The 57,671-nt window shown below is 38.3% G+C and carries 55 protein-coding genes, 1 tRNA gene and 2 riboswitches (1 of these 58 cut by a window edge); of the genes, 13 read left to right on the top strand and 43 right to left on the bottom strand.

Features of this window, described 5'->3' with window-relative positions:
* The 6 genes from purC to HMPREF0873_RS08205 all read right to left on the bottom strand — a co-directional run.
* Window positions 1-246: the 5' end (the start) of a phosphoribosylaminoimidazolesuccinocarboxamide synthase gene (gene purC, locus HMPREF0873_RS08235; RefSeq protein ID WP_008715457.1), read on the bottom strand. It extends 483 nt beyond the left edge of the window; 246 of the gene's 729 nt are visible here — the first part of the coding sequence; it begins with the start codon at window positions 244-246; the stop codon falls past the left edge of the window.
* Between the two features lie 102 nt (window positions 247-348).
* Window positions 349-840, bottom strand: coding sequence for a 5-(carboxyamino)imidazole ribonucleotide mutase (gene purE, locus HMPREF0873_RS08230; protein ID WP_008715455.1), 492 nt, complete (start codon window positions 838-840; stop codon window positions 349-351).
* A 434-nt stretch (window positions 841-1,274) separates the two neighbouring features.
* Window positions 1,275-1,715 carry a hypothetical protein gene (locus tag HMPREF0873_RS08220; RefSeq protein WP_004693734.1) on the bottom strand — a complete coding sequence of 147 codons (441 nt, stop codon included), beginning with the start codon at window positions 1,713-1,715 and terminating at the stop codon, window positions 1,275-1,277.
* Window positions 1,716-1,726: 11 nt separating this feature from the next.
* On the bottom strand, window positions 1,727-2,173 hold the full coding sequence (locus HMPREF0873_RS08215) for a hypothetical protein (RefSeq protein ID WP_008715453.1): 447 nt from the start codon (window positions 2,171-2,173) through the stop codon (window positions 1,727-1,729).
* Between the two features lie 27 nt (window positions 2,174-2,200).
* Window positions 2,201-2,776 (bottom strand): xanthine phosphoribosyltransferase, encoded by a 576-nt coding sequence (locus tag HMPREF0873_RS08210; RefSeq protein ID WP_004693737.1) that lies wholly within the window; start codon window positions 2,774-2,776, stop codon window positions 2,201-2,203.
* A gap of 254 nt (window positions 2,777-3,030) precedes the next feature.
* Window positions 3,031-3,936, bottom strand: coding sequence for a LysR family transcriptional regulator (locus HMPREF0873_RS08205; protein WP_004693739.1), 906 nt, complete (start codon window positions 3,934-3,936; stop codon window positions 3,031-3,033).
* A gap of 267 nt (window positions 3,937-4,203) precedes the next feature.
* On the opposite strand from HMPREF0873_RS08205, the gene HMPREF0873_RS08200 reads away from it, so the two are divergent.
* The 3 genes from HMPREF0873_RS08200 (at window position 4,204) to HMPREF0873_RS08190 (ending at window position 9,653) form a co-directional block, all read left to right on the top strand.
* On the top strand, window positions 4,204-7,944 hold the full coding sequence (locus tag HMPREF0873_RS08200) for a phosphoribosylformylglycinamidine synthase (protein ID WP_038125790.1): 3,741 nt from the start codon (window positions 4,204-4,206) through the stop codon (window positions 7,942-7,944).
* A gap of 165 nt (window positions 7,945-8,109) precedes the next feature.
* Window positions 8,110-9,345: an FprA family A-type flavoprotein gene (locus HMPREF0873_RS08195; RefSeq protein WP_008715449.1), complete on the top strand. Its 1,236-nt coding sequence runs from the start codon at window positions 8,110-8,112 to the stop codon at window positions 9,343-9,345.
* Window positions 9,346-9,562: 217 nt separating this feature from the next.
* Window positions 9,563-9,653: transfer RNA gene (locus tag HMPREF0873_RS08190), tRNA-Ser, on the top strand.
* A gap of 96 nt (window positions 9,654-9,749) precedes the next feature.
* Here the strand turns inward: HMPREF0873_RS08190 and mmuM are convergent.
* From mmuM to HMPREF0873_RS08175, 3 genes are all read right to left on the bottom strand, one after another.
* Window positions 9,750-10,763 (bottom strand): homocysteine S-methyltransferase, encoded by a 1,014-nt coding sequence (mmuM, locus tag HMPREF0873_RS08185; protein WP_008715448.1) that lies wholly within the window; start codon window positions 10,761-10,763, stop codon window positions 9,750-9,752.
* 88 nt (window positions 10,764-10,851) lie between these two features.
* A complete protein-coding gene (locus HMPREF0873_RS08180) occupies window positions 10,852-11,637 on the bottom strand; it encodes a basic amino acid ABC transporter substrate-binding protein (protein ID WP_038125788.1) in 786 nt (261 codons plus the stop codon).
* A 351-nt stretch (window positions 11,638-11,988) separates the two neighbouring features.
* Window positions 11,989-13,926, bottom strand: coding sequence for an OPT family oligopeptide transporter (locus HMPREF0873_RS08175; protein WP_004697976.1), 1,938 nt, complete (start codon window positions 13,924-13,926; stop codon window positions 11,989-11,991).
* A 249-nt stretch (window positions 13,927-14,175) separates the two neighbouring features.
* Between HMPREF0873_RS08175 and pepT the strand changes: the two genes are divergently transcribed.
* Complete coding sequence (gene pepT / locus HMPREF0873_RS08170; protein WP_008715445.1) at window positions 14,176-15,399, top strand: peptidase T; 1,224 nt, start codon at window positions 14,176-14,178, stop codon at window positions 15,397-15,399.
* A gap of 77 nt (window positions 15,400-15,476) precedes the next feature.
* Here pepT and HMPREF0873_RS08165 read toward each other — a convergent pair whose 3' ends face one another.
* The 17 genes from HMPREF0873_RS08165 to HMPREF0873_RS08085 form a co-directional block, all read right to left on the bottom strand.
* Entirely contained in the window at window positions 15,477-16,781 is a 1,305-nt protein-coding gene (locus tag HMPREF0873_RS08165) for an MFS transporter (protein WP_071985147.1), read from the bottom strand.
* 205 nt (window positions 16,782-16,986) lie between these two features.
* On the bottom strand, window positions 16,987-17,580 hold the full coding sequence (locus HMPREF0873_RS08160; protein ID WP_008602839.1) for a DNA glycosylase: 594 nt from the start codon (window positions 17,578-17,580) through the stop codon (window positions 16,987-16,989).
* 148 nt (window positions 17,581-17,728) lie between these two features.
* Window positions 17,729-18,667 (bottom strand): hypothetical protein, encoded by a 939-nt coding sequence (locus tag HMPREF0873_RS08155; protein WP_021147757.1) that lies wholly within the window; start codon window positions 18,665-18,667, stop codon window positions 17,729-17,731.
* Between the two features lie 54 nt (window positions 18,668-18,721).
* Complete coding sequence (locus tag HMPREF0873_RS08150) at window positions 18,722-19,453, bottom strand: sortase (protein ID WP_008715440.1); 732 nt, start codon at window positions 19,451-19,453, stop codon at window positions 18,722-18,724.
* Window positions 19,454-19,706: 253 nt separating this feature from the next.
* Window positions 19,707-20,363 carry a hypothetical protein gene (locus HMPREF0873_RS08145; RefSeq protein WP_008715438.1) on the bottom strand — a complete coding sequence of 219 codons (657 nt, stop codon included), beginning with the start codon at window positions 20,361-20,363 and terminating at the stop codon, window positions 19,707-19,709.
* 8 nt (window positions 20,364-20,371) lie between these two features.
* Window positions 20,372-21,328 carry a flotillin-like protein FloA gene (gene floA, locus HMPREF0873_RS08140; RefSeq protein ID WP_004693762.1) on the bottom strand — a complete coding sequence of 319 codons (957 nt, stop codon included), beginning with the start codon at window positions 21,326-21,328 and terminating at the stop codon, window positions 20,372-20,374.
* A gap of 36 nt (window positions 21,329-21,364) precedes the next feature.
* Window positions 21,365-21,829 (bottom strand): NfeD family protein, encoded by a 465-nt coding sequence (locus tag HMPREF0873_RS08135; RefSeq protein WP_004693763.1) that lies wholly within the window; start codon window positions 21,827-21,829, stop codon window positions 21,365-21,367.
* Between the two features lie 197 nt (window positions 21,830-22,026).
* The gene (gene uraA, locus HMPREF0873_RS08130) at window positions 22,027-23,310 is read right to left on the bottom strand and encodes a uracil permease (RefSeq protein WP_008715436.1); all 1,284 of its coding nucleotides are present in this window, start codon (window positions 23,308-23,310) and stop codon (window positions 22,027-22,029) included.
* 128 nt (window positions 23,311-23,438) lie between these two features.
* Window positions 23,439-24,764, bottom strand: a complete 1,326-nt coding sequence (locus HMPREF0873_RS08125) for an FtsW/RodA/SpoVE family cell cycle protein (protein WP_038125786.1) — start codon at window positions 24,762-24,764, stop codon at window positions 23,439-23,441.
* 1 nt (window position 24,765) lies between these two features.
* Entirely contained in the window at window positions 24,766-25,425 is a 660-nt protein-coding gene (gene trmB / locus HMPREF0873_RS08120) for a tRNA (guanosine(46)-N7)-methyltransferase TrmB (protein WP_008602852.1), read from the bottom strand.
* A 201-nt stretch (window positions 25,426-25,626) separates the two neighbouring features.
* Entirely contained in the window at window positions 25,627-26,313 is a 687-nt protein-coding gene (locus tag HMPREF0873_RS08115; protein WP_038125785.1) for a carboxymuconolactone decarboxylase family protein, read from the bottom strand.
* A gap of 425 nt (window positions 26,314-26,738) precedes the next feature.
* Complete coding sequence (rpsR, locus tag HMPREF0873_RS08110) at window positions 26,739-26,969, bottom strand: 30S ribosomal protein S18 (RefSeq protein WP_004693795.1); 231 nt, start codon at window positions 26,967-26,969, stop codon at window positions 26,739-26,741.
* A gap of 39 nt (window positions 26,970-27,008) precedes the next feature.
* Complete coding sequence (locus HMPREF0873_RS08105; RefSeq protein WP_004693797.1) at window positions 27,009-27,407, bottom strand: single-stranded DNA-binding protein; 399 nt, start codon at window positions 27,405-27,407, stop codon at window positions 27,009-27,011.
* Between the two features lie 19 nt (window positions 27,408-27,426).
* Window positions 27,427-27,711, bottom strand: coding sequence for a 30S ribosomal protein S6 (gene rpsF / locus HMPREF0873_RS08100; RefSeq protein WP_004693799.1), 285 nt, complete (start codon window positions 27,709-27,711; stop codon window positions 27,427-27,429).
* A gap of 142 nt (window positions 27,712-27,853) precedes the next feature.
* Window positions 27,854-29,038, bottom strand: coding sequence for a multidrug effflux MFS transporter (locus HMPREF0873_RS08095; protein WP_008715430.1), 1,185 nt, complete (start codon window positions 29,036-29,038; stop codon window positions 27,854-27,856).
* A 322-nt stretch (window positions 29,039-29,360) separates the two neighbouring features.
* Window positions 29,361-30,536 carry an MBL fold hydrolase gene (locus HMPREF0873_RS08090; RefSeq protein ID WP_008602870.1) on the bottom strand — a complete coding sequence of 392 codons (1,176 nt, stop codon included), beginning with the start codon at window positions 30,534-30,536 and terminating at the stop codon, window positions 29,361-29,363.
* A gap of 9 nt (window positions 30,537-30,545) precedes the next feature.
* A complete protein-coding gene (locus tag HMPREF0873_RS08085; protein ID WP_008715427.1) occupies window positions 30,546-31,628 on the bottom strand; it encodes a hypothetical protein in 1,083 nt (360 codons plus the stop codon).
* Window positions 31,629-31,965: 337 nt separating this feature from the next.
* On the opposite strand from HMPREF0873_RS08085, the gene HMPREF0873_RS08080 reads away from it, so the two are divergent.
* Window positions 31,966-33,195 carry an LL-diaminopimelate aminotransferase gene (locus tag HMPREF0873_RS08080; RefSeq protein WP_008715426.1) on the top strand — a complete coding sequence of 410 codons (1,230 nt, stop codon included), beginning with the start codon at window positions 31,966-31,968 and terminating at the stop codon, window positions 33,193-33,195.
* A 253-nt stretch (window positions 33,196-33,448) separates the two neighbouring features.
* Here HMPREF0873_RS08080 and HMPREF0873_RS08075 read toward each other — a convergent pair whose 3' ends face one another.
* The gene (locus HMPREF0873_RS08075; protein ID WP_038125782.1) at window positions 33,449-35,671 is read right to left on the bottom strand and encodes an autotransporter outer membrane beta-barrel domain-containing protein; all 2,223 of its coding nucleotides are present in this window, start codon (window positions 35,669-35,671) and stop codon (window positions 33,449-33,451) included.
* A gap of 291 nt (window positions 35,672-35,962) precedes the next feature.
* On the opposite strand from HMPREF0873_RS08075, the gene HMPREF0873_RS08070 reads away from it, so the two are divergent.
* The 4 genes from HMPREF0873_RS08070 to HMPREF0873_RS08055 all read left to right on the top strand — a co-directional run bounded on the left by HMPREF0873_RS08070 (window position 35,963) and on the right by HMPREF0873_RS08055 (window position 40,032).
* Window positions 35,963-36,934, top strand: a complete 972-nt coding sequence (locus HMPREF0873_RS08070) for a diaminopimelate dehydrogenase (protein ID WP_008602878.1) — start codon at window positions 35,963-35,965, stop codon at window positions 36,932-36,934.
* A 203-nt stretch (window positions 36,935-37,137) separates the two neighbouring features.
* Window positions 37,138-38,238, top strand: a complete 1,101-nt coding sequence (locus HMPREF0873_RS08065; protein WP_083788813.1) for an ABC transporter substrate-binding protein — start codon at window positions 37,138-37,140, stop codon at window positions 38,236-38,238.
* A 13-nt stretch (window positions 38,239-38,251) separates the two neighbouring features.
* Window positions 38,252-39,259: an iron ABC transporter permease gene (locus tag HMPREF0873_RS08060; RefSeq protein WP_008715422.1), complete on the top strand. Its 1,008-nt coding sequence runs from the start codon at window positions 38,252-38,254 to the stop codon at window positions 39,257-39,259.
* Window positions 39,256-40,032, top strand: a complete 777-nt coding sequence (locus HMPREF0873_RS08055; RefSeq protein WP_008715421.1) for an ABC transporter ATP-binding protein — start codon at window positions 39,256-39,258, stop codon at window positions 40,030-40,032. Before HMPREF0873_RS08060 ends, HMPREF0873_RS08055 begins: the two co-directional genes overlap by 4 nt.
* Before the next feature lie 170 nt (window positions 40,033-40,202).
* Here the strand turns inward: HMPREF0873_RS08055 and HMPREF0873_RS08050 are convergent, their stop codons facing one another.
* The gene (locus HMPREF0873_RS08050; protein ID WP_008715420.1) at window positions 40,203-41,375 is read right to left on the bottom strand and encodes a cyclopropane-fatty-acyl-phospholipid synthase family protein; all 1,173 of its coding nucleotides are present in this window, start codon (window positions 41,373-41,375) and stop codon (window positions 40,203-40,205) included.
* Window positions 41,376-41,728: 353 nt separating this feature from the next.
* On the opposite strand from HMPREF0873_RS08050, the gene ychF reads away from it, so the two are divergent.
* Complete coding sequence (ychF, locus tag HMPREF0873_RS08045) at window positions 41,729-42,835, top strand: redox-regulated ATPase YchF (RefSeq protein WP_008715419.1); 1,107 nt, start codon at window positions 41,729-41,731, stop codon at window positions 42,833-42,835.
* 78 nt (window positions 42,836-42,913) lie between these two features.
* Here ychF and HMPREF0873_RS08040 read toward each other — a convergent pair whose 3' ends face one another.
* The 9 genes from HMPREF0873_RS08040 to HMPREF0873_RS08000 form a co-directional block, all read right to left on the bottom strand.
* Window positions 42,914-43,150 carry a CsbD family protein gene (locus tag HMPREF0873_RS08040; protein ID WP_008715418.1) on the bottom strand — a complete coding sequence of 79 codons (237 nt, stop codon included), beginning with the start codon at window positions 43,148-43,150 and terminating at the stop codon, window positions 42,914-42,916.
* A 64-nt stretch (window positions 43,151-43,214) separates the two neighbouring features.
* On the bottom strand, window positions 43,215-43,454 hold the full coding sequence (locus HMPREF0873_RS08035) for a GlsB/YeaQ/YmgE family stress response membrane protein (protein WP_008715417.1): 240 nt from the start codon (window positions 43,452-43,454) through the stop codon (window positions 43,215-43,217).
* A 156-nt stretch (window positions 43,455-43,610) separates the two neighbouring features.
* Window positions 43,611-44,318: an NAD(P)H-dependent oxidoreductase gene (locus HMPREF0873_RS08030; protein ID WP_008715416.1), complete on the bottom strand. Its 708-nt coding sequence runs from the start codon at window positions 44,316-44,318 to the stop codon at window positions 43,611-43,613.
* Between the two features lie 40 nt (window positions 44,319-44,358).
* Entirely contained in the window at window positions 44,359-44,685 is a 327-nt protein-coding gene (locus tag HMPREF0873_RS08025; protein ID WP_008715415.1) for a helix-turn-helix domain-containing protein, read from the bottom strand.
* Between the two features lie 56 nt (window positions 44,686-44,741).
* Window positions 44,742-45,269, bottom strand: coding sequence for a hypothetical protein (locus HMPREF0873_RS08020; protein ID WP_024061402.1), 528 nt, complete (start codon window positions 45,267-45,269; stop codon window positions 44,742-44,744).
* 140 nt (window positions 45,270-45,409) lie between these two features.
* Entirely contained in the window at window positions 45,410-45,667 is a 258-nt protein-coding gene (locus HMPREF0873_RS08015) for a DUF3343 domain-containing protein (protein WP_008715414.1), read from the bottom strand.
* 124 nt (window positions 45,668-45,791) lie between these two features.
* On the bottom strand, window positions 45,792-46,391 hold the full coding sequence (gene yedF, locus HMPREF0873_RS08010; RefSeq protein WP_004697982.1) for a sulfurtransferase-like selenium metabolism protein YedF: 600 nt from the start codon (window positions 46,389-46,391) through the stop codon (window positions 45,792-45,794).
* A 170-nt stretch (window positions 46,392-46,561) separates the two neighbouring features.
* Window positions 46,562-47,593 carry a selenide, water dikinase SelD gene (gene selD, locus HMPREF0873_RS08005; RefSeq protein ID WP_008715408.1) on the bottom strand — a complete coding sequence of 344 codons (1,032 nt, stop codon included), beginning with the start codon at window positions 47,591-47,593 and terminating at the stop codon, window positions 46,562-46,564.
* A gap of 9 nt (window positions 47,594-47,602) precedes the next feature.
* Entirely contained in the window at window positions 47,603-47,806 is a 204-nt protein-coding gene (locus tag HMPREF0873_RS08000) for a DUF951 domain-containing protein (protein WP_005387793.1), read from the bottom strand.
* Between the two features lie 750 nt (window positions 47,807-48,556).
* On the opposite strand from HMPREF0873_RS08000, the gene rbr reads away from it, so the two are divergent.
* The gene (gene rbr / locus HMPREF0873_RS07995; protein WP_008602900.1) at window positions 48,557-49,102 is read left to right on the top strand and encodes a rubrerythrin; all 546 of its coding nucleotides are present in this window, start codon (window positions 48,557-48,559) and stop codon (window positions 49,100-49,102) included.
* A 259-nt stretch (window positions 49,103-49,361) separates the two neighbouring features.
* Here rbr and thiM read toward each other — a convergent pair whose 3' ends face one another.
* The 3 genes from thiM to thiW are packed head-to-tail and all read right to left on the bottom strand — an operon-like array spanning window position 49,362 to window position 52,205.
* Complete coding sequence (gene thiM / locus HMPREF0873_RS07990) at window positions 49,362-50,879, bottom strand: hydroxyethylthiazole kinase (RefSeq protein ID WP_008715403.1); 1,518 nt, start codon at window positions 50,877-50,879, stop codon at window positions 49,362-49,364.
* 13 nt (window positions 50,880-50,892) lie between these two features.
* A complete protein-coding gene (thiD, locus tag HMPREF0873_RS07985) occupies window positions 50,893-51,726 on the bottom strand; it encodes a bifunctional hydroxymethylpyrimidine kinase/phosphomethylpyrimidine kinase (RefSeq protein WP_008715401.1) in 834 nt (277 codons plus the stop codon).
* Window positions 51,726-52,205 carry an energy coupling factor transporter S component ThiW gene (thiW, locus tag HMPREF0873_RS07980; RefSeq protein ID WP_038125779.1) on the bottom strand — a complete coding sequence of 160 codons (480 nt, stop codon included), beginning with the start codon at window positions 52,203-52,205 and terminating at the stop codon, window positions 51,726-51,728. The genes thiD and thiW overlap by 1 nt, the downstream gene beginning before the upstream one ends.
* Before the next feature lie 63 nt (window positions 52,206-52,268).
* Window positions 52,269-52,363: riboswitch (TPP riboswitch) on the bottom strand.
* 81 nt (window positions 52,364-52,444) lie between these two features.
* A riboswitch (TPP riboswitch) is annotated at window positions 52,445-52,550 on the top strand.
* A gap of 52 nt (window positions 52,551-52,602) precedes the next feature.
* Here thiW and cytX point away from each other — a divergent pair.
* Entirely contained in the window at window positions 52,603-53,802 is a 1,200-nt protein-coding gene (gene cytX, locus HMPREF0873_RS07975; RefSeq protein ID WP_008715398.1) for a putative hydroxymethylpyrimidine transporter CytX, read from the top strand.
* A gap of 135 nt (window positions 53,803-53,937) precedes the next feature.
* Here the strand turns inward: cytX and HMPREF0873_RS07970 are convergent, their stop codons facing one another.
* From HMPREF0873_RS07970 to modA, 3 genes are all read right to left on the bottom strand, one after another.
* On the bottom strand, window positions 53,938-54,567 hold the full coding sequence (locus HMPREF0873_RS07970) for an ATP-binding cassette domain-containing protein (RefSeq protein WP_038125778.1): 630 nt from the start codon (window positions 54,565-54,567) through the stop codon (window positions 53,938-53,940).
* Between the two features lie 8 nt (window positions 54,568-54,575).
* Window positions 54,576-55,244 carry a molybdate ABC transporter permease subunit gene (modB, locus tag HMPREF0873_RS07965; protein ID WP_038125777.1) on the bottom strand — a complete coding sequence of 223 codons (669 nt, stop codon included), beginning with the start codon at window positions 55,242-55,244 and terminating at the stop codon, window positions 54,576-54,578.
* Between the two features lie 239 nt (window positions 55,245-55,483).
* On the bottom strand, window positions 55,484-56,272 hold the full coding sequence (gene modA, locus HMPREF0873_RS07960) for a molybdate ABC transporter substrate-binding protein (protein WP_008715397.1): 789 nt from the start codon (window positions 56,270-56,272) through the stop codon (window positions 55,484-55,486).
* 383 nt (window positions 56,273-56,655) lie between these two features.
* Between modA and HMPREF0873_RS07955 the strand changes: the two genes are divergently transcribed.
* A complete protein-coding gene (locus HMPREF0873_RS07955) occupies window positions 56,656-57,645 on the top strand; it encodes an AEC family transporter (protein ID WP_008715395.1) in 990 nt (329 codons plus the stop codon).
* Window positions 57,646-57,671: the final 26 nt, after the last annotated feature.

The raw sequence follows: 57,671 nt of genomic DNA, 5'->3' as shown, positions 1-57,671 counted from the left end.
GCGATCATCTTCACGACGAACGAAATGAGTTGGTACGCCTTCTTTTTTCAACAATTCAAAGAAGAAAGAGGAAATTTTGTTATTCAACACGCCTTTACCAAGGATGGTGTCATGTTTTTCACCATTAAATGCAGTGGCATCATCTTTGTAATGAACGATGTACTCATCTTTGTTATCTGTTGCATATACTTGTTTTGCTTTGCCTTCGTACAATAATGTTAATTTTTCCAAATCGATGTTAGCCATGATCTTTCTCCTTTATCATAAATTAATGATACAAACTATGTAATAGATATCTAAATAAACTGTTTTTCTTAACCAATATTTAATCGCCGATGATTTATATGATTAAATATGAATAGCACCTTGTAATTCTGCATTGTCTGCTAAGACTTTTTCAGCCATATCTTTACGATATTGTTGATATTGTTCTTTCAGGTCTTTATTGAAAGCTGCTCCAATTTGTACTGCAAAGAGCGCTGCATTTTTAGCACCATCTACAGCCATAGTTGCTACAGGCATGCCAGATGGCATTTGTACAATAGCAAGTAGAGAATCAATACCTTTTAATGCGGTTGCATTAAGTGGGATGCCGATAACAGGTAGTGTAGTGAAGCTCGCCACCACACCAGGTAGGTGAGCCGCTGCGCCTGCACCAGCAATAAAAGCAATAGCCCCTTCATCTTCAAGTCGTGTAACAAAATTCTTTACAGCCTCTGGGGTACGATGAGCTGAGGCAATAACCATTTCATAGGGAATGTTAAATTCATCAAGTACGGCAGATGCTTTTTTCATTGTGTCTAGGTCAGACTTGCTGCCCATGATAATACCGACCTTCATAGATCCTCCTAATAAAAAAGCCCAGCCGAAACAGACTGGGACAAATGCGCACAAGTAGCCTCCGTAGACTTGCTTTGAATGTGTTGATTTGCATAGTTCACGGCGCTACCTCCTTCTTGTACTCAAATTGTAACACCTAACATTTACAAAAGCAATACAATTTTCGAATATTTTTTTATTAAATATTTTTATTATTCGTTATATTCCGAACTATTATAAAAAGGTAGATTGCATCATATAAATTAAGCTTAAATAAATCTGCAAAATAGAATACTGTCTTTGCAATCTTATAACAGCATAAATTTATTCTATCAATCATAATATTTGTATGGTTTTGCTTATCCATATAAAAAAGAGGATAACCCATTTATAAACAGGTTATCCTCTTTTCATAATTCCGAACATTAGATCACTTAACTTGTATCTATTATTGATTAGTGAGTACCACTTTCAAAGGCAGCTTTCAATTCACCTACAGATTCTGGAATATAATCTACGATAGAAGACATCAACGCATACATCAATGCAGGCTCGAACGCATCATCACCACACATATATACGCAATCCAAGTATAGGCTAGAATCTTGTTCATCAATATATAGTTTATAATTTTTATATGTCGCATTGTCACGATTAATTAATGCATTCAAAGCATTCATATTTTGTGCTGTTACCTTTTCAGGTCCTAACACTAAACGAACTACACTATAAATACTGTTATCGAGAATGACGAATAAAGGCATATCCCATAAAGGAGACTTGATATAAGAACGATATACTACTGTACCATCTTCATCATCAAAATCCTTCCGTTCAAAAGATATGATTTCTTCTTCTTTCAAGAACTTATCAAATAATAAGGATTTAGGATTCATAACAACCTCTATTAAGCTAAACCAGCTACTTTAAGAATATCTTTATGTACAGCATCTAAATGCGGTTGAATTACTTCGAGCAAAAGATTTACTACTACAGTAGGATCAAATTGTTCATTTAAACATGGCATAGACACATCCATATAAATATTATTGTCTTCAACGCTCACATAATATTTTGACACTTTATAATCTTGATTTAACGTGTTAAGCTCTTTCAACACGGCAGGAATCACTTTTTCATCAATAGATGTTGTTGTGATAGCGATGCGTACATAGGTGAACGCAGAATCGTCTACAACGATGAACACAGGCAAGCTATGCTCATGAACATCCAAACGACCATGATATACAACTGTGTTAAGATCGTCTGTCATTTCTTCCTTTGTAAACCAAGTGTTACCGCCTTTATTAAGGTCAGCAACGAGTAAGTCGAATTTTTCTGCTTTTTTATTCATAATTCCCTCTAACAATAATCAGACTAATTAGTCTTCGATAAACACACAACCATTATCTTTGAATTCTTTAATGCGAACTAAAGACTCTACACGGTAGCCCGCATTTTCCAAGCGTTCACGACCAGGTTGGAAGGACTTTTCAATAGCAATCGCCATGCCTACTACTTCATCACCTGCGTCTTGAACCAACTTAGCAAGGCCCATAGCCGCCTCACCAGACGCCAAGAAATCGTCGATAATCAACACTTTTTCGCCAGCTGGTAAAAATTTTTTAGAAATAGTGATATCATAATTCTCTTCTTTTGTATAAGAGTACACAACACTATGATATACATCATCTACCATAAGGATGGATTTTTTCTTACGCGCAAATACCAATGGCACGTCTAGTTCAAGCGCGGCCATCAACGCCAACGCAATACCAGATGCTTCGATGGTAACAATACGTTGTACACCTGCATCACGGTAACGATCCGCGATTTCTTTACCAATCGCCTTAAACAATTGTGGATCGATTTGATGGTTTAAGAACCCATCTACTTTCAGCACTCGATTATTGAGGACAATCCCCTCTTCACGAATGCGTTCTTTTAATAATTCCATGTGCTCATACCTCCGCATAACTATCTTTAAATTTTAACGTAAACAACCCCTTAGGGTCAACCTATATCTAGTAAAAGTCTTATAATATAACCCATAAATATCATTGCAAATAAGACTTAAATATTTCATATATGAATTATATAACTCAACTGCTTTATAGGAATATAATATAGCACGGTAAAACTCACACTAATATATAAAAAGACACACTTTAAGAAAGTTTCCTAAAGTATGTCTTTAAACATGTCTTTTTCTTATAAAACTTTATCTCGAGTACTTTCACGATTAACTAGTAAGGACGTAAATCTTGCAGCCCCTTCAGATTGAGGAACCAAACGTGAACGCACAAGCACAATGTCGCGTGTTGGTACCGGAATATCTGTATCGATGCGCACAATAGTCCCTTCTTGCATTTTTTGTTGTACCACATGATTAGGCAACATGGAAATACCCATATTGATTTCTACAAGATCTAGTAATACATCGACGCTACCCAATTCAAAGCGAGGCTTACGACAAGCACCATGTGTTACATCGTCAAAGAATGTACGACTAGCAGAGCCTTTATGCAAGAGTAAAATAGGCTCGTTAAGAAGGCGCCCTTGATCAAAGAATCCTGCCCCTTTATAGTCAGGGCCCCCAACAAAGACGTCTTGAATGGTAGCTAACGTAGTTACCTCTAGCTGAGGATTATCTCTCAAGCCCTCATAATCATTAACCACAGCTAATTGCGCCTCTTTATTGAGTACTAATTCTACACAATCAGGAGACGGACGATTGATAATATGTAAGCCAATTTCACTTTCTTGTAATTGCCATTTGTGGAAATAAGGCAATAGGAAATGGCGACACAAAGTATCTGTGGCAGCCAAATTTAAACTTTCATAAGCTTGGCTAACCCGTTCTTGTAATTGGGTAACACCATTATCAAGAATAGAGAAAGCTTTAGCTACCGTATCAAACAATTCTTTACCTTCTGGCGTGAACCCTACAGATTTTGTAGTACGCACGAAGAGAGGCATATTAAGTTCTCCTTCTAATTGTTTAATACTTTGACTGATGGCGGATTGGGACACGCCTAATTCTTTTGCGGCACGGGAAAAAGATAAATATAAGCCTACCCCTAGAAAGGTTCTATATAAATCTGCAGATACTGCCATTTTATTCACCTCTGTTATATACTAATAGTAACGTCTTACTTTTAAATACACATATCATTACCCTATTATAACTATAGACTCTCAATATATAATGAATATGTAGAAATCTTCATGAAAGTTAGGTCTTATGACCTTCATGAACTTTTCATATTTATTAGTATTTCTAATCTTTTCATTAGTAAGATTATCTTTACTTATAAGTCTAGACCGACTATACTTAATTTGTCAATATCCCATAGGGAATTATATACATTACAGGAGGCTACAATGGCTATACAACGATTATTCGTAACAAAACGAGAATCTTTCAACCTAGAAGCGCAACGCATGTTACAAACCTTACAACAGGAATTATCTATGCCTGCTACAGCTGTGACTATCTATGAGCGATACGACATCGAAAATTTAGATGCAAAAGATCTAGAGTCTGCTAAAAATTTAATTTTTTCTGAACCTCCTGTAGATACTGTATTAGAAAAAATTCCAAATGTACAAGGCTTTGTATTTGCTGTTGAATATGTGCCAGGTCAATACGATCAACGTGCTGATAGTGCAGAGCAATGTATTTCTATGCTCACCCTCACATCCGGCCACATCGTGCGTTGTGCTCGCGTATATGCTATCGAAGGCACCTTTACAAAAGAACAAGAAAATACCATCAAGGCCTACTACATTAACCCTGTTGATTCCCGCGAAGCGAGCCTTGACGTGCCAAACACCTTAGCTCTCGATTTAGAAGATCCAAAACCGGTGGCAACAATCGATGGATTTACTACGATGAGCGATGATGATTTAGAAGCTCTCATCAAGAACTATAGCCTTGCTATGACATTGGCAGACCTTCAAATGATTAGACAACAATACGCAGAGGTGGAGCACCGCGATCCTACGATTACAGAAATTCGCCTCTTTGATACATATTGGTCTGACCACTGCCGTCACACTACCTTTATGACAGAATTGACGGATATCACTATTGAAGACAGTCGCTTTACAGGCTCTATAAAGGAAGCCCTCGAAGAATATATGGAAGGCCGTGCTGAGCTCTACACGACTAAGAAAAAAGCTCGCTCCCTCATGGACATGGCTACATTGGCTGTAAAAGAATTGCGCCACGCTGGAGGACTTACAAATCTCGATGAATCTGATGAAATCAATGCATGTACAATCATCGTCCCTGTCGATGTAAATGGCAAGACTGAAGAATGGTTGTTACTATTCAAAAACGAAACCCATAACCACCCTACTGAAATCGAGCCATTTGGTGGCGCAGCTACCTGCTTAGGTGGTTGCATTCGCGACCCATTGAGCGGTCGCGCCTATGTATACCAAGCTATGCGCATCACAGGCTCTGGCGATCCACATACAAGACTTGAAGATACATTGGAAGGCAAATTACCACAAAGAAAGATTACCCAAGAAGCAGCTCGTGGTTACTCCTCTTACGGCAACCAAATCGGCCTTGCTACAGGTGAAGTAAAAGAATATTACCATCCTGGCTACGTAGCAAAGCGCATGGAAATCGGCGCAGTTATCGGTGCTGCACCTCGCAACCAAGTTCGCCGTGAGGTACCAGTTGCAGGCGATGTGGTAGTATTGCTAGGTGGTAAAACTGGCCGTGATGGCTGTGGTGGCGCTACAGGTTCCTCTAAAGAACATACCGTTGAATCTCTATCCACATGCGGTGCAGAAGTCCAAAAAGGCAATGCTCTTACAGAGCGCAAAATCCAACGTTTATTCCGTCGTGGCGAAGTAACGACACTTATCAAACGTTGTAATGACTTCGGTGCAGGTGGTGTATCTGTCGCTATCGGTGAACTAACTGATGGTGTATCAATCAATCTCGACTTAGTCCCTAAAAAATATGCTGGCCTCGATGGTACAGAGTTAGCCATCTCTGAATCCCAAGAGCGCATGGCCTGTGTCATCGATGCTTCTGATGTAGAGGCATTCAAAGCATACTGCGACGAAGAAAACTTGGAGTGTACAGTTGTGGCAGAGGTAACTGATACAAATCGCCTTGTTATGAACTGGAATGGCGAAGCAATTGTAGATATTAGCCGCGACTTTTTAAATACAAATGGTGCCAATCAACAACAAGAAGCTATCGTAAAAGCTCCTACAGATCGATCCTACTTCTTACGTGGTTCAGCTAGTGCAGATAACTTCAAGGAAAAATGGCTCGCAGCCGTATCCGATTTAAATGCAGCATCCCAACAAGGCTTAGCAGAACGCTTTGACAGCACTGTGGGCGCCAATACAGTCCTCATGCCATTCGGTGGCAAATTCCAAAAAACGCCTACCCAAGGCATGGTTGCTAAATTACCGGTTCTAAACGGTGAAACTACAACGGCTAGTATTATGACTCATGGTTTTGTGCCTGAGTTATCTGCATGGAGCCCTTATCATGGTGCGCAATATGCAGTACTTTTATCTGTAGCAAAATTAGTAGCTCTTGGCGGTCGCCGAGAAGACGCATACTTAACATTACAAGAATATTTTGAACGCCTCAACTCTAAAGAATCTTGGGGTAAGCCAGTAGCAGCTTTACTTGGTGCTTATAAAGCACAGAAAGAACTTGAAATCGGTGCTATCGGCGGCAAGGACTCTATGAGCGGTACATTTATGGATCTTACCGTTCCCCCTACCCTCGTATCCTTTGCGGTTGGTACAGCTCATGTAGATAATATTGTAAGCCAAGACCTTAAAGGCGTGGATCACCGCCTCGTATTCTTCGATGTACCTCGTACATACGATGACACCCCTGATTGGGATCGATTCAAAGAAAACTGCGATACACTACAAGAACAAATTGAAAAAGGTCGCGTTTACTCTGCCTATGTAGTTGATCAAGGCGGCATTCCTGAAGCAGTCACAAAAATGGCCCTTGGCAACAATATCGGTGTTAAATTCGATAAATACGCTGAACGTGGTATCTTCCAACCAGCCCTTGGTTCCTTCATCGTTGAAGTAGATATTACGGCTGTTAATTATCTTTTAGAATTACCTGATGTGAAAGTTATCGGCGTAACCCAAGCCACACCTGTTATCGAATGGGAAGGACAATCTGTTTCTCTCAAAGAAATACAAGCTGCTTATGAAGCACCTCTAAACGATATTTTCCCTATGCATGCACCAAACAGCTTTGGTGAAGCAGTCGCTTACATTCATGATCAACACGCTAAACCTCGCAGCGCCTCCCTAGGTGCCAAACCAAAAGTTCTTATTCCAGTATTCCCTGGCACAAACTGTGAATTTGACTCTGCTCGCGCCTTTGAACGGGCTGGTGCAGAAACAGATATCGTGCTTATCCGCAACCAAACTCCAGAACAATTAAAAGAATCTATCGACGTAATCAAAGCTAAATTAGCAGAGTCTCAAATTCTTATGTTCCCAGGAGGTTTCAGTGCCGGTGATGAGCCAGATGGTTCTGGTAAATTCATAGCCACCCTCTTCCGCAACCCATACCTTGCAGAAGGTTTAGAAAACCTCTTGTACAAACAAGATGGCCTTGTATTAGGTATTTGTAACGGCTTCCAAGCGCTCATCAAGTTAGGCTTATTACCTGGTGGACATATTGAAACGTTAACTGCAGATCATCCTACATTGACATACAACACGATTGGTCGTCACTTATCTCGCATGGTTAATACGAAAGTTATTTCCACAAAGTCCCCTTGGATGAGTGATGCTAAAGCTGGAGAAATTTACACGGTACCAATTTCTCACGGCGAAGGTCGCTTTATAGCGTCTCCTCAACAAGTGTTAGAGTTCAATAAAACTGGCCAAATCGCTACACAATATGTAGACTTTGATGGTATCGCCTCCATGGATAGTCGCTTCAATCCTAACCAGTCTGTAGCTGCTATCGAAGGTATTTATAGCCCTGATGGTCGCGTATTTGGCAAAATGGCACACTCCGAACGCTGTGGTGCAGGCATTAGCAAAAATATTCCTGGCCAACTAGAAATGCCAATCTTTACATCTGGTGTAAAATACTTCAAATAATTGGTCACTATGAACTTTCATGTGAAAGCCTACTTCTTCAAGTAGGCTTTTTCAATATTGATTTTTTTCGAAAATATTAGTATTATAAATTGATACTATATTTACAGACATGAGTTCTCATGTAAAGCTATACATACCTAGTGTGGGTTAAGAAAGGATTTTATTATGCATTGTGCTCAGAAAATGACTCATAATATCTACTGGATTGGTAGTAATGACTGGACAACAGAACGTTTCGAAAACTTATTTCCTATTCCAAATGGTGTTAGCTATAACAGCTATTTCATCGACGATGAAAAAACTTGTGTGGTAGACTCTGTAGATGCTGAAATTCGTGAAGAGTACTTCGACAACTTGACTCACCTCTTAAATGGTCGTGAACTTGATTACATCGTCGTAAACCATATGGAACCTGATCATTGCCAAACATTATTGGAAACATTGGAACGGTATCCAAATTGTAAAATGGTAGGTAATGCTACAACATTCCGCATGTTTGAGCAATTCTATAACACTCCAAAACCAGAACAATACCATCAAATTAAAGAAGGCGATGAAATCTGTTTAGGTAAACATACTTTAGTTTCTTACACTATGCCTATGGTTCACTGGCCTGAAGTAACTTGTACATACGAAAAATCTACAGGCACATTGTTCTCTGCAGATGCTTTTGGTACATTCGGTACAGTTAATGGTAATATCTTTGCTGATCAAACCGATTTCGTAGCTACATACGAAGAGGAAGCTCGCCGTTACTATACAAATATCGTTGGTAAATACGGACCACAAGTACAAAATGCGCTTCGCAAAATTTCTAGCCTTGATATCAAACGGATTGCTCCACTTCATGGTCCAATCTGGCGCACCCCTGAATCTATCCAATATATCACGCACAAATACTTACATTGGTCCAGCTATACAGCTGAGAAAAAAGGTGTTGTTATCGCTTTTGGTTCCATGTACGGCAATACTCGTGCTATTGCTCAACAATTGGCTAAACAACTATCTAAACGTGGCGTTACAGATATCAGAATTTACGATGTTTCCAAAACTAATGCTTCCTACATCATTTCCGATGCTTGGAAATATACTAACTTGGTAACTATCGCACCTACATATAACTTGAATCTATACCTTACTATGGAAAACTTTATCCATGAATTAAAAGCCCTTAACTTCCAAAACCATAAGGTATCCATCATCGGTAACCACTCTTGGGCTTCTGCTGCTATGAAAACAATGGTTTCCCATTTCGAAAATGACTTCAAAGACATTGAAATCGTTTCCGAACCACTAGATATCAAATCCTCTTTGAAAGAAGAAGATCTTCCATTATTTGAAAAAATGGCAGACGATATAAAAGCGTCCATTGAAGCTGCTGAAATTAAAGACGTATTCTAATACAAGAGCCGCCTATTTAGGCGGCTTTTTCTTTTTATATACCAGATTTTATACGCCTAAAACCAGGCTATGTTTTTTGATTTATATCCATTTATTGAAATCAAATACTATATTTTAAAAGCCTTGTAAATATGCAATAATTCTACTATTTTTTTGCTTGACATAAATCTAACTTTTTCATATACTATACAAGTACCTGTTACACAACAGAATACATGGAGAGGTGTCCGAGCGGCTGAAGGAGCATGATTGGAAATCATGTGTGCGGTTATCCCGTACCCAGGGTTCAAATCCCTGTCTCTCCGCCATAGTAAAAGCAGTGCTTTCGCACTGCTTTTTTATTTGCATATAAAGAAAAAGCTATTCGAATTATACTCGAATAGCTTTTTGTATATCACAATATATTAGTTGTGAATTTTCTTTGCAATATCACCGATAATTTCAGGTGTTGTTCTACAACAGCCACCAATGATTTCAGCTCCAGCTTTTCGCCATACCTCAACGTAGTCTACAAATGATGCAGCATCGCCATACCAAGTTTTAGTTTTACTATCATAGCTTTCACCAAGATTAGGATATACAGCAATCGGTTTATCTGTAACGGTACGGATATCTTTTATCAAGGATTCTACATATTCCGGTTTACTACAATTAATGCCAATCCCCGTAATAGGATGTACCTTATCGATCATTTGTGCACATTTAATAATGGTTTCACCACTAGAAACATGGTGCCCATCTTTACAGGAAAAAGCAATCCATGCAGGAATACCTTTGGATGTAAACGGATCAGACATAGCTCTCGCAATAGCGATCGCTTCAGCATAAGACGGTATGGTTTCAAAGGATAATATATCTGGATTTTCTTCACAGAATAACGCTAATCGAGGAATATGGAATACCTCTAGATATTCTGTTTGTACATCAGGATACCCACGGTATTCAGAACCATCCGCCAAGAAAGCGCCATAAGGACCTACAGAAGCTGCCACCAACGGTTTAGGTAACGCACCTTCAGAAAAATATCTAATTCCCTTAGGAGTCTCTTCACCAAGCGTAATTCCACGCAATGTAAGTGCCCCACTCGCCTTTGCTTCTAAAAACTCATTACGAGCTTGCACGGCTAAACGAACAGATAGTTTAACGAGCTCTATCGCTTCTTCCGTTCCATAACCTAAACCTTTAAAGCCTGCTACTGTCGCTTGATAGCCAGAGCTTTGAATGATATCGGCACCCGCAGCTAAATAAGAAATATGTATTTTCTTAATGATATCTGGCTGATCCATGAGAACCTTAGCAGACCACAACTTATGTTGAATATCACAGCCATAACGCTCTAATTCAGTCCCTAAAGCCCCATCTAAGACGAGGGCGCCCTTTTCCTTAATAATATCTAAAAATGCACTTCGTTTAGCCATCATATCACCCATTCTATACATACCTCTTATAACACGAGGATTACCTAGCATATTATATCAAATAATACATTCTGGTACTATCTACAAACTATTTTAATACTTCTGCTGGAGGCTCCTTACCAAACCATTTTTTATAAATTTCTGCGTATTTACCGTTTGCTTTGATCTTAGCCAAACCATCATTGATTTTGTTAAGCAACTCTGTATTACCTTTTTTCACAGCAATACCTAGTGGTGCCGCATCATAGTCCTCTCCAGTAACCTTTGCGATACCTTTGCCCTTACCATTAACATAATATTCGTTTACTGGTGTATCATTGATAACTACATCGACGCCTTTATTTTGCAATTCTAAGAACGCATCGACAATGATATTAAACTGACGTACATCAGCATTGGGAATCTTGCTAGCAATCTCTGCACCAGTAGAGCCGATGGATACACCAATGCGTTTACCTTCTAGATCCTTAAAGCTATTAATATTGGTGTTATCAATGTTCACAACGAGACCATTACCTGCAATATAGTACGGTTTACTAAAATCAACGGATTTTGCTCGTTCTTCAGAAATAGTCATATCCGAAATAGCGATGTCGATGGTGTTACTTTGTAATGCTGGTAAAAGCGCATCAAAGTTTAGATTTTGAATATCTGCTTCTATGCCCTCTTCGTTTGCAATCGCATTGATAATATCAATATCAAATCCAGCTAATTTACCACTATCTTTATCTTTAAAACCAAATGGTGCATAGGTCGCATCAGTACCTACGCGCCATGCCTTCTGACTATTACCTGCATTACCACAGCCTGCGATTAATAAACTACTAGCAATGGTGAAAGCCCCTAATAAAGCTGCTATTTTCTTAAATTTCATATTATTATCCTTACTTCTCTCTGTTCTATCTAGAAACAGAGTTCTTCTTAATCAACTAATATATCTATACTTACACTTATGAGCATAATAAAAATAATACCTCTAAAGGTATTATAGTTTTATGATAACATTCGATATAGTACGGGTCAATAAATCCAACTATACCAATAGGTATTGAATTGATATAGTTTTTAGCTATATCGAAAATAACATTCCTAAGTATATAAAAAGACCGCCTTTACCAAGCATAGATGAAACTTGATAAAGGCGGTCATCTCCAAAATGGAGGATTCCTGGTTATTTATAGAATAAATAAGCTATTCAATTCATTTAGGATATATAGTATGTAATTTATTTAGCATGTTTAGCTTTTATATACATAGCTACCTTGTACAAGAACGTACAGAGTAATAAATACATTACGATACTGAGGTATGTCGCTTCAGGTGTTTCTACCCAAGCTTGAGCAAATACATCAACACCTGCAATGCGAAGCACCGCACTGAACAAGGAGCCAATAGCACCACCAGCTACGAGACCAGAGGCAATTGTACTACCTTTGGAGAAGCGAAGATCTGCCAATTCTTTATCTTTTGTACTATTTTGTACAAGATACGCAATCAAACCTCCGATAAGTAATGGTGTGTTGATTTCCATTGGCAAGTATGTGCCCAAGGCAAATGCCAACGGTGGAACTCTTACCATCCACAAGATGATTGCAAATAATGCGCCAGCCATATATAGAGGCCATTGAGCACTACCACCAGTCATCATTGGCTCAATGATGGCAGCCATAGCGTTTGCTTGAGGTGCATTTAATGCGTGATCTCCTACAAATCCATAAGCATCGTTCAAAAGAATCATAACACCTACAGAAAGTACGGCACAAAGAATAGTACCAACGATTTGCCATTGTTCCATTTTCTTAGGTGTAGCACCTGTCATATGTGCCACCTTAAGCTCAGACATGAAGTTACCAGCCATCCCAATAGTAGTACCAATAAAGGATGCCATCATGAGGACTGCAATCATACCGACCTTACCAGTCATGCCTGCTGCGGTTAAGCATACAGCGGAGATGATAATCATAAAGATTGTCATACCTGAAACTGGTTCTGTACCTGTATAAGCGATGGAGCTAATCCCCACTACAGACAATAGGAAGGACATAATAAGAACAATTAAGAACGCTACAATTGTTTGTCCGAAGCTTTCAGCATACATAAAATGGAAATATGCTGCAAATAAAACTGTACATAACAAGATGCCAGCACCAATCCAAGATGTAGGTACGTCACGTTGTGTACGAAGCAAATTAACATCTACAGTTTTAGAACTAAAGATGTCAAGCACGGCATTTTTAACAACATTTGCTACCACTTTAGACATTGTAATTAGACCGATGATGCCTGCCATAGCGAGCATGCCGATACCAATATGACGAACATAATCAAGGAATACTTTACGAATTGGGGCCTCCCCTAATGGAACTGCATGGCCACCAATTTGCATGATATGTTCAGGCGCTAAATAGTACACAATTGGAATACATACAAACCAAGAGAAGAAGGAACCGGCTGCAATGATAGCCGCATAGCGAAGGCCCGTGAAATAACCAAGGCCAAGCAATGCTGCATCAGTATCTACCGCTGCGGTTAGCTTAGTTTGATCTGCAAGGGCTGCCCCCCACTTAAAGGTAGCAGTGCGAATAACCTCTTGCCACCACCCCAAACTATTAAGAATAAAGTCATACACAAGAGCAATTAAACCAGAGCCAAGCATAAGTTTTGCTTTGCTACCTTCATTACTCATCAATACTTCCGCCGCAGCACGACCACTTGGGAACGGATACACATAGTGCATTTCCTCAACGAAATAGCGACGGAACATAACACATAATAAAACACCTAAAACGCCGCCAAGAATGATAGGAATCGCCATTTGTACAAAGGATACATCTGTTACATTCCAGATGTAAAGAGCTGGCAAGAAGAACATAGCCCCAGCTAACGTATTCGTACTAGAACTAGCGATAGCTTGAATGTGTACCGTTTCGGCAAAAGCATTTTGCCGCTTTAAAATAACTGCTGTACCCATAGCAAGTACAGATACTGGTGCAAAGGCATCTACTGTTTGACCGATTTTCAAACATAAATAGCCAACAGCCAGTGTGAAAACTGCCGCATAGAACAAGCCCCAGAAAACTACATATGAGTTAATCTCTACGTAATCTTTCTTAGGATCTAACACCGGTTCTATGGGTGGAATGGAACGAACCTCGTCCGACATAGTAAAACCTCCTCACAGAAAAAGTACAAACGTATAACTATTCACCTTTATACTAACACGGTACTACACATGGTTCAATGGTTTTCTATGCACTATGCGAATAAAACAACACACCCCCTATAAATAATTATTTTGCATTTTTGGCGTCCCTGTTCTACAATGAAAGTATATTAAGAATCTCTATTATTATGTAACGGTATCGTATACTGCCCTGTATAACACGTATGTTTACTTACGAGGAGGCTCATTATGGAATCAATGGTCGAACGTTTTGTACACTATACGAGCATAAATACACGGTCTAATGAGGAAAGTACAACCATTCCTAGTACTCAAACTCAAGTAGACTTTGCTACGAATGTGCTCGTTCCCGATTTAAAGGCAATAGGTTTAGATGAGGTTATTTATAATCGTGAAAATGGTTTTGTCATCGGCACATTACATTCTAACACTGATGAGAAAGCTCCTTCCATCGGCTTCATTGCCCATATGGATACAGCTGATTATAATGCAGAAAATATTAAACCTCGTATCGTAGAAAACTATGATGGTAGTGATATTTGCCTCAACGAAGAACACCAAATCTTCACCCGACGTGCCGACTTTCCAAATCTAAAAAATTACATTGGAAAGTCCTTAGTTGTAACCGACGGTTTAACACTCCTCGGTGGAGACGACAAGGCTGGAATCTGTGAAATCATGGAAGCTCTCACCTACCTCGTAGCTCATCCAGAAATCAAACATGGTAAAATCATGTGTGCTTTCGGTCCAGACGAAGAAATTGGTACTGGTGCGGACCACTTCGATGTTAAACAATTTCCTGTAGACTATGCTTACACTATCGATGGTGAAAGTCTAGGCCAACTTGAATACGAAACCTTTAATGCAGCTGGCGGTACCGTTACCCTAAAAGGTGTTTCTGTTCACACCGGCACAGCCAAGGGCATTATGATCAACTGTGCTAAACTAGCTATGCAATTTGACGCTTTATTGCCAGGAGCAGCTGTTCCTGAGTACACCTGTGGGCGCCAAGGTTTCTTTATGCTCATGAGCATGGAAACACAAGTAGATACCGGTAAAATGAACTACATTATCCGCGACCATGACAAAGAACTATTCGAAGCCAAAAAAGCATTCTTCTTACAAGCAGGTCAAACATTGAACGAAATATATGGTCGTGAAGTATGTGAAGTATCTGTAAAAGACCAATACTACAACATGTACGATGTCATCAAAGATAATATGGAATGTGTAAATGTAGCCAAAGCAGCTATGGAAAAAGCTGGGATTACACCTATTTGTGATCCTATTCGCGGTGGCACAGATGGATCCAAAATCTCCTTCATGGGCATTCCTACACCAAATATTTTTACAGGTGTAGAAAACCTACATGGCCGTCATGAATTTGCATGTATCGATGATATGAAAAAAGCTGTTGAAGTTATCGTTAATATTGTAAATATTGAAAAATAATAGCATTAGCAAAGCAGTAGTAGATAACAAAAAGGACTATACGAGCCTAGGCTCATATAGTCCTTTTAATTTACATATTACGCAAGCTTATTATTACGCTTACGATTTCTAATTTCTTCCTCTTCAGCGCGAGCTTTTAAAGAAAGATCTCTTTCAGTCCCCACATAACGACCATATAATAAATAATAAGCAACTAGTGCAAGAAGCGCCACAACAACGGTTACATGGAACATACTAGTATAACCTACAACCTCTTTAACAGCGCCTAAAATATAGGGGCCAAAGCCTAGCCCCATGTCCAAGGCAATGAAGTATGTGGATGTGGCAACACCAATACGATGAACAGGTACTATTTTAACAGTAACAGCTTGTCCGTTGGACATAAATGTACCATATCCAAGGCCAACAAACACAGCCGATAAAAGCACAAGCCATGTAGAGTGGGCGATGGATAATAAGAAAATACCAAGTGCTAAGGATACAAAACAAGGATAAAGAACAAAGTTTTCCCCTTTCATATCAAACACAATGCCAAGCAATGGTCTTGTTATAGTAATAACTACAGCATATACAACAAAGAAGAAGGTACCCGCCATAATAAGATCTAGGTCTTTTGTGTAGGCTGCCATAAAGCCAATAACACCAGAGTAGGCAAAACCGACTAGAATGGAAACAAGACTGATTGAATTCATCCGTGGTTCAATGTAGTCCGAGATTCTAATGCCCTTATGTGCTTCAGATTCGATACCAAGTTTAGGTTCATTAAATTTCATGATGACAGAGCCAATACCGCAAAGGATGATAAGTGCAACACAGAATGCGATGATAAAATCATAACCAAGACTATGAAGCATCAAGATACCTAAGAATGGCCCTACTGCAGCGGCGAGAGAGGTAGATAAGCCATAATAGTTAATCCCTTCCCCACGGCGTGACGTAGGAATAATAGCAGCAATGATAGTACTTGTAGCAGTAGATGTAATACCATAAGCAAAACCATTTAAGAAACGAACACTATCAAGCATTAGTAAATTAGGTGTGTAGAAATACATAGCCGTTGAAATCAAGTAAATCAATAGCCCTAAATAAAGCATCTTGCGACACCCTAGAATACTGATAAATCGCCCTGCCAACAAACGGGCTACAACGGTACCAATAATATATATACCAACAGCAAGTCCCGCTTGACTAGCCGTAGCATGAAGATTATCTTTTGCTACAACCGCAATAATAACGATTAATAAATAATAAATCAAAAATACTAAGAAATTAATCAAAGTATCAAGGACAAAGGATTTTGTCCATAAGGCATCCTTAGCCTTATCCATATTATCAACTCCATTTTTTAAATTATTGTCAACCAGTTTGCGACAACCGTTAATTATAAACCTCTCATTATAAAAAACAAGAATTAAAATATTATATATCTCATCAATTTTATTTATAACAAACTACATATTAACAATAAATATGCATTACTTTCCATTTTAATATCTCATATATTTTTACGATATAAAAACACCTTCAATAGCGACAGATGAGACCAAAAGACTCAAAGCCAACTATTAAAGGTGCTACTTTAAATATTTATTTTGTTTTTAGACCACAAGCTTTGAAGAAATTCTTGTACGCTTCAGCCTTTTTCGGTAGGCTCAACGGATAGGCACGTGATGTAGATGGCAAACGTGTCAATGTCAATTCCCGACCATTAAATACAAAAGGAATTGTTTCACCAGTTTTAGGTAATTTAACCTTTTCTGGTAAAAGGCTCAATAAAATCTCCGTAGCCTTGCCGCCTGTTGTACCAATATGCTTACAGTCAGGGATTTGCTCCAGTACGTCCGCAAGTGGAACTGGTTCAACGACCTTAAGAAATGCATCAGATGCATTCCCTTTTTCGCGAATAGCTTTCAAAACAGTAGGACAAGATGCAATTCCAGCTTCAGACAAAAAGGCTTTAATCTTCTCAGGATCCATCGCTTTTTCCTCACCATTTCTAAAATGATCCTTTTCATCAAAGAATACGAGGCCAAAAACACGCCACATATCATTTTGGAAATTTGGATAATGGAATTCCATAGCACGTTTTGATTGTTCTGGAGGAAATGTGCCCATCATCATGACTGTTGCCTTCTTTGGTAAGAATGGAGGGAATGGTCTTGTTTCAATTGTTTCTGCCATATAGCATCAACTCCTTTCAGATTCTAATATGAACTTAATTTTCAATACAATATATGAGATATATCACACATTATAATCCAATTAGCTCATAGGTGAAAGCAACTAAAGAACTTATTAAAATATATCAATAGACTTACATTATCTATTATTATTGGCCAATTGGTTGAGAAACCAAGGTATTAATATGATCAAAACCAACTGGTGTCGGAGATACGAGATACAAGCAAATTACAGCAGCCACGGCAAAACCGATTGCCAAATAAGAGAAACTGCCATTCCGAGGAAATTCATACATACCAAAGAGGCGTATCCCTATAGCAGCACCAATAGCTGTAATCAAAGACGGTATAGAAAAAATGTTATAAAAGCCGAATACTACCATAAGGCCTGCATAGCCACCTACTACAGTAACCATAGGCAACATGCGATCCATTGGATTTGGGATAGACCGCGTAAGTGCAGCTGGATAATATGAAGCTTCTACGCCAAACATGCCTAAGAATATGTTAAAACCAGCCCAAATGCTGTCCCATGCGCTTCTAAAAGCATCTCTATGCTTGCCGGCATACCATGCAAAGTCCGTAACGATTAAAATGGCTAAGCCTACACAGACAAAGTAGAATTCACTAGGAATTTTAGGACCTATATAGGCGCCTACAGCTGTTACAACGGCACTCAAAATCGATGCCACTATTACACGCTGTAAACGAGGCCGTTTATTTTCAGGAATGCGTTTATACACAGTAGCCAATAACTCTAAAACAAAGCAAGCCATAAAAACAGCAATGCCTGCAGCAGGAACAAAGAACGCGCTTACCAAACTCAAAATGAAGGGAATGCACAAGCGCCATTTAGGGAATAAGACAAGATCTTTATAATCTAAACGAATATCTTGTGTTTCCATAGTGAAGTTGTTGTACACCACAAAGAGCAACATAAAAGCGATTACGTCAACCGCAGTGGCACCCCAAATCAATAAGGTTGGTACTACAACCATTGATAAGGCTACCCCAGAAAGGCGAGATAAGCCAGCAGCCACTAAGCCCAGTAATAAAAACGGTGTTAAAGCAGATATAATTTCAAGCATAATATTCCTCCCATCATTGTATAAATTTAAGTATATAGTATCTACCACACTACATCAAGGAGAGATATATTTTTTCATAGCTAGACGCTTTCGCACAGCAGAGGTAGAGCATCCCATCACCTGTGCAATCTTTGCAACTCCATAACCTTGTGCACGGAGTTTTTTAATCTTATTTTCGTCTAGATCAAGAGTATTTGCCCTTATTTCTATACCTTGCTCTCGCAAATACATTGCCACTGTAGAACCACGTATCCCATAAGCCAATCCAATGTCATCTGTACTCATGTGATGATGAATATATAAATAAGCCATCTCCTCTACGCGCATAGGCTTTCGCGCTTTAGGAAGTAAGCAATTCCCCATATGCCGCAATACATGGTGAACTTTCCATCGCGATATACCATACATACGAGCAATGGCATCTGTACTATTTCCACTTTTATAAGCCCTACATATACGTACTACATCTATAGAGACGTTTTTATTTGATTGCTGACAAACCAATCCATATTCCTTCAAGCGATTCGCCATCGTCGTAATAGACACATCATAACGCTTTGCTAATGAATGGAGCGACCACTTACCGGTCTCATACAAAGCTTGTACATGAACCATATTGATTTCTTTCTTCAGAGGCCTCCGTTCGATATCGTACGCTTTCATACGGCGCATGATAGTATCAACACTACATTGAAAATAATCCGCCACATCGCGAACGCTCCATTGTTTCTCTATATATAATTGCTGCAACAGCTGTTTTGGTATAACACGCACATTACGATACATAATTTTACCTTTCCTTATAAACGAACTCCTTTCCCCTATTATTGTGAAAGTTTCACTAAGAAAAAACAATAAAAAAGAGGTTCCTAATAGTCACATAGGTGACCAATAGGAACCTCTTTCAATATGTAATTATATGACCCACATTATGATATGTGACAGTATGGTTGCTATACCACATCAGTGCACAATCCGTTATTATTTATGTTCCAATAAAACCATAATTGGTTTATACGCTTATAAATAGATTGCTTCATTAGCGGTATCTACGTTCAAGAGCTTTAGGTTTACTTAAAATAATGGACCATTTCATGCCCTCTTTTAAAGCATGATTAGATTTACGACCGCGAGTTGAAGTCGCAGCTAGAGCAGTAGGCGCAGTTGTAATGCCTACATTTTCAACAAGAACTTGCCCCTCTTTAGCTGCTTTATCTCGTTTAAACTCAGCTAGTCTTTCACTTAAGGTCGGCCCCGTAACAGCTTCTCTATCTAAGCGAGTCTTACTGGTAGTATAACTTGGAGTGCTACTGGAACTTTTCATTGATAAGGCTTCAATATCTCGTTGAGCTGCTGCAGCCTCTTCATTGAAATGTATGTCCTCCATAGTTTGCGATGGGGGTTCTGGTTGCTGATTGACAATCGGTTTATCTTCATAAGAGTCCTGATAAAAGTCATCAACCTTAGACAAATCTTCCATAGACGGTTCATCTACCTTGCGTTCTATGGAGATGCCATATTCGCGCTCCATATCTTCCCAAGTTCCGCCACCAGAGCTTTCATACTCATCATACTCTTCAGACTCTTCAGTATTCTTATTTTTTATAATGGAAAAAGCAATGTACGCGATGATACCTAAAACAAAGATTGGATTATGCGAAAAGATGGATAGCACTGAAGACAAAATAGAGTCCATAGCTACTCCTATTCACCATCTGCTAAGTTTTCACGCATTTTAGTGTCTGCAATAATATTGTTCATATTATAGTAATCCATAACACCTAGATTACCGTTTCTGAAAGCTTCTGCCAATGCTTTAGGAACTTCAGCTTGTGCTTCCACAACCTTAGCTTGCATATCTTGTGTTTTAGCACGCATTTCTTGTTCTGTCGCAACCGCCATTGCACGGCGTTCTTCGGCACGAGCTTGAGCAATTTTCTTATCTGCTTCCGCTTGGTCAGTTTGCAATTGAGCACCGATGTTACGTCCCACATCTACGTCAGCGATATCGATGGACAAGATTTCGAATGCAGTACCCGCATCAAGGCCTTTACCCAACACCGTACGGGAGATGTGATCTGGATTTTCCAATACATCTGTATGTTCTTCAGAGGAACCTACAGTCGTTACGATACCCTCACCTACGCGGGCAATAATTGTGGCTTCACCAGCACCACCAACGAGGCGATCGATATTCGCACGTACAGTAACACGAGCACGAACTTTCAATTCGATACCATTTTTTGCTACCGCAGAAATAATTGGAGTTTCAATCACTTTAGGATTAACGGACATTTGAACCGCTTCCAATACATCACGACCGGCAAGGTCAATAGCTGCAGAACGTTCAAAGGTCAATGGAATGGATGCCCGTTCAGCGGCAATCAAAGCATCTACAACGCGGTCAACGTCACCACCTGCAAGATAATGCGCTTCCAACTGATTTACATTCACATCAAGCCCCGCTTTATTAGCTTTAATCAACGGCATTACAATTTGAGACGGATTTACGCGACGTAAGCGCATACCTACAAGTGTAAAAATACCAACATTAACGCCCGCTGCTAAAGCAGATACCCAAAGGCCTAATGGCACAACATATAAAAATACCATAATACCAATCAGCAGAATGGGAATCAAAATTAAAATACCTACATCCATAATAACCTCCATAATTTACAACGATGTTGTGAAAGCTTAATCTCGCTTTCTAACAATATTGCGGCCACCTACAACTCGAAGGACCACAATAGGTGAACCGGCATCGATGAAGTCACCTTCGGTTACAACATCTACCAAATTACCATTAATCTTAGCAATACCTGCCGGGCGTAGTGTTGTATGAGCTACACCTTCCTTGCCAGCCAAATCTTCTAATACATCATTAGATACATAACCGGCTTTTGTCGTAGACCGTTGCCCTAAGGTAAACAATTTGCCTATCCATGTCTTTTCAAAGTGATTAAAGAACACGATGATAATGACAATTAACAAGGCTGTTAATCCTAGCACGGCATACAATGCTACCGTACCTTCCCCAAGAGCTACATAAACGCCCCATAGGAATGCGCAATAACCGATAAGACCTAAAATACCGCCTGGTACTACGAGTTCTACAGCCATCAAAGAAACACCGATAGCCATCCATATTAAAAACTCCATAGGCCCTCCTTTCTAAAATTAATTTTATACAACTTATATGTTTATTATACAATATTGAAGATAAATTATAAAGATACTAAACAAAAACGACTACTTTCACAGATACAATCTGATTCAGTAGTCGTTTATTATATTGAATACAAGTCAATTCACTTTAATCTCAAGGTTCTATGCAAAGAGCTCGAAGTCGTATAAAGTTATACTTCTGTTTTTTTCAATTGGTCGTTGCCAACGCCTGTTTTTTGAAGGATCAATAAGCAAATGCTCATCGCCATACCTACTACAGTAGCAAGACCCATTCCTTTTAAAACTACAGGTCCAACAGCAAGTTCTGCACCGCTAAGACCTACTACAAGGATAACGGATGTAAGAATCATATTAACAGGGTTTGTATAATCCACCTTACGTTCTACAAGCATACGCAACCCAGATGCTGCGATAATGCCGAACAAGAGAATAGAAACCCCACCCATAACAGGTACTGGGATAGCATGAATAAGTGCTGCCACTTTACCAACAAAGGATATAATCATCGCAAGAACTGCAGCACCACCAATTACCCATACGCTAAAACAACGAGTAATGGCAAGTACGCCGATATTTTCACCATACGTCGTATTTGGTGTAGCACCAAAGAAACCAGAAAGAATATTTGCAAGGCCATCACCAAGCAAGGATCTTTGTAGACCAGGCTCTTTCATCAAGTCTTTAGCGACGATATTACTAGTAACAACTAAATGACCAACATGCTCTGCAAATACTACAAAGAGCGCCGGCATAATCATGATAATCGCATTGATATCAAATACAGGCATGCCATAGAACTGAGGCAATGAAAGCCACGGAGCAGCTTCTACACCAGAGAAGTCAACAACTCCCATCACAGCAGACAATACATAACCGGAGACAACACCGATAAGAACAGGAATAACAGCTAAGAAACCACGGAACACAACAGTTCCAAGCAAGGTAACAACTAAGGAAAACATAGAGATAATAACAGCTTGGCTATGGCTCATGCCTAAATCTTGATTACCGATAAGGCCAGACATACTCATCGCTACTGGCGCTAATTCTAAGCCGATAATAGCTACGATAGCACCCATTGCCGCTGGTGGGAATAATTTATCAATCCAACGCGTACCAATATAACGTACGAGAACAGATAAAATTACAAAAGATAGACCAAATACAACGAAGGCCCCTTTTGCCGCTTCATAGCCAAGACCTGCAGATAACACACCTGCTACAGGCGCAATAAAGGCAAAGCTAGAGCCAAGATATGCTGGAATCTTACCCTTACACACGAATAAGTATAATAATGTACCAATACCATTCATAAACAATGCTGTTGCAGGGTCTACTTTTAATAAATACGGTACCAATACAGTAGAGCCAAACATGGCAAATAAATGTTGAAAACTAAGTGGTAACATTCGGCCCCATGATGGGCGTTCTTGAATATCAATATAATCTTTCATCGTTTCTCCTCACACACAATATAACGATGCTAAGTTCATATAGTACAGTCCTTAAATATACTCTATGAATTTACACAAACAGATTTATCTTATGATACATACGTTAGATATTAACGTTCAAATTTAATCTATCTACGAGTCGACTTTTTAGAAGGCCGTGGTTTAAACGGTCCAGGCATATTTGTCTTATTAGCACGCGTCGTAGCAGCAGGCTTGAAACGACTTTGTGTTTCTTCACGCAAAGATGGTAATGGTTCAGCTGTACCAACTTGTTTTACCCCTTCTACATTACGACGACCAATGCTTGCCAACAACCCAATAGCCATGAAATTCATCAATAATGAAGAGCCCCCATAACTAACAAACGGTAATGGTACCCCTGTTACAGGCATGATACCGCATACCATGGCGATGTTAAACAAGGCCTGACCACTGATAAGCAATGTTATGCCCATTGCTAACCATTTTCCGAATTCATCACGAGCCTTATTAGAAATGCGGAACCCAAAATAGGTAAAAGCTGCAATCAGAACGACAACAAACACTGCACCAACGAAACCCATTTCTTGGGCCCATACAGCAAAGGCAAAGTCCGTATGTGCTTCTGGTAAGTAAAAATACTTTGATGTACCTTGCATAAAGCCTTCGCCTAAAATACCGCCAGAACCTACGGCCAACAGCCCTTGAACTGTTTGATACCCCATATCCTGCGCATGAGGCCAAGGATCAAACCAAGATTGAATACGTTCCCAGCGATATGGCGACATACGAGCTGCAATAAAGCCAAGAAATCCAGCTATCACAAAAGCTCCGCCAAAGAATTTTCCATCAAAGCCCGCTAAATAGATGAGCACAAAGGAAAAGCCAAAAATCAATACGGTCGTGCCCATATCTGGTTGCAAGATTATTAAGCCTGCAAATATAATTGGCCATATTAACATTGGCAACATATAACTTATACGTTCACTAAAATAACCTTGTAAATTAATGAGAGGGTTAGTATGCTTTGGTTTTCCCCATTTCCGCATGGTGCTCAATTTAGCCGACGTCCATATCAAGGCAGCCAATTTCGCAAATTCTGAAGGTTGAATCGATACAGGCCCAATAACAATCCAACGACGTGCACCATTAATGACTGCACCAATCACAAGAACCAAAATCATACCAATTAGTGTAGCAATCATAATTCTTTGCAACATGTGAGGCTTCTGTAACTGACGGTAATCGTAACGATACAATATGACACCTGCCGCCATAGACAAAAACAAGAATGTCATATGTTTTAAAAAGTATCCTAATAATCCCGTATTTTCATAGATAGAGCTGATATACGTAGCACTAAAGATATTTACACTGCCTATAATTGTAATGAGAAGAATAGGTAAGAGCATACCTTGTAAGTCATTTTTAAAGAGTGAGCCCCACCGACTATCCCCCTTATTCGGTGTTTGCATGTTAAGCCTCCTTTTGAACTTTTGGCTTAATTGCTTCTAAGCGGAAAATAGGTTGTCCTTTTTTACTAAATTTCTCTTCATACTCAGTTTTTACATTTGGAAGGTCCGTGCTATGTAAATCATACGTTACATTTTTAAGCTCCCAACCACACGCTTTAAACTCTTCAAGAGAGAACATGAACAACCCTTCATTATCTGTCTTAAAGTGAACTTCTCCACCATCTTTCAAAAGGCGGGCATAACGATCGAGGAATGTGTGATATGTAAGGCGGCGTTTTGCATGTTTAGCCTTAGGCCAAGGATCACAGAAGTTAATATAGAAACGATCAACTTCTCCAGGTGCCACTATCTCTTCGATACCTGCAATATCAAATAGAGAGACCTTTGCATTGTTTCGCTCTCCTTCAAAGATTTTTTGTGCTGCATAATAGATAACACCCATTTGTACTTCAAAACCTACGAAGTTAGCATTTGGATACGCTTCAGACATCCCCGCAATAAAGCGACCTTTCCCCGTCCCTAGTTCCATATATAATGGGTACTCAGGATGTTCAAATAATTCACGCCACTTGCCTTTAAACTCTTCTTGTCCAGACAAAATGATGTGAGAGTCATATTCGTGGATAGCTTCATCAATCCATGGTTTTCTACGAAGGCGCATACTTTCTCCTTACATCTATTTTTAATAATATATTTATATTTGTTTATATTTATTATTACAGGTCATATACCTATCTTATTAATTATAGAAAAGGGGACCTCAAACGTCAATTACATTCTATGGATTTAATCCTAATCATTAAAACTGTGAAAGTAGAAGCCATAAAAAAAGACCTACTTCCGAAAGAAGTAGGTCTACATTTTATTGGAAAATCATAGCTTCTAAATTTTCAATTTGATATTGACTTAGGCCAAGTTCAGATAAACTCTTTTCAGCTGCAGTAAAAAGATTATTTTTACCAACTCGAGTACCTAGTGCTGCCGCAGCGACCAATTCACGGTCCAATTTACCTAAACGTGAACGATTACGATTTTGAGGTTTTGGTTTTTTCATACGGAACGTATTATATTGAACCCCCTCTTTTGTTTCCTCAGCTTTCGGCTTTGTTAAAGGTGCCCCATTAGTGCCATTCCCCAATAAAGCACTAAGTCCTGTTTGCTTTGGAACCAATTTTTCGTACTCATCGCCAAACTCAGGGCGTTCATCACGTAATTGATCAAATGTAGCTAAAGCAGCATTCATTTGTTTCAAGCCAGCAGCAGAGTAAAGTTGACGAATGGCAATACTCACCTCTTGTGGCGTCAACGTGCCTCGCTCAATAGCAGATGCAATTACACTCTTTAATGCACCTTGATCACCAGACGCAGTATAGCGGCCGATTTCAACCAAGTCTTTCTGACGTGCATTAAGCTCTTTTGGCGTATATATATTTATCTCAGATATAGATGGTGCCTGTTTAGAAGGTTGTTCTCCCGCCCCATTAGCCTCAAACATATAGCCACCGGCAACGATGGCCACGGCTAATGTTAAGGTTAATACTCTTTTCAAAGTCTTACAATCTCCCTTATCATTAATACTAATTGTATAATACTGCAATAGTAGCGTATATTATCAATGGATTTATTTTACTGTTCTACTGTAATACATACTGTAGATATTATTATATAATACTTCATCTAATTTTTATAGTCCTATTCGAAAAAAATCTATAATCTTTTAATAAATTATATATATTTATCTATAAAAATTATATATTTATAAACCACACTTAACAATACATCAAAATGCACCTCTACTATTTTATCAAAGAGATTAATGACTATCGTAACATACTAATATTCCTTACAACTATAATTTTCTACCATTTCGGTTTATGATCCATTAGAAAAATAGAATCATTAAAATTATATAGCCGTTCCAAAGAACGCAAAAAGGCGGTACAACCAAATGGTTGTACCGCCTTGATTCATCAATTATTCAGCAGTGAATGGCAATAAAGCAATTGCACGTGCACGTTTGATAGATGTAGTCAATTTGCGTTGATGTTTTGCGCAAGTACCGGAAATACGACGAGGTAAGATTTTACCGCGTTCAGTCGTAAAACGACGAAGTTTAGCAACATCTTTATAGTCGATTTGATCGATATGGTCTGCACAGAAAACGCATACTTTTCTTCTTGGCTTTCTGCCTCTATCTCTTCTCATTGCGAATCCTCCTTTTCGAATTAGTAGGAGTCCCTGACACTAGAACGGGATGTTTTCGTCATCGCCGCCTGTACTGAAACTATCAAAATTGGACCCACCTTCGAAAGAATTAGTATTCATATCAAGGGATTGGCCCACAAAGTTCGCTACTACTTCAGTAACGTACCGTTTTTGACCGTCCTGAGTCTCGTAAGAACGAGTTTGCAAACGACCTTCTACAAAACAACGACTGCCTTTACGAAGATTGCCTGCCGCTTCACCAAGTTTACCCCAAGCAACGCAGTTGATGAAAGCAGTTTGTTCTTTCGTCTCATTTGTTGTGGAATCAATATAGGTATTTGTGGCAGCTACTGTGAAAGTTGCTACCGCACGACCAGTTTTGGTATAGCGTACTTCAGGATCACGAGCTAAATTACCTAGAATTTGTACAGAGTTCATGTTTTCCTCCAGGCTTTAATTATGCTTCGTGTTTAACAATTAGATGTCTTAGGACTTCATCGTTGATTTTCAATACACGATCGATTTCTTTGATTTCAGCAGGTGCTGCTTCAAAGTTGATCAATACATAGAAACCGTCAGTGAATTTCTTCACCGCGTAAGCAAGACGACGCTTGCCCCAACGATCTACCTTTTCTACTGTGCCGCCTACACGAGCAATTAAAGCTTCTACTTTTTCAATAACAGCGTTAGTTGCTTCCTCTTCAGCTGGTTTCACAATAAACATGACTTCGTATTTGTTCATACAAAATCACCTCCTCTTTCGGACTAATGCCCCTATCGACACATAGGGGTAGGAAGTGCTTACCATCAATAAGCCTTACTATTATAACCTAAAAAAATGATGAAAGCAAGGATTCAAATTAAAACCCTTGCTTTTACCAATATTATATACGATTATATTTTTCATCCTCAGGAAAGGCGATAATAGCACAGATAATTACAAATATGGCTATTACCCCCATCATAGGATAGGCCGTATCATTTGGTAAAAAGGTAAGTATCAACGATGACACAATACCACTACCATATTGCATGGCACCTAATAGTGCCGCCCCAGATCCAGCCATTCTACCTGCTCTATCTAAAGCTAATGCATTAGTTACAGCGGCAATGATACCATTCATGGAGAAGAATAAAAAACAGCCAATAACGATTAACCACAATGAATGGTAACCTAAGAACATCAAGCCCATAACAACGGATACACAAACAGCAGCAAATAGTGTGGCATATTTCAATAGTCTATCAAGGCGTATAGCACTAACAATACGACGATTAATGGCACTTAACAACATAACACCAATAATATTAACAGAAAAGAGATAACCAAAATATTCTTTGGGCACTTCATACACATCTATATATACATAAGGCGATCCCGTTAAAAACGCATAAATGGCAATATAAAATGAGCTAACACATAAGGTATATTTCATAAAACCTTTATTGCGTAATAAAATCCAATAGTTATTATAGGTATGACCTATGGACTTTTTGCTCCTCTTCTCTACGGGATGTGTTTCCGGAAGCACTAATACGGCAACGAGCATTAAAAGTCCTATACCAACAAGCAACCAGAATATAGAATGCCATGTATACCATACAAGTAAATGTCCGGCTAACATTGGGCCTGCTATAGGCGCTATAGCCATAACAATGGCCAATGTAGACAACATTTTAGCCGCCTCAGTCCGACCATATAAATCCCGAATCATAGCCCGCGATAGCATCGGTCCTACACAGGCACCAAATGCCTGAAACACACGCCAAGCCAACAACTCCATCATAGAGGAACTCAAGGCACAACCTACAGAACCAATACTAAATAAAACTATCCCTATAATCAGTGGCTTCTTACGACCAATTTTATCGCTAACGGCGCCCCAAAAAAGCTGAGCTAGCGCAAACCCAATTAAGAAACCCGTCAACGTAAGCTCCGCATCACCATTGAGGTCACGCCCCATCTCAGGCATAGCCGGCAAATAAATATCCGTCGACAACGATGTAAACGCCATCAAAGCACTTAATATAGAAGTAAAAAGCCATCCTTTATTGCTAATCGTCAGCATAAAGACACCACTTTCATATAAAATCGCACTATAATATGTATTCATTTAGATTATATCAGAAATAAAATTAATGCTATATAAAGTTTTGATTTTTTCAATAAAAAAGCGTAGTAAAATACTACGCAAAAATTGGTCTATAGTAATATCACTCTTTGCACTATTCAAATAGTATAAAGACAAAAGCCTAACGCAACAGAGTATTCAAAATACTCGCACGCTAGGCAACCCTTAAAAAGTATTTATAAGATGAGCCTAACGCTACCACACGTTGATGGCTCTCTTTTTATCTATTATACAACATAAATAGAATTTCTTAAACGAATTATATGATAAATGGCTCTTTATCATCAACGACATAAACATTTCTATTAGGTAGTATTCTCTTTAGTTTTTCAGGGATATCAGTATGAACCTGAATAACAATATCAGGATCAACCATTTCTATGAACTGAACTAAATCGTCCTTTGAGACATGACCACTGGCATGACATATATAAGATGAATATGTATCTAACAATTCTTTCAATGCTAAATTCTCCTCAATATATCCTATCCACATGGAATATATAATACGTACATCATCTTTAGGGAACTCTTTAATTTTAGAAATAAAATTTTCTGTCCCTCTTACTAAAGATACAAATCCATGTTCCATATAGTATTTAGGATACATTCCTTTATCAATAACTAATGGGCTATCATGTCTACGATACAAAGAACTTTCATAATATACATTATTAATCACAGTATCTAATATTCTTTTCTGATAAGCATCACAAATGAGTACTTTATCAGTTGGCATATTCTGCCAAATTCCCATAATACGATCAATATTCGTAGATGAACACATAACAAAAACATATTTTCCATCTTGAATATATGAAGAAATATCATCTAATACGGCCGCTTCAGATATACAATCATCTGCGTCTCTAGACAATGAGGTGCCCTCTGTAATTAATACATCAACCTCACCTATATAGGTGTTAACTAATTTGTCTAATACGTGATGGCGCAACCCATGCATCCGGAAATCACCTGTATATAAAATGCGTTTACCTCCGGCCTCAACAACAAACATATAACTATCAATAGCACTATGGTCTATAACCAAAGGTCTAATGCGTATGTCGCCAATAGAAAAAGCTTCTCCTCCACGAAATGTATTAGCACCTAATAGTCGTAAGTATAAATCTTTGTCTTGATATTCAGCACCTATTAGAGCGATTTCCTTGCTTAACTCACCCATATATAATGGAACGTCTGGTATTGTAGAGGTTAATTGGCCTAAATGATCCATATGATAATGAGAAATCACAATACCGTCACAATCCGGCTTTCCTTTTGTAACGCCGTCTATATCCAGATTTATAGGTGTGTACTTTTCATCTAAACTTAATTCATTACCAAAATCTAACATAATGCAAGTAGATGCTGTACTAATTTCTATAGCACTACCACCAATCTGATGTGTGCCACGATGAACAACAATATTCATATTCAACCTTTACTTAGAAATGGTAAGCAATGTTTCTGCTCGATATAAACGATCTAAACTTTCTGACCAATTATCTACTTTATTTTTATAAGGTGCTTTACTTACTTTTTGAGCTTGTAATACAACAAAACGAATTTGTTTTAATTCAGGCTCTTGTTTCAAAATATTTTCACATAAATTTCGTAACTGCTTACGTTTGCCAGAATCTATCAGTTCTTTGCATTCTTTAAACTGTTGTGACACAACAGTTTTGGATGGATAACTATCTTCCGTTACTGCCTTTGAATCAATACGAAGCATCAAATTAGTTTCTATTCCACCGTCATCTTTGGTACAAGATTTTTCATCAAACAAAATGACTAGCTCAGCTTCATTCGTATATTTATATTCAGGTAATTTCTTTAAATCCTGTATACCATCATGGCTGACAGCAGATTCAATCTGTTTTATATCAAGCAACTTATAATATGTATATGCCTCTAAAACGCATCGTAGTAAAGTTTCCTCACTGCCAGAAGGTCGATATTTTAATTCAATGACAGAATAACATTCATCATCTTGGTTATAGCCTAATAAATCTATTTTTCCGTAAGAATCATTTTGTGTCACCTTTAATGGTGTTTGATAATCAAAGATATAGCCTAATCCATCAACCTCACGTTGATAAAACAACAATTTCGCTAAAATTTCTTCTTTACGATTTGTGCCTTGCAGCTTTTTCATATCTACTATTTTGGAAGGAGAATGATTTGTATCAAAATGATTAGGTCGTACTGGCTTTAAGTCTGTCCATGCACTTAAAAGATTTTTTGATAAAAGAGTACTGGCAATAACTTCACTATAGCGGTTTTTGTCCGCTTGCGACGTTCCTTGTACATAGCCTTTATAATTTACAATAGATGCCTTATAAAAGTTTGCTGCAAATCTTTTTATATCCCCATCGTTATCTTTTTGTTTTACTTTTTTTATATTAACAGTATCTTCTGTTGTATCGTTCTTAGATTGCCCAAAAAGGGTTTCAAACTCATCAAATTTATCTTTTCGATTAATACCTTTACAAATAAATTCATATACCTCTTTAGACTTTAACATTATAAATGCCTCCCTTAATAGCAATTTACCTCACTGCACATAACTACTAAAACTACCCCATATCATACACAATAGATCAATGTATTATTATAAATTCATTATATCAACTGTCTTTTTATGAGTAAATAATGAAGAAATTAAATTCTATGCGAATACTATCTTCCTATATTTCTACTTTAATACAATCAACGAGTAATAAATTCCTCATATTATAATCTTTTATACTAAAAACATTTACACTATTTAGATTAAGGAAAAATTCTATAGAAAATCCTTGCGTCATTATTCTATATAATTTACTATATATAGAGAAATCTGATTATAAAAAGGAGTCATCATGGCTAATATCAATGAAAACTACTTAAACCTTCAAGGTTCTTATTTATTTGCTAATATTGCTAAAAAGGTAAATGAATACCAAACTGCTCATCCAGATGCAGATATTATTCGTCTTGGTATCGGCGATGTTACATTACCTCTTGCTCCAGCAATTATCGATGCTATGAGTAAAGCTGTTCAAGAAATGGGAAAAGCAGAAACATTCCGAGGTTATGGCCCTGAACAAGGATATGATTTCTTACGTCAGGCTATTATTGATGGCGATTACAAACCATTGGGCGTAGATATCGCTATTGACGAAGTATTCGTTTCCGATGGTGCAAAGTCTGACGTTGGTAATATCCAAGAGTTATTCAGCGAAGATAACATCATTGCTATCACAGATCCTGTGTACCCAGTATACTTAGACTCCAACGTTATGGGTGGTCGTACTGGCGAAGCTGTAGAAGGCATCTTCCAAAAGGTTGTATACCTCCCTACTTACGCTCAAAACAACTTCTCTCCAGAATTCCCGTCTGAACGCGTAGACATCGTATATCTTTGCTCGCCTAACAATCCCACCGGTACTGTTTTAAGCCGTGCTCGTTTGGCAGAATGGATCAAATGGTGTAAAGATAATGATGCGATTTTGATGTTTGACTCCGCTTACGAAGCTTTCATCAGCACAGAAGATACTGTAAAATCTATCTACGAAATCGAAGGCGCTCGCGAAGTGGCTATCGAGTTCCGTTCCTTCTCTAAAACTGCAGGTTTCACTGGTACACGTTGTGCTTATGCAGTAGTACCTAAAGAGGTCACTGGCAAAACTAAATCTGGTGAACGCCAACCGCTAAACCCTATGTGGAACCGTCGTCAATGCACTAAATTCAATGGTGTTCCTTACATCATCCAACGTGGTGCAGAAGCAGTATACACAAAAGAAGGACGTGAACAAACACGTGCAAACATTGCGTACTACAAAGAAAATGCTCGCATCATCAAAGAAGGTCTTGAATCTATCGGCCTTACTGTATACGGCGGTGTTGACGCTCCATATATTTGGCTAAAAACGCCTGGCAACATGACTAGCTGGGAATTATTCGACATCTTGCTCGAACAAGTTCAAATCGTATCTACACCAGGCTCTGGCTTTGGCCCTCATGGTGAAGGTTACCTTCGTTTGACAGCATTCGGTAGCCGTGAAAATACAATTCGCGCCGTTGAAAGAATCAAAACATTACAATTCTAATATAATTATGTCTATATTTAGATTTAGATTTAGATCTTGATTTAGATTTAGATTACATTTAATTTGAGACATCTAATTTAAAGTAGTTTATATCTATAAAACTAAAAGACCGATTACAGTCCTTCAATAGGAATGTAGTCGGTCTTTTTATATACCCTTACATATATGAATATTTAATTCTAGTATTCCTTAACACTATAGTACTAACAAATAACATCCCCATATTATTTGCCTCTGCTATTTTTACCCTTAATTAAAAGTTATGACGAATCCCTGCGTCAATGCGATAGGAATTGTCTACGATAGCACCAAAGTTTTTAGTGAAAGTCCCATAAATATATGTATTAGGACGTACGCTCCATGAACCACCTAACTCAACATCTAGCCATGTATCTTTAAGATTCACTTCACTGCCTGTAGTTGGCTCACCGGTCATGCTATAAGTAGCTTTCATTTTACCAGAGAATTCATGCGCTAATGCTGCTTTGAGGAAGAGGTTGCTATTCTTACTTTCCTTGCCAATGCCTACACCGATACGACCAATAACGGAGTTTACCGCATCAGAGTTAATGTGCACTGTGCTACCTGTATTTGTACTAGCATCGAAGCTTACACCAGACAAGCGACTAAGCGTCAATTCTGCGTTAGGATCGATATAGAAACCATTGTCTTTCTTGATTCGTTTACCATATTCAACGCTCAAAGAGGTACCTGTATTGCGGTAATCTCCGCTCAAGCTTGTACCCAAGCTATTGCGTACAGTGAAATCATTTTTCAAACGACTTACTTTACCAATCACATCTAAATAACGACCATCATTATATTGTTTTGCACCGTATAATGCTAAACCTGCGGTTTTACCAGACCCTGAACCTAAAGCGTAATCGCTATTGCTTGTACCATATAACAAGGCACCACCAATAGTCCAATCGCCACGCAATGTGTCATAGCCTACTTGCGCCATGTTATAGGTTTGATTTACATAGGCGCTGTCTGTAATTTTAGATTTACCACCGATGTATTTTCCCCATACACCATGCTTATTGGAGTTGAGTCGCACATCACCGAGGCGACGTTGTAAATCATTCGTATCGGCTCTCATTTGCATCACAGAGGAGGCTACCGCACTCTTAGCACCAGAAACAACTTCGCTTTCACGCGCTGTCACAACCGCTTGGTCAGTAATACTAGGTTTTCCATCAACAGTAAAGCTATCTGTACCAAGCTTAGTGGAATATGCAGGGCTAATAAGGCCTGAATCGACTTGAACATTCACATTTAAATTACGTTCACCCTTAGTAAAGCCGGTATATGTTAATTTATTAGCCAACTGCTGCAAAGTACCTCTTGGGTTATCTACATTTACAGACCCTTTAAGTGCATCTGCCGAACTACGCATAGTCACAGAAGAACCTTTATCAGCATGGTTGATAACAACTTTGCCCTTACCTTGTGCAGTCGCAGGGGCTCCCTTTTCATAGTCGATAGCTGCATGACCAGCATAGTTGTTAATAGTAATTGGTCGTGGATCTACGGCTTGGATAATACCTTGACTATTTATATCTTTACCACCAATGAAATGCTCTACACGACTACCAGTATATAAATAGTTTGCATTATTAGGACGACCTTGTGTAGGATATACGCGTTCAGCTCCTAGCCATTCATTGCGCCAAGTCGCACCATTTTGTAAGTATAATCGCAAACCACCATGGTACGGATTGTTGTTGCTTTCATCAAATTCATTAAGTACGCCCCCTACCAATTTAGAATTTGGTGTTGTTAAACCTAAAGAAATTTCAGATCCATGGTTATGTGGATTCTTGTCGATACCATAGTTTTTATCTAAAAATCCTATATTACCATACATCTTCACATCATTCGTTCCCGGATGTAAGCCATCCATACCTGTATTTACATAAACAAAACCTTCTTCAGATAATGCAGAGTAAGTATCAGAGGTATCTAAAGGATATGTTTTTACATCGGCCCCACCTAGTATACGAATATATCCATCTTTATTAGCTTGCAAACCAACGCCAACAGCATCGACTTTAGCATTACCCTTTACGGTAATTCGAGTATCATCGTTATTTCCATCATTAGTAAGTCCACCATAACCAGCATAGATACCGCTCATATAATAATGTGCCAAATCAGGTCTACGTTTCGCACCACTTTCTGCAGGTGCTGGGTTTTTAACTGTTACAGTTACATTTTTATCGATAGCAACTTGTGTCCCATCAAGGGCATAAATACCTGTAACATTATTATGATATTTTGTTCCATTTACACCTAAACCTGATACATTAACAGTTAAGTCATCTGTATAATGTCTCTTTTCCCCCCACAAATTAAGGCCAATGGATTTTCCGTCTGTATGACTTTCCACAGTTGTGGCTGATACCATGGTAAAAGCATTAGCACCTGTTACGATTAATGCAGCAATAACAGCAGCTTTTACATTTCTTCTCATGTTATACCTCCTTAACACTTCAACTATGAACATAACTAACTAACATAACCAATTTAATTGTATCTAGATTCAGGGTATATGTGTCAATTTCTACTCATATGATTTTTTATTTGTCCCCTATAACAACACGCTATGTATCGATATAGTTGTGCACAAATTACTTGTTTAAATTAAATATTAATTATTTTCTATACCCTCTAATAAATTCTATAGAAAAATATTAAAAGCTATTAATTTTATGCTATAATAAATATGTTAATTATTAAATTTCAACTTATATAGGAGGCTAATATGAATATTCGTATTGGTATCGTTGGTTACGGCAACTTAGCTCGTGGCGTAGAAGCATCTGTTCAGTTACAACCTGATATGGAGCTCATCGGCGTATTTTCTCGCCGTCAAGGTATTGAAACTGTATCTGGTGTACCTACTTACACGATGGAAGATATTCCTAACTTTAAAGGCAAAATCGATGTAATGGTTCTTTGCGGTGGTTCTGCAACAGATCTTATCGAACAAACACCGATGGTAACAAAATACTTTAACTGTATCGATTCCTTCGATACACATGCACGTATTCCTGAACACTTCGCTAATGTAGATAAAGTAGCTAAAGAGGCCAAAACTGCTACATTAATTTCTTGTGGTTGGGATCCAGGCATGTTCTCTTTGCAACGCGTTTACGCGGAAGCAATCTTACCAAAAGGTAAATCCTACACATTCTGGGGTCGCGGTGTATCCCAAGGTCATTCCGATGCTATTCGCCGTATCGATGGTGTTCTTGATGCTCGTCAATATACTGTGCCTAAAGAACAATACCTAGAAGCTATCCGTAACGGCGAAACTCCAGATGTTGATGGCTATAAAGGTCACCTTCGTGAGTGCTATGTAGTAGCGGCTCCTGATGCGGACAAAGCTAAAATCGAAAACGAAATCAAAACTATGGAAAACTACTTCGTAGGCTATGAAACTGTAGTCAACTTCATTTCCCAAGAAGAACTTGATCGCGACCACAAAGGCATTCCACATGGTGGCTTCGTTCTTCGCTCTGGTGAAAGTACAGAAGGCACACGTCACGTTATTGAGTACTCCTTGAAACTTGACTCTAACCCTGAATTTACAGGCTCTGCACTTGTTGCTTACGCTCGTGGTCTCTACCGACTTGCTAAACACGGCGGCACAGGTTGCTATACAGTATTCGACATTCCACCAGCTTGGATTTCCACACAATCTGCTGAAGAATTAAGAGCACATTCTCTATAATAGAGCGAGGTCCTCATCGACTTAATAGATGAGGGCCTTTTTTATACCAAAAAAAACTATCAGAAACTCTATTACCGGATATTTTTACATATTTTAACTTTATAATATTCTTCTATATGTACATAAAAATTAGGAATTAGAAGTTTATTTTTTAAAATGCTAGGATAAGTTTATTTAATTTATATCCATCATGGAGGTGCCATATGAAAATGAAAAATTTTATACACAATAGTCTTATAGCAGGATTATTAATATGTCCTCTACTATTTGCCGGTTGTACTAATTCTGTTGGTCCAAACGATAAACCCAACGATAATATAAAAGTCGTTACAGATTTAACCGGTACAGACGTATCTATGAAGAAAGAAATTAATCGTATCGCTATCGTCCCTATCCCTTGGACCTCTATTGTATATGCAGTTGATGGTAGCGATAAAAAAATAGTAGGTATCCATCCATCAGCTAAAAAGTCATATGAAGCCAGTATATTTAAGACGTTAGCGCCTGATTTAGAAAATGTTAATTCATTATTTGTAGACAACAATTTCAATGTTAATTTTGAAGAAGTTGCTAAGTTAAAGCCTGATGTCGTCATCATTTGGGATTATCAACCAGAGGTAGCAAAAAAACTTAAAGAGCTAGGTATACCTGCTGTATCCATAAAGTATGGAACATTGGAAGATATTCAAAACGGAATTCGTCTGTTAGGCAAGATTCTAGATAAACCAGAACAAGCTGAAGCCTTAATCTCATACCATAAAGATTCAGAAGCATATTTTAAACAAAAAAATGCTTCTGCATTACCAAATAAGCCAAAAGTATTATATTTGCAAAATAAGAATCTAACTGTTGCAGGTAACAAATCAGTCAATCAACTCATGATTACTATGACAGGTGGTGAAAATGCCGCAAAAGATACAAAAGGTAGCTGGACTAAAGTCTCAATGGAAGAAATCATGACCTGGAATCCAGATATAATTATATTAAGCAACTTTGATTCTATTACACCTGATGATATTTATCAGGATAAGCTTGAAGGTCAAAATTGGAGTAACATAAAAGCTGTAAAAAACCATCGAGTTTATAAAGCACCTATGGGAATCTATCGTTGGGATGCACCTAATGTGGAAACACCATTAATGATGAAATGGATGGGACAACTCATTCAACCTGATACTTTTAATGACTATATATTACGTGACGATTTAAAACAGTTTTACAATACCTTCTACCATTACAATCTCACAGATAGTGAAATTAATACCATCTTAAATATTTCTATAAATAACACTCCCACATTTTAACTAAGGAGTAATCATGAAATCTCAAAATAAATATCTAGTTATATTTTTCTGCCTTTTAGTATTTCTCGCTCTTACTGTATTAATATCCTTAATGACTGGTCGATATATGCTAATGCCCACACAAGTTATAAATATTTTATCAAACGGAAGCTCTGCAGCTGCATTTGATATGGAATCAGCCGTAATTTGGAATCTTCGTATTCCTCGAATTTTACTAAACATACTTGTCGGTGGAGCTCTTGCAATAGCTGGAACCGTTTTTCAAGGTATTTTCAGAAATCCATTAGTCAGTCCGGATATATTAGGTGTCAGTTCTGGTGCAGCCTTCGGCGCTGCACTGGGAATATTAATTTCCGGTATAAATATATACGCTACGGGATTTGCACTTATCTTTGGTATTGCCAGTGTTTGCCTCACATATAGTCTAGCTCGCCTAAGAAATCAAATCACATCATTATCACTGGTTTTATCAGGAATGATTGTTTCTGCTATTTTCGGAGCATTGATAGCTTTAATTAAATATGTAGCTGATCCATATGACAAATTACCGGCAATCACATATTGGTTAATGGGTAGTTTTTCTACAGCTTCCTACGAAAATGTTTCACTCGTCTCTATTCCTATCATCTTTGGATGCGCTGTGCTATACTTTTTACGTTGGAAAATCAACATTCTCTCTATGGGAGATGAGGAAGCTACAGCACTTGGGGTGAACCCTTTTAAGTTACGCCTAATTATCATTGCTATGGCCACGTTAATAACTGCAGCCTGCGTAACCATCACAGGAATTATCGGTTGGGTAGGACTTGTCATTCCACATATTTGTCGCATGTTAATAGGTGTAGATCATCAAAAACTACTTCCTATCTCCATCATTGTCGGAGCTATTTTCATGATTATCGTGGATTTAATCGCACGCTCAGCTATTGCTGCAGAAATACCAATAGGAATAATCACCGCCTTAGTAGGGGCCCCATTCTTTGCTTGTCTTTTTTACCGTACACGAGGTGATTGGAAATGATTTTTGAATTGAGAAACGGCTCATTTGCTTATAATAAAAAAGATTATATTTTCAAAGACATTTCTTTCACAATAAAATCGGGCGAAATATTGACTATTTTAGGCAGGAACGGGATTGGAAAAACAACATTAGTAAAATGTATCTCCCGTATACAGCAGTTGCAAGAAGGCAACATATACATAAATAATAAACTAGTTAGTCCCCATGATAATGCTCCTATTGGCTATGTTCCGCAAGCAAGAGAGTTATCATTTCCTTATACGGTAGAAGAAATCGTATTAATGGGACGCAGTAGACATATTGGTATGTTTTCTGTACCTACAGATAAAGACTATGAAATAGTCCACTCTGTCCTAAAAAGAATAGGTATTTCCTCACTCGCTTCCAAAACAGCATCAAGCTTAAGTGGAGGTCAGTTGCAATTGGCATTTATTGCCAGAGCACTAGCGAGTGAACCGCAACTGCTCATTATGGACGAACCAGAATCATATTTAGATTTTAAAAATCAGTATACCATGCTTTCACTTATTCGAAACATCGTAGATGAATCTAATCTTGCTTGCATTATGAACACACATTATCCTGATCATGCACTTCAAATATCTGATAAAACTTTAATGCTAAAACCTAATAACTATATTTTAGGTACCACCAAGAATACTGTAACAGAAAATAATCTGAATGATTTCTTTGATGTTCGTACCAAAATCATTGTAGGAAAAGAGGATAATAAATCCTATTCAGGGTTTATAGTACTTGGCACTAAAGAATGATAAAGTTCTTTTACAATTATATATGATATTCATTCAATAAAATTTTTAACGAAACTTACAGAACGTGCTTTCGGTAATATACAAATATAAAATAGTTACAATGCCGCTAATTAAAAGAGACCATCTTAAGATGGTCTCTTTTTTGTCCTATAAACTTTTTTTACACTTACTTAATACCAACGTGTTAACGGCAATTCGTTCGTAACACCTTTTGTCATCAAAATTTGATGCAAGTCCATATTACCGATGTAGAAACCTGCCGCACATCCACAAAGATACAGATCCCACATGCGTACGAATTCACTCCCCCGTTTCGCCTCTACTTGCTCACGGACGCCTTGGAAATTGTTATACCAATGCATTAAAGTCTTATAATAGTGATACCGTAAACTTTCAACATCGATGACATTCATATCATAGTCATAAGCGAGGCTGACCATTTCGCGAAGGGACGGCAAACATCCGCCCGGGAAGATATATTTACGAATCCATGCACTTGTTTCCTTTTCAGATGGGTCACTGATGTAGTGGAGCAGGAACAGCCCGCCGTCTTTAAGCATATCCGATGCGTCCTCCATATACAGAGGAAAATTAGGCCGCCCTACATGTTCAAGCATGCCGATGCTGACAATGCGGTCAAAGGTACGCCCGGAAGCCGCTACATCGCGATAATCTATAAGTTCAATCTCAACCTGTCCTTCAAGGCCATATTCTTTAATGCGTTCCTGTCCTTTTTTCCATTGTTCTTCGGAAAGAGTACACCCATAGCCCTTAACCCCATATTTACGAGCCGCTTCAATGAGAAGGAATCCCCATCCGCAACCGATATCAAGTAAAGTCATACCCTCTTTTAAGTACAATTTATCGAGAATATGATGAACCTTTTGATATTGCGCATCTTTGAGACTATCATTCTCATGCTTAAAATACGCACAGGAATAGCTCATGGTTTCATCGAGCCACAATTTATAGAATTCATTGCCTAAATCATAATGGGAAGATACTTGTTGTTTTTGATCTTTCTTTTTAAGACCTGCATTAAAGAGCGAGCTAAGTACCTTACGATTGATAGAGTCCTTACCTACATGACCAAGGACTACACAAAGGGCTTTAAACAAATCCCCTTCAATTTCGATATCTTTACGCATGTACGCTTCACCGAGGGCGAGTTCTGCGGATATTAACAAATCTTTTTTGGGAATATCGCGATTAACGATGACGGTAAACTCGGATTCTCCGTCAACGATTGTATATTCATTATCTCCAATTTTTACGGTAAAACAATGATCATTAAAGCGTTCTAAATAATGGACTAAGAAACTATCAAATAGCTTGGAAAACATACTGAACTTCCTTTCCTATTAGCTTTCACTATATAGGTTTAAAAATATATACATTAACATGAATGGATACATTCCATACCCTATTAATATATACACCTATAAATTATATCTATATAGTTACGGCGAATAAAAATCTATATTAATCCTATATTTTAATATGAACTTATCACATTATTTAAGTAATATATTTAACTCTATTTATATTATAGCACTTTGAAATAATCTATTTTATATTTATTGAGTAATTCCATCCTATTAGTATGGTATAATATTTATTTGATAAGGTTTATAACAAACTATTGCTATAAACTTTCACAAAGAACGAAATCAATTTATTAATAAAAGGTGGTACCATGAGCACAAATTTAGAAGTAGGCATCGTAGGCCTTCCAAATGTTGGTAAAAGTACATTATTCAACGCTATCACAAAAGCGGGCGCTGAAGCTGCCAATTATCCATTCTGTACAATTGAACCTAATGTAGGTGTCGTTGACGTTCCAGATAATCGTTTAGCTGTATTGGCTGAAATGTTCGGTTCCAAACGCATCCTCCCTGCTGCTATGCGCTTCGTAGATATTGCTGGCCTCGTAGAAGGTGCATCCAAGGGCGAAGGTTTGGGTAATAAATTCCTTAGCCATATCCGCCAAGTAGATGCGATAGCACAAGTTATTCGTTGTTTCGATGACCCTAACATCACTCACGTTTCTGGCTCTATTGATCCAATTCGCGACATTGAAATCATTAATACTGAACTCTGCCTTGCAGACCTTGAGTCCGTAGAAAAACGGAAACAACGTATTGAAAAAATTGCTAAATCTGGCGACAAAGATGCACGTGCTGAATTACCATTATTAGAACGCATCATCGAAGGTCTTGGCGAAGCGAAACCTGTTCGTGCACAAGGTCTTGAAGAAGAAGAATTGGAAATGATCAAAGAGTTAACATTGCTTACAGCAAAACCATCTCTTTATGTAGCCAATATTTCTGAAGATGAAGTATCTGATTACTCTTCCAACGAATATGTAAAACGTGTAGAGGAATATGCGAAAAACGAAGGCGCTGGCATCGTTGTTGTGTCCGCTCGTATCGAATCTGAAATTGCAGAGTTATCCGATGAAGAGTCCGCTGCATTCCTTGAAGATCTTGGTCTTGAAGAATCTGGCTTAACAAAACTTATCAAAGCAAGTTATGCCCTCTTAGGTCTTATCAATTACTTCACAGCTGGTGAAATGGAAGCTCGTGCTTGGACAATCGTAAATGGCACAAAAGCACCTCAAGCTGCTGGTAAAATTCACTCGGATATTGAAAAAGGCTTTATCCGCGCTGAAATCGTATCCTTTGACGACTTACAAGCTTGTGGTAGCCAAAATGCAGCTAAAGAAAAAGGCCTCGTACGCCTTGAAGGTAAAGACTACGTTATGAAAGACGGCGATGTAACCCATTTCCGCTTCAATGTATAAACAAACTTATATAACAAAAACCAGTAAATCTCAGGATTTACTGGTTTTTTTATTACTAATTATAACCTTTATATAATATTATTTATCGTCTTTATGAAGAACATTTTTGACGCCACTAATCGCACCATCTACAGCATCTTTAACATCTTCAGCTGCTTTTTTGAGATCTTCAGCAACATCATGTGCAGCCTCTTTAACTTTTGCAGCTGTATTTTCTACAGCGCCTTCTGCTTGCAATTCTTTGTTATCAGTTAATTTACCGGCATTTTCTTTTAATGCACCTTTAGCTTGATTTAATTTATCTTCTAATGCCATAATTATGATCCTTTCATATAAAATCATTTATAGCTATGTTAGCTATACTTTTAAAAAAAGATTACTATCCCTTTTTCCCGAAGAAAAACGAAACAACAGCAACAACAATTACAGCACCAAGAACAGAAGGAATTAATGCCATGCCAGCTAAGCTAGGACCCCATGTGCCAAATATTGCTTGACCCACAGACGAACCAACTAAACCAGCAATAACATTGGCAATAACGCCCATTGCTCCACCTTTGTTAGTGATGGCTCCTGCAAGAAAACCGATAAAACCACCAACAATAATTGACCATAACATACGATCACTCCTTCCTATTTAATCAATATATTTATAATATCCTACAAAAAAAACGAACTTTATAAATATTATAAATAATATGTATATTTATAATATAACATTCATTTCTAAAGATTAAATGAAGAAATTCGATATAGATATAAAAGTCGCAATCGATTAAACTACTGTAACAATTTCATCCATTGTGCGACGTGTTTTATTGCGATGCGGTTCTTCATCTCGATATCCAAAGGCAGCCATCACAGCAATGCCAAAGTGCTTTGTATCAAAAAGACCTAATTCATCACCTAAAAAAGCTGTCATCTTATCTTGATTAAAGCCTTCCAATGCACAGGAATCAAGACCTTCGTAAGCAGCCATAGTCATCATATTAGCCATTACAATATACGCTTGCTTAGAAGACCAATCAAAGGCAGCACGATCAGACTCAAATGTTTTATAGTCTTCAGTTGTGAACTGAGCATATTTTTCTTTATAAATAGCATCGACTTCAGCAGGTAATTGTTTCACCTCTTCTTGAATGTAGCGTACATAAGGGGAATCAAATTCCAAATCCACCTTTTTACGTGTTAAGAACACCACGAAATGTCTCGCTTCAAGACCAGCTTGAATACCCCAACCATAAGATTTCATCTTTTCACGGATTTCAGGATTTTGAATAACTAATAATTGGTAAGCTTCAAAACCTAAAGAGGTGGGAGACAAGCGCGCCGCTGTTAAGATACCTTGCCAATCATCATCAGAAATCTTTTTAGTACTATCAAATTTCTTACATGCATAACGATATGTCATAGCGTACTCTAAATCTTTACGATCAAATTTAGGGGCTGTTAATTTTACATTTTCTATTTCATATTTGCTCATATATAACTCCTTATCTAAATGATATTACATAATAAAGGACTTACTTTATCATATCACCTTTGTAGATTCGTCCCCAGTCACACATGGCCATGATAATAGGACGTAGCGTTTCGCCAAATTCAGTGATACTATATTCCGTCTTTGGTGGCACCACTGGATAAATCTCTTTGTGGATGATACCTTCTGCTTCTAAATCCTTCAATTGTTGTGAAAGCATCTTAATCGTCGCTTGAGGAATGAGTTTTTGTATCTCATTAAATCGCAACGTTCTATCTGTCATCAAATGATACAGAATAATAGATTTATACTTACCTCCTACTACACTGAGGGATGCCTCTACAGGACAATTAAATAATTTTTCTTCCATAGAAACCTCCTCACTTAATAGTATCACGAGCCTTAATTAGCAACAAATAGTTTCTATTATTTATTAACACTTTTAGCAGCACTTACCAGACCATCAAGCCAATCTTGATGACCATTAAGCATCGGATTTGGTTTAGCTATATGTAATTCTTTCGCAGGCTCACCTACTTGCGTTTCTTGTGTCAAAATACGAACTACACCATAATCAAGCTCTTCCACAAGCCATGCATGAATAACATCTAGTCGCTCAGCAGTGCCAACTTCACCAGCCCAACCATGCCAAGAAATTCGACCAGGTTGATTTTCACTAGGTGCTACATATTCTACAACCTCTGCATCCACAGGGAAACCAAAGGTTTTAAAGAAGAAACGTGTATTAGATATAAGATGTGTATCTTCTTGATTAAGCATCTTAATATCGCTAGAGTTGCTGTAGTAAGAAGGCCATGTAGCAGCATTTGTTAAGTATTCCCATACAGCCTCTACAGTGATACCTTTTACAATCACCTCATTAGATACATAGTTATCAGTTAAACCTGGTAAGTATTCTTTTGGCCAGTTAATAGCATTCATTGTTGTATTCATAATAAACTCCTTTTATAGTATCAATTTTATTAGTTTTCAGCTGATGATGTCAGTATAAACCATATGGTATATTCCAACAAGAACGCACAAAAAAGTCACATAGTTACAAAAAAGTAACTATGTGACTTAATTTTTATCTACTAAGCTTCATATGGTACGGCCAGTTCGCCTTTTTCATACCAAAACAGTCCCGACGTACTAATCTTATGTTCTTTTAAAATAACCTTAACTTGCTCAACAATACTCGGATCTATTTCTATAGATAAACCACACATATCATAAAGCTCTGGGGGGGTAGCCATCAACTGATGAGGCACCTCTAATTCTGTTAATACCTTATCCGCCTTATCACCAAAATAATAGGATGTAAAAACGACAAGTAATTTTTTATTTTCCAATGCCTCACCTCTTACCAAAGTAGATACGATTAAATGTCTTTCATCTCAATGATTCATTTTAGAAATAAGAAATCTACTTTAAATCAGTAGCTCTAAATCGATATATCAAAATAAAATACTAATATTATAGCTTAACAATATTATCTCCAAGGATTGCATCTGTAATAGCGTACATATTAGTAATACTGCCTACGCCCAGCTTATCTTTTACACCGAAATAATCAAGACAAATGCCGCATGCTGCAATTTCTACACCAAGCTCAGCTAATTTCTTGATATTTTCCAAATGAACCGAATCATTGACTACCATCTTAACACTGCTATTGATGAAATAAATCTTAGAAGGCTTTACGTCAGCTTCAAGCATACATACCCAGAAGGTTTTCATCAAATTTCGGCCAAGCTCTTCACTACCTTCACCAAGATAATCCTTCGTCATCAAAATGACGCGATTTCCATAGTTCATAGGTTCACAACTTACTTCCGTTACCGAATTTGCATTTGGTGTCATAGTAAGATAAAAATCCTTGCCATCTTGGCGAATACCTACACCATAACCACGAGACTTACCAAACTTCTCTACATTATCGCGGCTCACTTCATTATCTACAATTGTAATAATAACAGCATTTGGATTCGCATCACTTACCTTCTTAGTTTCAATAACAGGTTTTGGACACAAGCTACCGCGCACATCTACCGTTAATTCCTTTGTATTGCTCATCATACACCTCTATATACATTATATAATTTGTGAAAGTATCAGCTATCAGCTATCAGCTATCAGCTATCAGCTATCAGCTATCAGCTATCAGCTATCAGCTATCAGCTATCAGCTAATAATAATTTAATTAAATATCTATCCTCAATAGTATAGACCTGATTTTTATAATTTTATTCTGTAACGCGTACCGCTAAACCACTGAAGCTTTCAACAGTACCCACAATAGCAGCACAGTCAATACCCGCCTTATGAAAGGCCTGAACAAGCGGCTCACCTTCGCTAGCAGGAACAGAGAATAGTAACCCACCAGAGGTTTGAGGATCAAATACAATATCCGACCATATAGGATCCAAGTCCTCATCAACTTGTACTTCAGTTATAGCCTTGCGATTACCATAAGATGCAGCCGGAATTAACCCCATTTGAGCCGCCTCGATGACATCATCAAAAAGAGGGATGTCGTAAACTTTAATATGAATCGTCACATTAGAAGCACTCGCCATTTCTACGGAGTGTCCCATGAGGCTAAAGCCTGTAACATCTGTACAAGCATGAACTGTAAAGTTATGCGCCACCTCAGCCGCTACACGATTTAAAGTACTCATACTAGTGACGGCCTGTTCCGTGCCTACAGGGAATAAATCTGCTTTCAACGCATTATTCATAATACCTGTACCAATGCGTTTTGTTAGCACCAACACGTCCCCTACTTGAGCACCTTTATTTTTCCAAATCTGATGGGGATTTACTTGACCAGTCACAGACATCCCAAAGATAGGTTCCTTATTTTCAATGCTGTGTCCACCTACGATGGCTGCACCAGCCTCGGCTACAATCGAACCAGCCCCATTTAACACATCCGTCAAAACACCTTGCTCGACGAGAGGAACCGGAAAGCCTACGATATTCATCGCCGTTAAAGGAGTTCCACCCATAGCATACACATCGCTTAGCGCATTAGCAGCTGCAATTTTACCGAATAAACCAGGATCATTAACCATAGGTGTAAAGAAATCTAAGGTTTGCACCAATGCAAAGGTATCCGAGATTTGATATACACCTGCATCATCGGCACCAGTCATATCTGCGAGAACATGTTCGTTAGTAACGGGTGTTAAAGCTTTCAGCACACGGTTTAATATATGAGGCCCAATCTTACACGCGCAGCCTCCACTTGTCACATAATCAGTAAGTCGTACCATAATCCCTCCTTACTCATTTTCCGGCAATCGAGAGATGATTTTCTTAACAGCCTTCTCAAATTTAGGGCGCGGCATCAAGAGTTGATGACCACATCCATTACATACGATGAGAAAGTCTGTACCAATTCGCTTAACTTCCCACTCATCACTGCCGCAAGGATGTGATTTTTTCATCTTCACTACATCGCCTACGTAATATCTAACAAATGCCATAGCGCCTCCTTTAACTTCTGTCAGTATTTATATATTTATTATACATAAAATAGTTGATTCTATAAATATATCCTGATTCTATAGTTCAATCGTCTATTACATAACCATAAAATTTTCGCCCTAAATATATAATGTACAGATTTGATATGTCTGCTGTTCTTATAATTAAAACCATAACACAAGAAAAATAGTATTATATAATCACCAAAAGATCACAAAAATGTTTATCTTAATCATTATATTTTATAGGGAAATATTAGTGCATCTAAAGAAATCAACATTAATAACTAAACAATAATGATTTTTCATTTAGTTATCATTCTCAATATCAAAATAAAGATTTTTTATAAATCCCATACTATTCAATCTTTATAAACCCACATTTTTACTACATTGATAATATTTATCATTTAGAAAATTTTCGAAATAAATTTTATAAAAAGACTTGCATTTCTCATTTAGTATGTTACAATATAGTCAACAATGATTATTCGTTAAGTATACGGATAACACATTGTATATAAAACTGTTAAGACGGCAAGTGCCGAAACACACAAATAAGTAAGTACTATTTTAAGAGTTAGGCAAGTGTCTATTTGATCTAAGAATAAGTTTTCTTACTAAGGCGAAGTCGCCCTCGAAATTGATAGAATAAGTATTCTATTCCATTGCATTCACAACCAAGTGGTTATGAATATATACGTTAAGTAACAATTTTGAAAATTATCGTAAGTACAAAGGAGTATTAAAATGGCAGAATTAAAAGGTTCTAACACTGAAAAAAATCTTCAAGCAGCATTTGCTGGCGAATCCCAAGCATTTCAAAAATATACATTCTACGCTAGTGCAGCTCGTAAAGCTGGCATGAACGAAATCGCTGACTATTTCGAAGAAACAGCTCACAACGAATCTGCACATGCTAAATTGTGGTTCAAAGCTCTTCATGGTGGTGATATTTCCGCTGATATCGAAGCTAACCTTCGCGATGCAGCAGCTGGTGAAAACTACGAACATACTACAATGTACAAAGAATTCGCTGACGAAGCTGAAAAAGAAGGATTTGCTAAAATCGCTTTCCAAATGCGCGAAGTTGGTAAAATTGAAGCTCGTCATGAAGCTCGTTACCTTGCATTAGCAGCTCAAGTATCCGGTAACAAAGTATTCCACAATGACGAACCAGTAGCTTGGATCTGTGCTAACTGCGGTTATGTACACGTTGGTGAAGAAGCTCCAAAAATTTGCCCTGTATGTGCACATCCACAAGCTTTCTTCCACCGTTTCGTTGAATCCATCTAATCTGTAAGTACGACACTAACTAGATTAATAACCTGTAAGTACAGATTTTAATAAAACTATACTTGTAAGTACAATCTAAACTTACAGTAAGTACTGACAACTTCCTTAACAAAAAGACGATGACATTTGTCATCGTCTTTTTTTGCATTCTTTTGTTAGATTTTTATTTTGTCTACTATATTTTATTCTATTCACTATAATATGTTTTTTATTTCCTTTGTATAGTGCTTATTATTTACTATTGAGTTATAAAAACATATCACTTAATATTATCTACTAAATTTTTAAATTCTTCTGCTGCTTCATATGGATCATCTGCATGAGCAATAGCAGATATTACGGCTACTCCACTGGCACCAGCTTGCAAAACAGGCGTTGCGTTATCTAAGGTAATACCCCCAATACCAACGCACGGTAATGTTAGACCTTCTGCTCGTAACTCAGTAATACGATCTGGTCCGCATGGCTCTTGAGCATCAGGTTTGCTACTTGTGGCATACATAGGACCTACACCGACACAATCTGCATACACTACATCAGTCTTATGAAGTTCCTCCACAGAATGAATGGATATACCAACAACCTTATTTCCTACAAGATTACGAACGTCTTCTAAACGCATATCCTCTTGTCCTACATGAACACCATCAGCATTAACAGCCACTGCTAAGTCTACATCGTCATTAATAATATAAAGCACATTATACATAGCACAAATTTCTTTTAACTGCTGAGCTAATTCTAGTTTCTGTTGTCCTTCTAATGTTCCTGTGCCCTTCTCTCTAAACTGAAAGCATGTCACGCCACCCCGACAAGCAGCTTCAACAGTATCTAGTAAATGTCTTTCATTAAAACCTACATCTTGCGTACCACTAATAAAATATACCTTTAATTGATCGGGTACAACTACGGGCCGTATTCTATTTCCAGATAAAAGCATCGCATCATCGAATTCATATAAGGCATCCATAAATGCCACACTAAAGCTGCCAGGTTTTACACCGCTCACCTTAACCGCACTTTCACCAGCAAGTCCATAGTAAGCCAGTGCATACGCAAGAAACTCACCGATAGACATGTTATGCATAAATGGATAATAGGAACTAAAGAATGCAGCTAAGACAGCCCCTAATAGACAGCCGGTCCCTGTTACCGCTGTCATGATTGGATGACCATGAGGAACTGCAAATACACGAGTTCCATCAGAAACGTAGTCCTCTTCGCCCGTTGCGACAACAGGACAATTAATTTGGCGTGCAAGACGATACGTTATAATTGCGCTATCCTCAACTTGTGCCCCATCTACGCCCTTACCAGAGAGAGAACTGTCAATCTTATGATTTGTATTAAGAGCATCATAGATGGCTTTAATTTCACTTTGGTTTCCTCGTAGCAACGAAATAGCACCGGTTTTAATCAAGTCTAAAACAACAGATAATCGATAAGCCCCAGCGTGACAGCCCACAGGGTCTAGCACAATAGGTACCTCATGAGCCTTCGCTAATTTAACAGCCTCTTTGTAATAAGTAACCTTATCTGGTGTAACGGTCCCAATGTTAATGAGTAAAGCCGCAGCATGAACGATAAGGTCTTTTAAGTCTTCGCTGCACTCACTCATTACGGGTGATGCACCGATGGCTAGTAAACCATTAGCCGTAAAGGTCCGCACCACATCATTGGTAATACAAATAACAAGAGGATTTTTTTTGCGTAGAGTCTCTAATATATTCAGTTCGGGCCAATTTGAACCATTTATATTTGGATTGTTGTAGATCATATAACTATCTCCTCTAGTCATTTTTCAAAAGTTCATCCATCGTTTGAGGGCCATTTACCAATAACCCATAAGCCATATGATTAACAGGCCCACAGCCATGACCAAGAGCAGGGTTATGTTTAATAGCTAGAGCGATATAGTCCTTTGCAATACCAATAGCATCCATTACATCACGTCCTTTAGCGAACTCTGCCGTAATGACTGCTGAGAAGGTGCAGCCCGTACCATGAGTATGAACAGTATCATATTTAGGACTTGTCCACGTACGCACATCTCCATCTTTGGTGAAAGCATAATCCGTAGCATCATCTCCAATATGGCCGCCTTTTATAATAACCACTCGGGGTCCTAATTCATGTAAAATACGCTTAGCTGCTGTTGTGATATCACTTTCACAAGTAATAGACATGTCCGCTAACACCTCTGCCTCGCTACGATTAGGTGTAATGACTGTGGCGACCGGAATGAGTTTCGATTTTAAGAAATTCACGGCCTCATCCGATACAAGTCGATCACCACTAGTAGCAATCATAACGGGATCCATTACATAAGGAATATTCTTGCTTACATAAGGATAAATGAGGTCCATCATCTCCGGTAAAGCAATCATGCCCGTCTTAACGGCTTGTGGTGTAATATCTGAATATACATCGTGTAACTGTTTTTCTATGCTTTCTAACGATAGGTGTTCTACGTGATGTACACCCGTTGTATTTTGAGCCACCACAGAAGTAACAACGGCCATGCCGTATACATTTCGACTTTGGAAGGATTTTAAATCAGCCATAATGCCAGCGCCACCACTAGGGTCAGTACCGGCAATTGTTAATGCAGTATGTAGTTTCATTATGCCTCCTTGTGTAACAGATTACGTCGAGATAAGATTTGTAATACTACGAAGCCAATGCAAGCACCTGCAATAGAGCTCATGGAAAAGGATGTAATCAAGGTCAACAATGCCAATGGTTTGCCTAGTAGGAAATGAGCAATTGGATAGCTTACAAGAGCACCAATAAGTCCAGTGCCAATGATTTCGCCTAAAGCCGCTGCCCAGATGGCGTTGTATTTTTTATATAAATACGCAGATAACCAAGCGCCAATCATACTACCTGGAAAGGCTAATGGAGAGCCTAGTGCTAGTACATTACGTAAGCAAGAAGTACTAAAGGCTGCGCCTACAGAGAATCTCGCCCCAACTATAACGGCTAAGATTACATTTATCATATGTTGAAATGGAAAAATACGAGCAGGGCCAATAGGAATCGACGTAGTCGATAAGACGACACCTAAGGCCACACATATGCTAGCAATAATCATTTTTTTCATAATACCTCCAAGTAAATAAAAATGAGACCACCTCAAATGGAATGGTCTCGTAATAGTTTGGTATCATGTTTCATTCCACTTCCCTACGCCAGTATTATCTGGATCAGGTCTAGGGTTTTGAATGGTCAATCTCAGCAAAAGCACCCCTAGTGGCAATATATTTTTATAATCTAGTTATAACATTATTATACAATCTATGCAACAAAATAATTGACGGTTCCCGTAGCACCTCGTATAATGAAGCCATAATGGGGTGCTCACACAAGTGGGCTGAGAGTAAGCTAAAGCTTTAACCCATAACCTGATTTGGATAATGCCAACGTAGGGAACATAGAGGATTAATGGCCGAGTTCCTGTGAGCTCGGCTTTTTCTATGACTTCCTGGCAAGGAGGACGTATGAAAAATACACACATCACGCAACCACAATTTGCCATGATATGGTTCGGTGCCGCTTTATCGATTGCGGAAATTATGACCGGTACCTATCTGGCCCCCTTAGGCCTCGCGCAAGGTCTCTATGCCATCATCTTAGGTCATATTATCGGCGGCATCCTGCTATTTGGTGCGGGACTCATCGGTGGCCGCTTGCGGCAAGGCAGTATGAACACGACAGCCTTTAGCTTTGGCCCACTAGGGGCAAAGGGCTTTGCCTTTTTAAATATGCTCCAGCTCATCGGTTGGACCAGCATCATGATTTACGATGCCATGTTAGCCTTACAAGCACTGGCACCTCTATCACCTATGATTTGGACCATTGCCATCGGGGCCCTCGTCATTTTGTGGCTCTTCATCGGCCTCCACAATACGGGCTATATTCAAGCCATCGTATCTATTCTATTGCTAGGCCTCACCCTCTACATGGGCACGCACATGATATCGCAGTGGCCTAGTGAAGGTGGCCTTCTAACTAGCGGAAACATGAGTTTCATCGCTGCTCTTGAGTTATCTATTGCCATGCCACTATCTTGGCTACCTCTCATCAGTGATTATACCCGTGAAAGTAAACATCCTTTCACCGCATCACTCACAAGTGCTACGGTCTACACGGTAACGAGTATCGTCATGTATACCTTAGGTCTTAGTGCCGCTATTTTTGGCGGTGGCGACTCCATCATTACTATCATGATGAATGCAGGACTTGGTCTTGCTGGACTCATCGTTATTATCTTCTCTACCGTTACTACAACCTTTATGGACGCTTACTCTGCAGGTGTTTCTAGTACGACTATCTATAATAGTGCATCTAGTAAGGGCATTGCAGTTATTGTTACCATCGTTGGCACTATTGCAGCTATCTTGTATCCGATGGACGATATTACAGACTTCTTATACCTCATCGGATCTGTCTTTACCCCAATGATTGCCATCTTGCTAGCGGACTACTTTATGAATCGTCAACAAGTGCAAACTCTATCGGCTTTTTTAGTACGCGGCACAATTTGGGCTGTATCGGTCGGTTTATATCACTATATGTTACACAGTGAAAGCACCGTAGGTGCTACATTACCAGCCTTTACAATGGCCTTTATCATAACTACTATCATTGGTTTCGTAAGTAAAGCAGTAAAGGTCTCTACAGAAGTTAAACAACCATAATAGGATATATACAACAAGCATCCAAGATAGGAGACTAACTAAATAGGAACTGCTATATAAACAATAAAACCCCTTTAGGAGCAATAACTCGTATGAAGGGGTTTTGTTATTTAGATTCTTTTATTTACATTATTGTTATTTAGATATTTGAATTTGGCCTTCTTCACAGGTCCAGTGCCGATCTCCAACCATTTCGGCTTCGCTTTCATCATGGGTAACCCATACACAAGGTACATCCCACTCGCGAATAATGGACACCAAATCTTCGCGCACATGCTTTCGCAAGTTCCAATCTAAAGCAGATAAAGGCTCATCAAGAAGCAAGATAGTCGGTTTAGAGTAGAGCGCACGTCCCAAAGCAACTCGTTGCTGTTCGCCACCAGACAGACTGCCAGCCTTCGTTTTGCGATATTTCTCAAGGCTTAAACGCTGCAATAGACTATTGCACATGTCAGGTGTGCCTCGTTTGCTATAGGTAATATTATGTTCCACAGACAAATGAGGGAATACGATGTTGCCTTGTGGCATATAGCCTACCTGACGTTTTTGAGCGGGAACCCAAATCTTATTATCTCGATCCACCCACGTTGTTTCATTACAGTGAATACTACCTGTAGTGGGTTTTACCAGTCCTGCAATGCATTTAATGAAAGTACTTTTACCACTGCCAGATTGACCTGTCAAAACGGTAATACCAGAAGGAAGTACCCCATCGGCTTTCACAGTCACAGAAGGTCTAGCTACGGTAAAGGAAAATGTAATCATCGGACCTCCTAATTATTATCAATGTGACGGAACAAGGACCCCTTTGTGATGAGGTGAATCCCACTCAACAATGCCAATGTGAGCACACAAATATAGATAACTAATTCAAAAGCATCCATGTACTGTCCTGCCTCTACGTAAGAGTAGATAGCAAGTGGCATGGTGCGCGTTACCTTTGGAATATTGCCTGCAATCAAAATGGTAGCACCGAACTCGCCCATAGCACGACAGAAGGCTAAGATACTGCCCGTCAAAATGCCTTTCCAAGCGAGTGGTACGGAGATAGTAAAAAAGATACGTAACTCTGAAGCACCTAATGTACGCGCTACGTCCTCCATATTATGATCGACGGATTGCAATGCTGAACGCACCGTTTGATAAAACAGCGGAAATGCAATTACAGAGGAGGCTATCACGGCACCGGATGCAGCAAAAACAACACTCATATCATGAGCTTCAAGCCAAGCACCAAACGCATAACCTGGAGTAAATACCATAAGTAACGCAAAACCAACAACTACCGGAGGCAGTACAAGTGGCAAGGTAATAAGTGCATCAAGAATGGCAATACCACCCCACTTGCAACGGTTCATCCAGTAACAAGTCGCTAAGCCATTTAAAATAACTATAATAAGAGCTATACTTGCCACCCATAGCGACAGCCATAATGGACTCATGTCACGCCCCCTTTCTATACACAACAACTCTAAAGTATGTGCTATATCTATTAATTCAAAAATACTTTTCAAACAAATTATATGCACAAAATCATATCATATGCTAGATTATTAAGCACTCATCACTACAAATGAGTAAAAGAAAAAGCATACAGTGAGCAATCATAAGATTAGTAATATCAATAATATCTCTATTGTATCATAAGAAAACGCTAGCCCTGAAAGCTAGCGCTTTACTCTTATTTAGAAGTAGAGAAACCGTATTTTTCTAATACTTTTTGGCCTTCTGGGCTCATTACGTATTGGTAGAAGTCTTTTGCCAATGCGTTGTCATATTTTTTAATAATACCAATTGGATAGATAACTGGATCATGGGAATCAGCCGGTGTTACTGCAGAGATTTCAACTGCATCGCCCGCTGCGATAGCATCAGTTTTATAGATGAAACCAGCATCTCCAGCACCTTGGCTAATGGAAGCTGTTACAGCTTTTACATCTTTAGCGTATACTACATTAGGTTCTACCTGTTCCCAAACGCCTAGTTTTGTTAATACTTGTTTACCATAGTTACCAGCTGGTACTGTTTCAGGATTGCCCAATACGATACGCTTTACTGTAGCGATTTGATTTAGCTCAACCTTAGGTTGACCTTTTGGAACTACGAGAACGAGTTCATTAGTTACGAATGGTTTTACATCAGTTACCAAATCTTTTTCTTGTAACATTTTCATATTTTTCTCGTCAGCAGAAATAAATAAACTAGCTGGTGCACCTTGTTCGATTTGTTGACGTAATGTACCAGAACCAGCGAAGTTAATAGCGATTTGATCATCCGCTAAGTTATGGCTTTTTTTGTAAGCATCAGCCAATTCTGTAAGAGCACCTTTGAGGCTTGCTGCAGCTTGTACAGTAATCTTTTCAGATGTGCTTGGTTTAGCTGACTCAGCTGGTTTACTTGCATCATTGCCACAACCGACTAAAAAGGCAAGCATGAAAACGCTCATTAACACTAATAAAATTCGTTTCATAATTCCTCCTGTGCATCCCTTAAAACGCCACACTGTAAAAGCTATGGTAACACCTAGAGACACCTCGTGTACTAACAAACTAAAATATACAATATATTCATATTATACTATAAATCGATGGTTAAAGTCGTATATCCAAAATCACATATTGCATAGATATTTCTGATGATTATGATAAGTAATTATAATCGATAAATTTTTAAGCCCCAAACAATAGATACTATGGTATGATAATACTACAAAGGATAAAAATATTTTAAAAAACTTATTCACTTACAGCTTATATAAAACAACTGTATATTTACTACATATAGTTATACGATTAATTAAAACTATGCCTTATATATTAACTAATATATTAAAGAAAAACTCTAGGTGAGATGATGAATCTATTCGAATTAGTAGGCCATATTTTTATGAATTCTATGGTCCCTATCTTAGTACTTATAGGCGTGGGATTTATATTAGATAGAAGATTTAAACTCGATCTATATACGCTGAGTAAACTAAACTTTTATATATTGTTACCTACCTTTATATTTCGAGCGATGTATGAAGCTAAACTTAACTCAGGTACTTTGGAGATTGTATTCTGCGCGCTCTGTGTACTCATATTAAACTCCATCCTTTCAGATGTGGTAGGTAAGATGCAAGGATATGATGTGGCTAAGATTGCAACCTTAAAAAACTGCGTTATGTTTAATAACGTTGGGAATATGGGTGTCGCCCTTGCTATCTTTGTATTTACTAACATTCCATACGTCATCGATGGTGCTACCCCCTATGCTAATCTAGGTTTAGTGAGTGTTGTATCTATCATGATCATACAAACTATTAGCAGTAATACCTACGGTTTCTACCAAGCGGGAGCAGGACGATTAACCCCTCGGGATGCACTAAAAGTCGTATTCCACATGCCCATGGTATATGCTATCCCACTGGCGCTACTTTGCCACCTACTCCCTTTCGATTTACACGGTCTCTTCTTCTTTGCACCGCTCAATATATTTGCCAATGCTTTCGTTGGCGTCGCTATGATTGCCTTGGGTGTTCAAATTAATAGAACACCGCTAAACTTCTTTAAGATGGATGTCATGCTTGCTACTACATTACGGCTCATTGTAAGTCCACTCATAGCCGCTGGTATTACCATACTATTCATTATGTTCTACGGTCCTATGCATCCAATAGCGGCACAAACCATCATCATAACCTACAGCGTACCTACGGCTATCAATATGTCTCTTATTGCTATTGAAATGAAGAATAATCCAGAATATGCTACACAAATCGTAATGGGCACAACTATTTTATCCGCTATAACTATGCCACTGTTTATTACTATAGCCTATTATCTATTCCCATTATATTAAAATAAAAAATCATAGTTATAAAAAAT

It is taken from the genome of Veillonella sp. 3_1_44, from assembly GCF_000163715.1.
In the GTDB taxonomy this organism is placed as follows: Bacteria; Bacillota; Negativicutes; order Veillonellales; family Veillonellaceae; genus Veillonella; species Veillonella parvula_A.
This window is presented reverse-complemented; position numbering and strand designations above follow the sequence as displayed.

Bases quoted from the DNA above. Each gene is read 5' to 3' on its own strand.
- HMPREF0873_RS08090 (WP_008602870.1), bottom strand. From the start codon at position 30,536: ATGAATATTGTTGTTCATCGTGGCACACATCAGATTGGTGGTAGTGCT.
- HMPREF0873_RS08155 (WP_021147757.1), bottom strand. From the start codon at position 18,667: ATGCTTGAAATTATATCTGCTTTAACACCGTTTTTATTACTGGGCTTA.
- selD (WP_008715408.1), bottom strand. From the start codon at position 47,593: ATGGTACGACTTACTGATTATGTGACAAGTGGAGGCTGCGCGTGTAAG.
- ychF (WP_008715419.1), top strand. From the start codon at position 41,729: ATGAGCACAAATTTAGAAGTAGGCATCGTAGGCCTTCCAAATGTTGGT.
- HMPREF0873_RS08000 (WP_005387793.1), bottom strand. From the start codon at position 47,806: ATGGCATTTGTTAGATATTACGTAGGCGATGTAGTGAAGATGAAAAAA.
- HMPREF0873_RS08020 (WP_024061402.1), bottom strand. From the start codon at position 45,269: ATGAATACAACAATGAATGCTATTAACTGGCCAAAAGAATACTTACCA.
- HMPREF0873_RS08105 (WP_004693797.1), bottom strand. From the start codon at position 27,407: ATGAACTCTGTACAAATTCTAGGTAATTTAGCTCGTGATCCTGAAGTA.
- cytX (WP_008715398.1), top strand. From the start codon at position 52,603: ATGAAAAATACACACATCACGCAACCACAATTTGCCATGATATGGTTC.
- HMPREF0873_RS08040 (WP_008715418.1), bottom strand. From the start codon at position 43,150: ATGGCATTAGAAGATAAATTAAATCAAGCTAAAGGTGCATTAAAAGAA.
- HMPREF0873_RS07955 (WP_008715395.1), top strand. From the start codon at position 56,656: ATGAATCTATTCGAATTAGTAGGCCATATTTTTATGAATTCTATGGTC.
- HMPREF0873_RS08050 (WP_008715420.1), bottom strand. From the start codon at position 41,375: ATGTTTTCCAAGCTATTTGATAGTTTCTTAGTCCATTATTTAGAACGC.
- HMPREF0873_RS08160 (WP_008602839.1), bottom strand. From the start codon at position 17,580: ATGGCAGAAACAATTGAAACAAGACCATTCCCTCCATTCTTACCAAAG.
- floA (WP_004693762.1), bottom strand. From the start codon at position 21,328: ATGGATGTAGGTATTTTAATTTTGATTCCCATTCTGCTGATTGGTATT.
- HMPREF0873_RS08030 (WP_008715416.1), bottom strand. From the start codon at position 44,318: ATGAGCAAATATGAAATAGAAAATGTAAAATTAACAGCCCCTAAATTT.
- HMPREF0873_RS08220 (WP_004693734.1), bottom strand. From the start codon at position 1,715: ATGAATCCTAAATCCTTATTATTTGATAAGTTCTTGAAAGAAGAAGAA.
- thiW (WP_038125779.1), bottom strand. From the start codon at position 52,205: ATGAAAAAAATGATTATTGCTAGCATATGTGTGGCCTTAGGTGTCGTC.
- HMPREF0873_RS08095 (WP_008715430.1), bottom strand. From the start codon at position 29,038: ATGCTGACGATTAGCAATAAAGGATGGCTTTTTACTTCTATATTAAGT.
- yedF (WP_004697982.1), bottom strand. From the start codon at position 46,391: ATGAGCAATACAAAGGAATTAACGGTAGATGTGCGCGGTAGCTTGTGT.
- uraA (WP_008715436.1), bottom strand. From the start codon at position 23,310: ATGAAAGATTATATTGATATTCAAGAACGCCCATCATGGGGCCGAATG.
- HMPREF0873_RS08060 (WP_008715422.1), top strand. From the start codon at position 38,252: ATGAAATCTCAAAATAAATATCTAGTTATATTTTTCTGCCTTTTAGTA.
- HMPREF0873_RS08145 (WP_008715438.1), bottom strand. From the start codon at position 20,363: ATGGACTCTATTTTGTCTTCAGTGCTATCCATCTTTTCGCATAATCCA.
- trmB (WP_008602852.1), bottom strand. From the start codon at position 25,425: ATGCGCCTTCGTAGAAAACCATGGATTGATGAAGCTATCCACGAATAT.
- HMPREF0873_RS08175 (WP_004697976.1), bottom strand. From the start codon at position 13,926: ATGTCGGACGAGGTTCGTTCCATTCCACCCATAGAACCGGTGTTAGAT.
- purE (WP_008715455.1), bottom strand. From the start codon at position 840: ATGAAGGTCGGTATTATCATGGGCAGCAAGTCTGACCTAGACACAATG.
- HMPREF0873_RS08180 (WP_038125788.1), bottom strand. From the start codon at position 11,637: ATGAAATTTAAGAAAATAGCAGCTTTATTAGGGGCTTTCACCATTGCT.
- HMPREF0873_RS08075 (WP_038125782.1), bottom strand. From the start codon at position 35,671: ATGAGAAGAAATGTAAAAGCTGCTGTTATTGCTGCATTAATCGTAACA.
- HMPREF0873_RS08055 (WP_008715421.1), top strand. From the start codon at position 39,256: ATGATTTTTGAATTGAGAAACGGCTCATTTGCTTATAATAAAAAAGAT.
- HMPREF0873_RS08070 (WP_008602878.1), top strand. From the start codon at position 35,963: ATGAATATTCGTATTGGTATCGTTGGTTACGGCAACTTAGCTCGTGGC.
- HMPREF0873_RS08205 (WP_004693739.1), bottom strand. From the start codon at position 3,936: ATGGCAGTATCTGCAGATTTATATAGAACCTTTCTAGGGGTAGGCTTA.
- HMPREF0873_RS08135 (WP_004693763.1), bottom strand. From the start codon at position 21,829: ATGGAGTTTTTAATATGGATGGCTATCGGTGTTTCTTTGATGGCTGTA.
- mmuM (WP_008715448.1), bottom strand. From the start codon at position 10,763: ATGGCTAAACGAAGTGCATTTTTAGATATTATTAAGGAAAAGGGCGCC.
- HMPREF0873_RS08065 (WP_083788813.1), top strand. From the start codon at position 37,138: ATGAAAATGAAAAATTTTATACACAATAGTCTTATAGCAGGATTATTA.
- rpsF (WP_004693799.1), bottom strand. From the start codon at position 27,711: ATGAACAAATACGAAGTCATGTTTATTGTGAAACCAGCTGAAGAGGAA.
- HMPREF0873_RS08200 (WP_038125790.1), top strand. From the start codon at position 4,204: ATGGCTATACAACGATTATTCGTAACAAAACGAGAATCTTTCAACCTA.
- HMPREF0873_RS08035 (WP_008715417.1), bottom strand. From the start codon at position 43,454: ATGTTATGGTCAATTATTGTTGGTGGTTTTATCGGTTTTCTTGCAGGA.
- HMPREF0873_RS08080 (WP_008715426.1), top strand. From the start codon at position 31,966: ATGGCTAATATCAATGAAAACTACTTAAACCTTCAAGGTTCTTATTTA.
- HMPREF0873_RS08195 (WP_008715449.1), top strand. From the start codon at position 8,110: ATGCATTGTGCTCAGAAAATGACTCATAATATCTACTGGATTGGTAGT.
- rbr (WP_008602900.1), top strand. From the start codon at position 48,557: ATGGCAGAATTAAAAGGTTCTAACACTGAAAAAAATCTTCAAGCAGCA.
- HMPREF0873_RS08025 (WP_008715415.1), bottom strand. From the start codon at position 44,685: ATGGAAGAAAAATTATTTAATTGTCCTGTAGAGGCATCCCTCAGTGTA.
- modA (WP_008715397.1), bottom strand. From the start codon at position 56,272: ATGAAACGAATTTTATTAGTGTTAATGAGCGTTTTCATGCTTGCCTTT.
- HMPREF0873_RS08085 (WP_008715427.1), bottom strand. From the start codon at position 31,628: ATGTTAAAGTCTAAAGAGGTATATGAATTTATTTGTAAAGGTATTAAT.
- HMPREF0873_RS08150 (WP_008715440.1), bottom strand. From the start codon at position 19,453: ATGTATCGTAATGTGCGTGTTATACCAAAACAGCTGTTGCAGCAATTA.
- HMPREF0873_RS08210 (WP_004693737.1), bottom strand. From the start codon at position 2,776: ATGGAATTATTAAAAGAACGCATTCGTGAAGAGGGGATTGTCCTCAAT.
- thiD (WP_008715401.1), bottom strand. From the start codon at position 51,726: ATGAAACTACATACTGCATTAACAATTGCCGGTACTGACCCTAGTGGT.
- thiM (WP_008715403.1), bottom strand. From the start codon at position 50,879: ATGATCTACAACAATCCAAATATAAATGGTTCAAATTGGCCCGAACTG.
- rpsR (WP_004693795.1), bottom strand. From the start codon at position 26,969: ATGAGAAGAGATAGAGGCAGAAAGCCAAGAAGAAAAGTATGCGTTTTC.
- HMPREF0873_RS07970 (WP_038125778.1), bottom strand. From the start codon at position 54,567: ATGATTACATTTTCCTTTACCGTAGCTAGACCTTCTGTGACTGTGAAA.
- HMPREF0873_RS08125 (WP_038125786.1), bottom strand. From the start codon at position 24,764: ATGCAAACACCGAATAAGGGGGATAGTCGGTGGGGCTCACTCTTTAAA.
- pepT (WP_008715445.1), top strand. From the start codon at position 14,176: ATGGAATCAATGGTCGAACGTTTTGTACACTATACGAGCATAAATACA.
- HMPREF0873_RS08215 (WP_008715453.1), bottom strand. From the start codon at position 2,173: ATGAATAAAAAAGCAGAAAAATTCGACTTACTCGTTGCTGACCTTAAT.
- modB (WP_038125777.1), bottom strand. From the start codon at position 55,244: ATGAGTCCATTATGGCTGTCGCTATGGGTGGCAAGTATAGCTCTTATT.